At 71.2% G+C, this 56,410-nt stretch carries 56 protein-coding genes and 2 tRNA genes (2 of these 58 running past the window's edge); 40 read left to right on the forward strand and 18 right to left on the reverse strand.

What is annotated here, in order from left to right:
- Positions 1 to 1,160, reverse strand: partial view of an MFS transporter gene (locus KK087_RS00830; RefSeq protein ID WP_307859903.1) — the 5' portion only. The gene continues 697 nt to the left of window position 1, outside the view; the window shows 1,160 of its 1,857 coding nt (coding positions 1-1,160); the start codon lies at positions 1,158 to 1,160; its stop codon lies beyond the left edge, outside the window.
- A 159-nt stretch (positions 1,161 to 1,319) separates the two neighbouring features.
- Between KK087_RS00830 and KK087_RS00835 the strand changes: the two genes are divergently transcribed.
- A complete protein-coding gene (locus KK087_RS00835) occupies positions 1,320 to 1,982 on the forward strand; it encodes a TetR/AcrR family transcriptional regulator (protein WP_214531618.1) in 663 nt (220 codons plus the stop codon).
- 112 nt (positions 1,983 to 2,094) lie between these two features.
- On the opposite strand, the gene KK087_RS00840 is transcribed toward KK087_RS00835, so the two are convergent.
- Entirely contained in the window at positions 2,095 to 3,726 is a 1,632-nt protein-coding gene (locus tag KK087_RS00840; protein WP_214563888.1) for a dolichyl-phosphate-mannose--protein mannosyltransferase, read from the reverse strand.
- 152 nt (positions 3,727 to 3,878) lie between these two features.
- Here KK087_RS00840 and rsmI point away from each other — a divergent pair, with 152 nt between their 5' ends.
- The 5 genes from rsmI to KK087_RS17565 all read left to right on the forward strand — a co-directional run bounded on the left by rsmI (position 3,879) and on the right by KK087_RS17565 (position 8,454).
- Positions 3,879 to 4,700 (forward strand): 16S rRNA (cytidine(1402)-2'-O)-methyltransferase, encoded by an 822-nt coding sequence (gene rsmI, locus KK087_RS00845; protein ID WP_027466054.1) that lies wholly within the window; start codon positions 3,879 to 3,881, stop codon positions 4,698 to 4,700.
- Positions 4,701 to 4,833: 133 nt separating this feature from the next.
- Positions 4,834 to 6,402, forward strand: coding sequence for a methionine--tRNA ligase (gene metG, locus KK087_RS00850; RefSeq protein WP_214531616.1), 1,569 nt, complete (start codon positions 4,834 to 4,836; stop codon positions 6,400 to 6,402).
- A complete protein-coding gene (locus KK087_RS00855) occupies positions 6,399 to 7,331 on the forward strand; it encodes a TatD family hydrolase (protein WP_214563889.1) in 933 nt (310 codons plus the stop codon). The genes metG and KK087_RS00855 overlap by 4 nt, the downstream gene beginning before the upstream one ends.
- A gap of 2 nt (positions 7,332 to 7,333) precedes the next feature.
- Entirely contained in the window at positions 7,334 to 8,185 is an 852-nt protein-coding gene (gene rsmA / locus KK087_RS00860; protein WP_214563890.1) for a 16S rRNA (adenine(1518)-N(6)/adenine(1519)-N(6))-dimethyltransferase RsmA, read from the forward strand.
- 137 nt (positions 8,186 to 8,322) lie between these two features.
- A complete protein-coding gene (locus KK087_RS17565) occupies positions 8,323 to 8,454 on the forward strand; it encodes a hypothetical protein (RefSeq protein ID WP_284732906.1) in 132 nt (43 codons plus the stop codon).
- 158 nt (positions 8,455 to 8,612) lie between these two features.
- On the opposite strand, the gene KK087_RS00865 is transcribed toward KK087_RS17565, so the two are convergent.
- Entirely contained in the window at positions 8,613 to 9,353 is a 741-nt protein-coding gene (locus tag KK087_RS00865; RefSeq protein ID WP_214563891.1) for an SDR family oxidoreductase, read from the reverse strand.
- Positions 9,354 to 9,454: 101 nt separating this feature from the next.
- Here KK087_RS00865 and KK087_RS00870 point away from each other — a divergent pair, with 101 nt between their 5' ends.
- The 5 genes from KK087_RS00870 (at position 9,455) to KK087_RS00890 (ending at position 14,974) form a co-directional block, all read left to right on the forward strand.
- Complete coding sequence (locus KK087_RS00870; protein ID WP_111224169.1) at positions 9,455 to 10,297, forward strand: helix-turn-helix transcriptional regulator; 843 nt, start codon at positions 9,455 to 9,457, stop codon at positions 10,295 to 10,297.
- 282 nt (positions 10,298 to 10,579) lie between these two features.
- A complete protein-coding gene (locus tag KK087_RS00875) occupies positions 10,580 to 11,587 on the forward strand; it encodes an ATP-grasp domain-containing protein (protein WP_214563892.1) in 1,008 nt (335 codons plus the stop codon).
- A gap of 84 nt (positions 11,588 to 11,671) precedes the next feature.
- Positions 11,672 to 12,712: an LLM class flavin-dependent oxidoreductase gene (locus tag KK087_RS00880; protein ID WP_214531608.1), complete on the forward strand. Its 1,041-nt coding sequence runs from the start codon at positions 11,672 to 11,674 to the stop codon at positions 12,710 to 12,712.
- Positions 12,712 to 14,031, forward strand: coding sequence for an O-acetylhomoserine aminocarboxypropyltransferase/cysteine synthase family protein (locus KK087_RS00885; protein WP_214563893.1), 1,320 nt, complete (start codon positions 12,712 to 12,714; stop codon positions 14,029 to 14,031). The genes KK087_RS00880 and KK087_RS00885 overlap by 1 nt, the downstream gene beginning before the upstream one ends.
- 10 nt (positions 14,032 to 14,041) lie before the next feature.
- A complete protein-coding gene (locus KK087_RS00890; protein ID WP_111087242.1) occupies positions 14,042 to 14,974 on the forward strand; it encodes a 4-(cytidine 5'-diphospho)-2-C-methyl-D-erythritol kinase in 933 nt (310 codons plus the stop codon).
- Between the two features lie 87 nt (positions 14,975 to 15,061).
- Here KK087_RS00890 and KK087_RS00895 read toward each other — a convergent pair whose 3' ends face one another.
- Positions 15,062 to 16,714 carry a glycosyltransferase family 39 protein gene (locus KK087_RS00895; protein ID WP_214563894.1) on the reverse strand — a complete coding sequence of 551 codons (1,653 nt, stop codon included), beginning with the start codon at positions 16,712 to 16,714 and terminating at the stop codon, positions 15,062 to 15,064.
- A gap of 95 nt (positions 16,715 to 16,809) precedes the next feature.
- Between KK087_RS00895 and KK087_RS00900 the strand changes: the two genes are divergently transcribed.
- The 5 genes from KK087_RS00900 to KK087_RS00920 all read left to right on the forward strand — a co-directional run bounded on the left by KK087_RS00900 (position 16,810) and on the right by KK087_RS00920 (position 20,994).
- On the forward strand, positions 16,810 to 17,865 hold the full coding sequence (locus KK087_RS00900) for a ThiF family adenylyltransferase (RefSeq protein WP_214563895.1): 1,056 nt from the start codon (positions 16,810 to 16,812) through the stop codon (positions 17,863 to 17,865).
- Positions 17,866 to 17,933: 68 nt separating this feature from the next.
- A complete protein-coding gene (locus KK087_RS00905) occupies positions 17,934 to 18,350 on the forward strand; it encodes a TOBE domain-containing protein (RefSeq protein WP_214563896.1) in 417 nt (138 codons plus the stop codon).
- Entirely contained in the window at positions 18,347 to 19,153 is an 807-nt protein-coding gene (gene modA / locus KK087_RS00910) for a molybdate ABC transporter substrate-binding protein (RefSeq protein WP_214563897.1), read from the forward strand. The genes KK087_RS00905 and modA overlap by 4 nt, the downstream gene beginning before the upstream one ends.
- 3 nt (positions 19,154 to 19,156) lie before the next feature.
- A complete protein-coding gene (locus KK087_RS00915; RefSeq protein WP_214563898.1) occupies positions 19,157 to 19,957 on the forward strand; it encodes an ABC transporter permease in 801 nt (266 codons plus the stop codon).
- Positions 19,954 to 20,994, forward strand: coding sequence for an ABC transporter ATP-binding protein (locus KK087_RS00920; protein ID WP_214563899.1), 1,041 nt, complete (start codon positions 19,954 to 19,956; stop codon positions 20,992 to 20,994). Before KK087_RS00915 ends, KK087_RS00920 begins: the two co-directional genes overlap by 4 nt.
- 403 nt (positions 20,995 to 21,397) lie before the next feature.
- Here KK087_RS00920 and KK087_RS00925 read toward each other — a convergent pair whose 3' ends face one another.
- From KK087_RS00925 to KK087_RS00935, 3 genes are read right to left on the reverse strand one after another with little or no spacing between them, the layout of a single operon-like run.
- A complete protein-coding gene (locus tag KK087_RS00925; protein WP_214563900.1) occupies positions 21,398 to 21,646 on the reverse strand; it encodes a MoaD/ThiS family protein in 249 nt (82 codons plus the stop codon).
- A 3-nt stretch (positions 21,647 to 21,649) separates the two neighbouring features.
- Complete coding sequence (moaA, locus tag KK087_RS00930) at positions 21,650 to 22,702, reverse strand: GTP 3',8-cyclase MoaA (protein ID WP_214563901.1); 1,053 nt, start codon at positions 22,700 to 22,702, stop codon at positions 21,650 to 21,652.
- A gap of 5 nt (positions 22,703 to 22,707) precedes the next feature.
- Positions 22,708 to 24,147 carry a glycosyltransferase 87 family protein gene (locus KK087_RS00935; protein ID WP_214563902.1) on the reverse strand — a complete coding sequence of 480 codons (1,440 nt, stop codon included), beginning with the start codon at positions 24,145 to 24,147 and terminating at the stop codon, positions 22,708 to 22,710.
- A gap of 87 nt (positions 24,148 to 24,234) precedes the next feature.
- Between KK087_RS00935 and KK087_RS00940 the strand changes: the two genes are divergently transcribed.
- From KK087_RS00940 to pheA, 4 genes are read left to right on the forward strand one after another with little or no spacing between them, the layout of a single operon-like run.
- Entirely contained in the window at positions 24,235 to 25,617 is a 1,383-nt protein-coding gene (locus KK087_RS00940; RefSeq protein ID WP_214563903.1) for a molybdopterin-dependent oxidoreductase, read from the forward strand.
- Complete coding sequence (locus KK087_RS00945; protein ID WP_214563904.1) at positions 25,614 to 26,084, forward strand: hypothetical protein; 471 nt, start codon at positions 25,614 to 25,616, stop codon at positions 26,082 to 26,084. Before KK087_RS00940 ends, KK087_RS00945 begins: the two co-directional genes overlap by 4 nt.
- Positions 26,085 to 26,112: 28 nt before the next feature.
- The gene (locus tag KK087_RS00950; RefSeq protein WP_214563905.1) at positions 26,113 to 26,658 is read left to right on the forward strand and encodes a MarR family winged helix-turn-helix transcriptional regulator; all 546 of its coding nucleotides are present in this window, start codon (positions 26,113 to 26,115) and stop codon (positions 26,656 to 26,658) included.
- Between the two features lie 39 nt (positions 26,659 to 26,697).
- On the forward strand, positions 26,698 to 27,654 hold the full coding sequence (pheA, locus tag KK087_RS00955; protein WP_071406510.1) for a prephenate dehydratase: 957 nt from the start codon (positions 26,698 to 26,700) through the stop codon (positions 27,652 to 27,654).
- Between the two features lie 31 nt (positions 27,655 to 27,685).
- On the opposite strand, the gene KK087_RS00960 is transcribed toward pheA, so the two are convergent.
- Entirely contained in the window at positions 27,686 to 28,756 is a 1,071-nt protein-coding gene (locus tag KK087_RS00960) for a diacylglycerol/lipid kinase family protein (protein ID WP_214563906.1), read from the reverse strand.
- A 55-nt stretch (positions 28,757 to 28,811) separates the two neighbouring features.
- On the opposite strand from KK087_RS00960, the gene serS reads away from it, so the two are divergent.
- From serS to KK087_RS00985, 5 genes are all read left to right on the forward strand, one after another.
- On the forward strand, positions 28,812 to 30,077 hold the full coding sequence (gene serS / locus KK087_RS00965) for a serine--tRNA ligase (protein WP_214563907.1): 1,266 nt from the start codon (positions 28,812 to 28,814) through the stop codon (positions 30,075 to 30,077).
- Complete coding sequence (locus KK087_RS00970; RefSeq protein ID WP_214545344.1) at positions 30,074 to 30,937, forward strand: HAD family hydrolase; 864 nt, start codon at positions 30,074 to 30,076, stop codon at positions 30,935 to 30,937. The genes serS and KK087_RS00970 overlap by 4 nt, the downstream gene beginning before the upstream one ends.
- A gap of 83 nt (positions 30,938 to 31,020) precedes the next feature.
- Positions 31,021 to 31,105, forward strand: a tRNA-Ser gene (locus KK087_RS00975).
- Between the two features lie 14 nt (positions 31,106 to 31,119).
- Positions 31,120 to 31,638: a GNAT family N-acetyltransferase gene (locus KK087_RS00980; protein WP_250900691.1), complete on the forward strand. Its 519-nt coding sequence runs from the start codon at positions 31,120 to 31,122 to the stop codon at positions 31,636 to 31,638.
- Positions 31,635 to 32,198: a GrpB family protein gene (locus KK087_RS00985; protein ID WP_214563909.1), complete on the forward strand. Its 564-nt coding sequence runs from the start codon at positions 31,635 to 31,637 to the stop codon at positions 32,196 to 32,198. Before KK087_RS00980 ends, KK087_RS00985 begins: the two co-directional genes overlap by 4 nt.
- 12 nt (positions 32,199 to 32,210) lie before the next feature.
- On the opposite strand, the gene KK087_RS00990 is transcribed toward KK087_RS00985, so the two are convergent.
- Both KK087_RS00990 and KK087_RS00995 read right to left on the reverse strand, forming a co-directional pair.
- Positions 32,211 to 32,606, reverse strand: coding sequence for a hypothetical protein (locus tag KK087_RS00990; RefSeq protein ID WP_214531233.1), 396 nt, complete (start codon positions 32,604 to 32,606; stop codon positions 32,211 to 32,213).
- A 114-nt stretch (positions 32,607 to 32,720) separates the two neighbouring features.
- Positions 32,721 to 33,416, reverse strand: a complete 696-nt coding sequence (locus KK087_RS00995) for an SDR family oxidoreductase (protein ID WP_214531231.1) — start codon at positions 33,414 to 33,416, stop codon at positions 32,721 to 32,723.
- A gap of 84 nt (positions 33,417 to 33,500) precedes the next feature.
- On the opposite strand from KK087_RS00995, the gene KK087_RS01000 reads away from it, so the two are divergent.
- Complete coding sequence (locus tag KK087_RS01000) at positions 33,501 to 33,956, forward strand: winged helix-turn-helix transcriptional regulator (protein ID WP_214563910.1); 456 nt, start codon at positions 33,501 to 33,503, stop codon at positions 33,954 to 33,956.
- Positions 33,957 to 34,026: 70 nt separating this feature from the next.
- Here KK087_RS01000 and KK087_RS01005 read toward each other — a convergent pair whose 3' ends face one another.
- Together KK087_RS01005 and KK087_RS01010 are read right to left on the reverse strand one after the other, a co-directional pair.
- Positions 34,027 to 35,049: a LacI family DNA-binding transcriptional regulator gene (locus KK087_RS01005; protein WP_439647659.1), complete on the reverse strand. Its 1,023-nt coding sequence runs from the start codon at positions 35,047 to 35,049 to the stop codon at positions 34,027 to 34,029.
- 66 nt (positions 35,050 to 35,115) lie between these two features.
- On the reverse strand, positions 35,116 to 36,396 hold the full coding sequence (locus KK087_RS01010; protein WP_439647677.1) for a Gfo/Idh/MocA family protein: 1,281 nt from the start codon (positions 36,394 to 36,396) through the stop codon (positions 35,116 to 35,118).
- Positions 36,397 to 36,597: 201 nt separating this feature from the next.
- Here KK087_RS01010 and KK087_RS01015 point away from each other — a divergent pair, with 201 nt between their 5' ends.
- The 5 genes from KK087_RS01015 to KK087_RS01035 all read left to right on the forward strand — a co-directional run bounded on the left by KK087_RS01015 (position 36,598) and on the right by KK087_RS01035 (position 41,185).
- Positions 36,598 to 37,566: a carbohydrate ABC transporter permease gene (locus KK087_RS01015; RefSeq protein WP_250893376.1), complete on the forward strand. Its 969-nt coding sequence runs from the start codon at positions 36,598 to 36,600 to the stop codon at positions 37,564 to 37,566.
- Between the two features lie 11 nt (positions 37,567 to 37,577).
- Positions 37,578 to 38,519 (forward strand): carbohydrate ABC transporter permease, encoded by a 942-nt coding sequence (locus KK087_RS01020; protein ID WP_214545340.1) that lies wholly within the window; start codon positions 37,578 to 37,580, stop codon positions 38,517 to 38,519.
- A gap of 26 nt (positions 38,520 to 38,545) precedes the next feature.
- Positions 38,546 to 39,919, forward strand: a complete 1,374-nt coding sequence (locus KK087_RS01025) for an ABC transporter substrate-binding protein (protein ID WP_214563911.1) — start codon at positions 38,546 to 38,548, stop codon at positions 39,917 to 39,919.
- Between the two features lie 117 nt (positions 39,920 to 40,036).
- Positions 40,037 to 40,507 carry a BLUF domain-containing protein gene (locus tag KK087_RS01030; protein WP_214563912.1) on the forward strand — a complete coding sequence of 157 codons (471 nt, stop codon included), beginning with the start codon at positions 40,037 to 40,039 and terminating at the stop codon, positions 40,505 to 40,507.
- 69 nt (positions 40,508 to 40,576) lie between these two features.
- Positions 40,577 to 41,185: a ScbR family autoregulator-binding transcription factor gene (locus tag KK087_RS01035; RefSeq protein WP_214563913.1), complete on the forward strand. Its 609-nt coding sequence runs from the start codon at positions 40,577 to 40,579 to the stop codon at positions 41,183 to 41,185.
- A 45-nt stretch (positions 41,186 to 41,230) separates the two neighbouring features.
- Here the strand turns inward: KK087_RS01035 and KK087_RS01040 are convergent, their stop codons facing one another.
- Both KK087_RS01040 and KK087_RS01045 read right to left on the reverse strand, forming a co-directional pair.
- The gene (locus KK087_RS01040; RefSeq protein ID WP_110865510.1) at positions 41,231 to 41,659 is read right to left on the reverse strand and encodes a BLUF domain-containing protein; all 429 of its coding nucleotides are present in this window, start codon (positions 41,657 to 41,659) and stop codon (positions 41,231 to 41,233) included.
- Between the two features lie 76 nt (positions 41,660 to 41,735).
- Positions 41,736 to 42,890: an AI-2E family transporter gene (locus tag KK087_RS01045; protein WP_214563914.1), complete on the reverse strand. Its 1,155-nt coding sequence runs from the start codon at positions 42,888 to 42,890 to the stop codon at positions 41,736 to 41,738.
- A gap of 91 nt (positions 42,891 to 42,981) precedes the next feature.
- On the opposite strand from KK087_RS01045, the gene KK087_RS01050 reads away from it, so the two are divergent.
- The 3 genes from KK087_RS01050 to KK087_RS01060 are packed head-to-tail and all read left to right on the forward strand — an operon-like array spanning position 42,982 to position 45,065.
- Positions 42,982 to 43,749, forward strand: a complete 768-nt coding sequence (locus KK087_RS01050; RefSeq protein WP_214563915.1) for an Rv2135c family putative phosphatase — start codon at positions 42,982 to 42,984, stop codon at positions 43,747 to 43,749.
- A gap of 33 nt (positions 43,750 to 43,782) precedes the next feature.
- A complete protein-coding gene (locus KK087_RS01055) occupies positions 43,783 to 44,310 on the forward strand; it encodes an Rv2134c family protein (protein ID WP_214563916.1) in 528 nt (175 codons plus the stop codon).
- The gene (locus KK087_RS01060; RefSeq protein ID WP_214563917.1) at positions 44,307 to 45,065 is read left to right on the forward strand and encodes an Rv2133c family protein; all 759 of its coding nucleotides are present in this window, start codon (positions 44,307 to 44,309) and stop codon (positions 45,063 to 45,065) included. The genes KK087_RS01055 and KK087_RS01060 overlap by 4 nt, the downstream gene beginning before the upstream one ends.
- 71 nt (positions 45,066 to 45,136) lie before the next feature.
- Here KK087_RS01060 and KK087_RS01065 read toward each other — a convergent pair whose 3' ends face one another.
- Positions 45,137 to 47,173 (reverse strand): vWA domain-containing protein, encoded by a 2,037-nt coding sequence (locus KK087_RS01065; protein ID WP_214563918.1) that lies wholly within the window; start codon positions 47,171 to 47,173, stop codon positions 45,137 to 45,139.
- Entirely contained in the window at positions 47,166 to 48,551 is a 1,386-nt protein-coding gene (locus KK087_RS01070) for a MoxR family ATPase (protein WP_214563919.1), read from the reverse strand. Before KK087_RS01070 ends, KK087_RS01065 begins: the two co-directional genes overlap by 8 nt.
- A 205-nt stretch (positions 48,552 to 48,756) precedes the next feature.
- Between KK087_RS01070 and KK087_RS01075 the strand changes: the two genes are divergently transcribed.
- The 4 genes from KK087_RS01075 to KK087_RS01090 all read left to right on the forward strand — a co-directional run bounded on the left by KK087_RS01075 (position 48,757) and on the right by KK087_RS01090 (position 53,156).
- On the forward strand, positions 48,757 to 50,211 hold the full coding sequence (locus KK087_RS01075) for an MFS transporter (protein WP_307859906.1): 1,455 nt from the start codon (positions 48,757 to 48,759) through the stop codon (positions 50,209 to 50,211).
- A 169-nt stretch (positions 50,212 to 50,380) separates the two neighbouring features.
- The gene (locus tag KK087_RS01080; RefSeq protein WP_214545333.1) at positions 50,381 to 51,061 is read left to right on the forward strand and encodes a GntR family transcriptional regulator; all 681 of its coding nucleotides are present in this window, start codon (positions 50,381 to 50,383) and stop codon (positions 51,059 to 51,061) included.
- Between the two features lie 171 nt (positions 51,062 to 51,232).
- Entirely contained in the window at positions 51,233 to 52,546 is a 1,314-nt protein-coding gene (locus KK087_RS01085; protein WP_214563920.1) for an LCP family protein, read from the forward strand.
- Positions 52,547 to 53,066: 520 nt separating this feature from the next.
- A tRNA-Ser gene (locus KK087_RS01090) sits at positions 53,067 to 53,156 on the forward strand.
- A 66-nt stretch (positions 53,157 to 53,222) separates the two neighbouring features.
- Here the strand turns inward: KK087_RS01090 and KK087_RS01095 are convergent.
- A complete protein-coding gene (locus KK087_RS01095; RefSeq protein WP_214563921.1) occupies positions 53,223 to 54,413 on the reverse strand; it encodes an MFS transporter in 1,191 nt (396 codons plus the stop codon).
- A 127-nt stretch (positions 54,414 to 54,540) separates the two neighbouring features.
- Here KK087_RS01095 and KK087_RS01100 point away from each other — a divergent pair, with 127 nt between their 5' ends.
- Positions 54,541 to 54,990, forward strand: a complete 450-nt coding sequence (locus KK087_RS01100) for a MarR family winged helix-turn-helix transcriptional regulator (protein WP_214563922.1) — start codon at positions 54,541 to 54,543, stop codon at positions 54,988 to 54,990.
- Between the two features lie 78 nt (positions 54,991 to 55,068).
- Here KK087_RS01100 and KK087_RS01105 read toward each other — a convergent pair whose 3' ends face one another.
- Entirely contained in the window at positions 55,069 to 56,073 is a 1,005-nt protein-coding gene (locus KK087_RS01105) for a LacI family DNA-binding transcriptional regulator (protein ID WP_214563923.1), read from the reverse strand.
- A gap of 115 nt (positions 56,074 to 56,188) precedes the next feature.
- On the opposite strand from KK087_RS01105, the gene KK087_RS01110 reads away from it, so the two are divergent.
- Positions 56,189 to 56,410, forward strand: partial view of a Gfo/Idh/MocA family protein gene (locus tag KK087_RS01110; RefSeq protein ID WP_214563924.1) — the beginning only. The gene runs 996 nt beyond the window's last position; only the first 222 of its 1,218 coding nucleotides appear in the window; it begins with the start codon at positions 56,189 to 56,191; the stop codon falls past the right edge of the window.

Raw genomic sequence — 56,410 nt, forward strand, 5'->3', positions numbered from 1 at the left:
ATCACGATCAGTGCCGGCATGACGGTGCCCGCGTACGAGCTGTCGAGATCGGTGCGCAGGAGCAGCAGCAGCCCCGTCGCGGCGACCAGGCCACCGGCGAAGATGAGCACCTTCGGCCCGACGCGCGGCAGCAGGCGACCGCCGATCTGCGTCGCCGAGATCATGATCGACACCGGCATCGGCAGGAACGCGAGCCCGGTCTGCAGCGAGCTGAACCCGAGGGTCTGCTCGAGGTAGTAGGTCAGGAACAGGAAGATCCCGAACATGCCGATCGCGACCAGGCCGATCGCGATGAACGAACCGCCGCGGTCACGGTCGAGCACGACGCGCAACGGCAGCAGCGGGTGTGCGACGCGGGTCTCGATGAACACGAAGGCGGCGATCAGGACGACACCTCCGGCGAGCATCGCGATGGTGACCGGGGAGTCCCAGCCGTTGGTCTCGGCGTTCGAGAACCCGTAGACGACGCCGACCAGGCCGAGCGTGATGGTGATGACCCCGAGGACGTCGATGCGCGGACGCTCGACCTTCGGCGGCTTCTCCATGAAGACGAGGGCGCCGATCACGCCGAGCACGGCGAAGACGACGTTGACGTAGAGGCACCAGCGCCACGACGCGTACTCGGTCAGCACGCCGCCGAGGAGTAGGCCGATGGCGGCACCCGAGCCGGCGATGGACCCGAAGATGCCGAAGGCGCGACCGCGCTCCTTCGGGTCGCGGAACGTCGTGGTCAGCATGCCGAGGGCGGACGGCGCGAGGAGCGCACCGAAGACGCCCTGCAGCGCGCGGGCCGCGACGAGGAGGCCGAACGAGTCAGCGAGGCCGCCGAGCACCGATGCGACGGCGAAGCCGACGAGTCCGATGATGAAGGTGTTCTTGCGCCCGAACAGGTCGCCGAGGCGCCCACCGAGCAGCAGCAGTGAACCGAACGCCAGCGAGTACGCGGTGACGATCCACTGCCGCTGGTCGGTGCCGAAGTCCAGGTCGGCCTGGGCCGAGGGCAGGGCGATGTTCACGATGGTCGCGTCGAGCACGACCATCAGCTGGGCGAGGGCGATGACCGCCAGGGCGATCCAGCGGCGGTTGCTCTTGGCGGGGGTGGCGCCCGGAGTCGTGGGTGCTGCCCCGGTGGGGGTCGGCACGGTGTGTTCTGCCGTCACGGCAGCCTCCTCGGAGATGGTTGGAGGGGAGAAGGAGCGCGCGCCGTCGGGCACTCCGGAGAGCGGAACCGGATGCAGGGCATCCGTTTGTCGTCAGTGTAGACCGAAACGGAAGGAGGGCATCCACTTGTTCCCAGAAAGTGCAACTACGGTCGGAACGTGAGCACCACCGAGTCCGCATCCGACCTCGAGCGACCGCTGCGCGCCGACGCCGCACGCAACCGCGAGTTGATCCTGCAGACGGCACGCAAGTGCTTCGCGGAGCGCGGGCTCTCGGTCACGCTGAACGACATCGCACACGAAGCCGGCGTGGGCGTCGGCACCGTCTACCGCCGGTTCGCCGACAAGGACTCCCTGATCGAGGCGCTGCTCGCCACCAAGTTCGAGGCGATGAACGACGCCGCGTCACGAGCAGCCGACGTGTCCGATCCGCGCGAGGCGCTCCGGGTCTACCTGATGGGCGTCTTCGAGTTCCGCGCCCGTGACCGCGCGCTCGCCGACGCCATCGTCCGTGCCGGGAAGGCACGTCCGTCGATCGTGCAGGAACGCGATCGACTCGAACGCCAGGTCGCCGCCATCATCGGCCGCGCCGAGACCGCCGGCGTCGTCCGCGCCGGGTTCGACTCCCGCGACCTGCCGATGCTCACCGCGATGGTCGGTGCGGTCGCCGACGCCACCCGCGAGCACGACCCCAATGCCTGGCGCCGCTACGCGGAACTCCTGGTCCAGGGCGTCCTGCCGGGCACCGACGACACCGCGCCGATGCTCGGCGCCCCGCTCGACCGTGAGTCGATCGAGCGCGCGCTGCACGCGCAGTCCTGACCACTGACTCACGGGAGGCCCGTGGCGGCGCCGCCACGGGCCTCCCGTCCGGCGGTGGTCGTCACCAGAGCGCCCAGCGCGACGGCCGTGACCGGCCGACCTGCCAGACCGGCTACAGCCAGCTGGGGACCCAGTAGTGCGACCGGACGAAGTCCCACGGCACCTGCATCGCCGTCCACATCGGGTACCAGTAGACCGACGCGAGCACGACGACGCCCAGGTACACGGCGACCCAGAGGATCGCCCGCGACCTGCGCGAGCGTTCGTCGCTCCGTGACCCGAGCACCAACCCGATCGCCGCCGCCAGCGCCATCACCATGAAGGGCTCGAAGGCGATCGTGTAGAACTGGAACACCGTCCGGTCGACGTACATCAGCCAGGGCAGGTAGCCCGCGGCGACGCCGAGCAGGACGAAGCCGTACTCCCACCGCCGTCGCAGGATCCAGAGCACGAGCAGGGCCACCGTCGCGATGACCGAGGCGTACCAGATGAACGGGTTCGCGATGCCGGTGATCGCCTCGCCGCACCGGTTCGCCCAGCAGCCGTCCTGACCGGCGTCCGTGCCGACGTAGAACATCGACGTGGGCCGCTGCATCACGAGCCAGAGCAGCGGGTTCGCCTGGTACGAGTGCGGTGTCTGCAGCCCGATGTTGAAGTTGTAGATCTCCGACTGGTAGTGCCACCAGTTCTGCAGGCTGTCCGGCACCCAGGCCAGCACGCCCGTCCACCGATCGCCGCCCGAGGCCAGCCAGTTGCGGTCCCAGCCGTCCTTCGACACGAACCAGCCGGTCCACGACGCGACGTAGGTCACCGCGGCGATCGGCACGGTCAGCAGGAACGACACCGGTGCCTGCTGCAGCAGCGCGCTCGACGACCAGAACTCGACCCCGTCGCGGCGTCGCATCATCATGTCGCTCAGCACGGAGTACACGGCGAAGAACGCCAGGAAGTACAGCCCCGACCACTTCGTCGCGGTCGCGAGCCCCAGGGCCAGCCCCATCGCGAACAGCCACGGCCGCCACCAGAGGACCGGGCCCCACAGGGTCGGCCGCCCTTCGGCTGCCCGCGACGCGACCCACTCGTCGAGCCGCCGCTGACTGTGCCGCCGGTCGAGCAGCAGCGCCCCGAACCCCAGGACCACGAAGAAGGTCAGGATGCCGTCGAGCAGTGTCACCCGCGACATCACGATGGCCTGCCCGTCGATCGCGAGCAGGAAGCCGGCGAGCGTGCCGATCATGGTCGAGCGGAACAGCGAGCGGGCGATCACGGCGGTGAGGAACACCGTCGCGATGCCGAGCACCGCCACGGTGAAGCGCCAGCCGAACGCGTTGTCCGCGCCGAACAGCAGCATGCCGAGGCCGATCAGGTACTTGCCGAGCGGCGGGTGCGCGATGAACTCCGCGGCGCTCGTGAAGATGTCCGTCTCGCCGCGCACGAACCGGTCGTCGGTCGTCGGGGCGGTGTCGCCGCTCGGGTTCGCGGGCCAGGTGCCCTCGTACCCGAGGTGCACGATCGACCAGCCGTCCTTGACGTAGTACGTCTCGTCGAACACCAGCGAGTGCGGGGTGCCGAGGTTCACCAGTCGCAGCACTGCGGCGAGCAGCGTCACCGCGAGGGGCCCCGTCCACCGCCACACGGCGACCCGCCGGGACGTCGACAACACGCGCCCCCACCAGTCGTCGAGGCGCGAGCCGACCGGCCCGCCGGGCACGGCCGTGCTGTCGTCGGTCAGCTCGCTGGTCATCGCTGAGCATCCTACGGATCGACCGCAGGTCCCCGCTGCGTCGGGGCTGCTCGCGTCGCGCGGCCGCGTCGGGCGACGCCGCTGTCGCCGCGCCGGGCCTCGCCGGGCCTCGCCGGGCCACGCCGGCGTCGTCGTGCGGGGACAATGGGTGCGTGATCGTCCTCGCTGCAACGCCCATCGGCAACCTCGGGGACGCCTCGCGCCGTCTCGTCGAGACCCTCTCCAACGCCACGGTCGTCGCGGCGGAGGACACCAGGACCGCCATCCACCTCATGCGCGCCCTCGGCATCGAGAACCGTCCGCGGCTCATCGCCCTGCACGAGCACAACGAGCGGGCGAAGGCGTCCGAGGTCGTCGAGCTCGCCCGCGACGAGGACGTCGTCGTCCTCACCGACGCCGGGATGCCCGCGATCAGCGACCCGGGCTTCCCGCTCGTCGAGGCCGCCGCGGCAGCCGGGGTCACCGTCACCGCCCTGCCCGGGCCGTCGGCCGTGCTCATGGCGCTCGCCGTGTCCGGGCTGCCCACCGACCGCTTCACGTTCGAGGGGTTCCCGACCCGCAAGGCAGGGGAGCGCCGCCGGGCGTTCCAGGCGCTGGCGGGGGAGCAGCGCACGATGGTGTTCTTCGAGTCGCCGCACCGGCTGGCCGAGACCCTGGCGGACATGGCCGTCGGGTTCGGGGGCGACCGTCGGGCGGCGGTCTGCCGCGAACTCACCAAACTGTACGAAGAGGTCCGTCGCGGGCCACTCGACGAACTCGTCACGTGGGCGTCCGAGGGCGTGCGGGGCGAGATCTGCATCGTCGTCGCCGGAGCCGCCGAGGCCACCGAGGAAGCGACGCTCGACGACGGCGTCCGGCTGGTGCTCGAGCGGGTGGCCGCGGGCATGCGCATGAAGGAGGCCGCCGCGGCGGTCGCGGACGCGACCGGGCTGTCGAAGCGGGACCTGTACGAGGGGGCGCTCGCGGCACGCTGAGCGGGCTCGTCACGTTCGCGCCCGTCGGTCGGGAGGCGCGGGGCGGGCCCGCCACGGGCCTCCAGGACCCGGTTCTCCACAGTCCACCGCCGCGCGCGTCATCGGGGTTCCGCGCGCCCGTAGGATGGTCGGCATGTCCGACGGGTCCTCGTTCAGCATCACCACGCCGATCTTCTACGTGAACGACGTGCCCCACATCGGGCACGCCTACACCGAGGTCGCCGCGGACTTCCTCGCGCGCTGGCACCGACAGCGCGGCGACGACACCTGGCTGCTCACCGGCACCGACGAGCACGGCCAGAAGATCCTGCGCACCGCCTCGGCGAACGACGTCTCGCCCCAGGAATGGGCCGACCGGCTGGTCAAGGACGCGTGGAAGCCGCTCCTCGACACGGTCGACGTCGCCAACGACGACTTCATCCGCACCACCGACGAGCGGCACGAGCGTGGTGTGACCGCGTTCCTCCAGAAGCTCTACGACGACGGCTTCATCTACGCCGGCGAGTTCGAGGGCTTCTACTGCGTGGGCTGCGAGGAGTACAAGCAGCCGAGCGACCTGGTCGCCGGCACCGGTGCGTACGAGGGGCAGCAGGTCTGCGCGATCCACTCGATCCCGGTCGAGGTGCTGTCCGAGCGCAACTACTTCTTCCGCATGTCCGACTTCGAGCAGCGCCTGCTCGACCTGTACGAGTCGAACCCGCTGTTCATCCAGCCGGAGAGCGTCCGCAACGAGATCATCTCGTTCGTCAAGCAGGGGCTCCGCGACCTGTCGATCTCGCGTTCCAGCTTCGACTGGGGCATCAAGATCCCGTGGGACAGCGACCACGTGCTCTACGTGTGGTTCGACGCCCTGCTCAACTACGTCACGGCGCTCGGCTACGGCACCGAGGACGACGAGGCCTTCCGGCGCCTGTGGCCGAGCGTGCACATCGTCGGCAAGGACATCGCCCGCTTCCACGCCGTCATCTGGCCGGCGATGCTCATGGCCGCTGGGCTGCCCGTGCCGGAGCGCGTGTTCGGCCACGGCTGGCTGCTCGTCGGCGGCGAGAAGATGTCCAAGTCGAAGCTGACCGGCATCGCGCCGTCGGAGATCACCGACACGTTCGGGTCCGACGCGTTCCGCTACTACTTCCTGCGCGCCATCACCTTCGGGCAGGACGGCAACTTCAGCTGGGAAGACATCTCGGCGCGCTACCAGGCCGAGCTCGCGAACGGCTACGGCAACCTCGCGTCGCGCCTGGTCGCCATGCTGCAGAAGTACTGCGACGGCGAGGTCCCGGCGCGCGGGTCGCTGACCGAGTCCGACCAGGCGATCGACGCCCTGGCCGTCTCCGTCACCGAGCGTGCCGACGCCGCCATCGCCGCCTTCGCCCCGCACGAGGCCATCGCGAGCGTGTGGGAGCTCGTCGACGCGCTGAACGGGTACATCACCGAGCAGGCGCCGTGGGCACTGGCGAAGGACGACGCCAACCGCGAGCGGCTCGGCACCGTCCTGACCACCGCGCTCCGCGGCCTCGGCACCGTCACCGTGCTGCTGTCCCCGGTGATGCCGAAGGCGACCGAGAAGCTCTGGGCCGCGATCGGTGCCGGCGGGTCCGTCGCCGAGCAGCGTGTCGACCGCGCGTACGAGTGGCAGGGTGCGTCGCACGTGGTGCCCCTCGAGAGCGGGCTCTTCCCGCGGATCGAGCAGGTTTCCGCGTGACCGACGCCGAGTCGCACGTCCGGTCCCGCGGCGACGGGGGGTCCGGTGGCTCGAAGCGCGACCTGACGTACCCGCCACTGCCCCAGGCGCTCGTCGTGCCGGTGTACGACAACCACACCCACATGGAGATCGCCGACGGTGTCGGCGACGGGGGTGACGGCCCGCTCGAGTACCGCGAGCACCTCGACCGTGCCTCGAGCGTCGGCGTCCGCGGCGTCGTGCAGGTCGGCACCGACCTCGCAACATCGGAGTGGTCCGCGTCGATCGCCGCTCGGGAGCCCCGAGTCCTCGCGGCCGTCGCGCTGCACCCGAACGAAGCGCCCGTGCTGCAGGAACAGGGGCTGCTCGACGAGCACCTCGCCGGCATCGAACGGCTCGCCGCGCTGCCGCGGGTCCGGGCGATCGGTGAGACCGGCCTCGACTTCTTCCGCACCGGCGAGGACGGCCGCGACGCCCAGGTCCGTTCGTTCGAGGAGCACATCCGCATCGCGAAGGAGCACGACCTCGCGCTGACGATCCACGACCGCGACGCGCACGACGCCGTGGTCGAGGTCCTCGACCGCGTGGGGGCTCCTGAGCGCACCGTCTTCCACTGCTTCTCCGGTGGCCCGGACCTCGCCCGGCTCTGCGCCGAGCGCGGCTGGTACATGTCGTTCGCCGGCACCGTGACGTTCAAGAACGCCGCACTGCTGCGTGAAGCCCTGGTCGTCGCCCCGCGGCACCTGATCATGATCGAGACCGACGCACCGTTCCTGACGCCCACACCGTTCCGTGGTCGCCCGAACGCGCCGTACCTCATCCCGCTCACCCTGCGGTCGATGGCGGAGACGCTCGGCACGGACGCCTCGATGCTCGCCGCGCAGATCGCCTCGAACACCGAGCTGGTCTACGGCGCGTGGGACGCCGAGCCCGTGACGGTGGACGAGTAGTCGTGGGCGCGCTGCTCGGCCCGGCGGAGATCCGGGAGCTCGCGGCCGAACTCGACGTCACCCCGACGAAGAAGCTCGGCCAGAACTTCGTGCACGACGCCAACACCGTGCGGCGGATCGTGTCGGTCGCCGGTGTGACCCCGTCGGCACAGGTGCTCGAGATCGGGCCGGGGCTCGGGTCACTGACGCTCGGGCTCACCGAGACCGGCGCACCCGTCACCGCGGTCGAGATCGACAAGCGCCTGGCTGCCAAGCTCCCGTCGACGGTGTCGTCGATGCAGCCGGACGCCCGGCTGACGGTCGTGCAGCAGGACGCCATGACCGTCGCCGCCACGGACCTCGACGTCGAGCCGACGCACCTCGTCGCGAACCTGCCCTACAACATCTCCGTGCCCGTGCTGCTGCACCTGCTCGCGACCTTCCCGTCGATCGAGCGGTCGCTCGTGATGGTGCAGGCAGAGGTCGGGTACCGGCTCGCCGCCGGCCCCGGCAGCAAGGTCTACGGGTCGCCGAGCGTCAAGGCCGCCTGGTACGGGTCGTGGAGCACCGCCGGGTTGGTCAGCCGTCAGGTCTTCTGGCCGGTGCCGAACGTCGACAGTGTCCTGGTGGCGTTCGACCGGCACGAGCCCCCGGGTGACGAGCGTCTGCGGTCTCGGGTGTTCACCCTGGTCGACGCGGCGTTCCAGCAGCGACGCAAGATGCTGCGGCAGAGCCTTTCCGGGGTGCTCGGCGGCAGTGCGCACGCGTCTGAGGTCCTGACGGCGGCGGGGATCGACCCGACCGCCCGGGGTGAGGCGATCGGTGTGGACGACTTCGTGCGGCTCGGGCGGACGGTCCTCGCGGCTGCGGGGTAGTTCGCTCCTCGCCCGGCACCAGCGAAATGCGGAATGTTTCGTGGTGTCCGTTCAGTGCACTCGGGTGCACGCCGACATCTGAGCGCCGCGGCGGCAAGCGTCCCTCGGCGCGGTGGACCTTCCCCGACCGCGAGTCCGTGCTGCTCACCACCGAGGATGGTCCCCGGCCGGGCACCGTCCGCATCTGGGTCCAGCGGGAGCGGCTCACCGGCCCCGAGCGGATGCCCGACGCGAAGGCCGAACTGCAGCGGCTCCTCGCCACCCTCTGAAGCCGCGACAGGGGGCTCGCCCCTCGCATCGTGCGAGGCGCACCACGCGTGGTGCGAGGTTCCGTGGTCCGTGCGAGCCGAGGTGCCTCGCACGGAACACGGAACCTCGCACGGAACACGGAACCTCGCACGGTGCGAACGCCGGCCCCCCACCCGGATCAGTGCTCGCGGGACGCCATCATCTCGAGGATCTGCTGGTGGTTGCCGTTCCGCTCGGCGAAGCGGAGCGGGTGCACGTTCTGCACCAGGATCTCCGGGGCGGCGCCGGACTCGATGAGCGCCATGACCTCGTCGGCGAAGGCGTCGAGCGGCATCCCGCCGAAGTCGGCACCGCCCATCAGGTCGGTCATGACGGCCGGTGGGGCGAGCTCGAGCACCTCGACGGACGAACCGACGAGCTGCTGCCGCAGGGCCTGGGTGTACGAGTGCACCCCGGCCTTCGTGGCGTTGTAGGTCGGCGTGGCGGTCAGCGGCACGAACGCGAGACCGGACGTGACGGTCATGAGCGTCGCGGCGGGCTGGGCGAGCAGGTGCGGCAGGAAGGCGTCGATGAGTCGGATCGTGCCGACCAGGTTCGTCTTGATGGTCTCGATCGCGTCGTCCATGTGGTCGGAGGAGCGCAGGTCCTCGTTGCGCATGATCCCCGACATGGTGATCAGGGCATCGAGCGACGGGTACGCCTCGAGCACCGAGGTCGCAGCGGCCTTGATCGACGAGGCGTCGGCGACGTCGATCTGCACGGTGCCGAAACCGTGCTCGGTGGCGAGGGAGTCGAGGAGTGCCTGTCGACGGCCGCCGATGACGACGGTGCTGCCGGCGGCCTGCAGGCGCTGCGCGAGGGCGAGACCGATGCCCGAGGTGGCGCCGGGGATGAAGACGGTGGAGTTCGTGATGTCCATGACGACCACGATGCTCGGTGGTCGCAGTGGCAACCAGAGCGCGGACATCGGGGGATCGCCGATCCCTGGCATCTGGCGACCAACCGGACCATGATCGAGCCATGGACCGCGCCGCACTCGCCGACTTCCTCCGCCGTCGCCGCGAGCTGCTGCGCCCCGAGGACGTCGGCCTCGGGCAGGGACCGCGACGCCGCACCCCCGGGCTCCGCCGCGAGGAGGTCGCTGCACTCGCCGGCATGTCCGTCGACTACTACACGCGACTCGAACAGCAGCGCGGCCCGCAGCCGTCCGAGCAGATGATCGCGGCGATCGCCCGGGCCCTCCGGTGCAGCCTCGACGAGCGTGACCACCTGTTCCACCTGGCCGGGCAGAACGCCCCGACCCGGATGCACCGCGCCGACCACGTGGACCCGGCGATCCTGCGGGTGCTGGACCGGCTCGAGGACACCCCGGCGATCGTCGTCAGCCACCTGGGCGAGACCCTCGTCGAGAACCGGCTCGCGGCGGCGCTCCTCGGCAGCTCCGTCGACCTGCCGGGCAACCGGCGGTACCAGGCGTGGCGGTGGTTCGTGACCGGCGAGGAGCTCGCGAAGTACGCGCCGGAGCAGCACGAACGGTTGGGCCGCGTCGTGGTGGCCTCGATCCGGGCGACGGCTGCGCTCGCGGGACCGGGAGACCGGCGCGCGACCGAACTCATCGCCGAGCTCGAGGCGCGCAGCCCGGAGTTCCGCGAGCTCTGGGCCCTGCACGAGGTGGCCACGCGCTGGTCGGACAACAAGACCATCGTGCAGCCGGAGCTCGGCCGCATCACCGTCGATTGCCAGGTGTTGCACACCGACGACCAGGCGCAGGCACTGCTGCTGTTCACGGCGCCTCCAGGGTCGGAGGACGCGCAGAAGCTCGAGCTCCTCGGCGTCGTCGGCCAGCAGACCTTCGCCGGCTGACGACCTCGCACGGTGCTGGTTCGCTCGGCTCGTGCGTGCTTGGTCGACCCCGCACGGTGCGAGGTCGATCAACCCGTGCGCCGTCGACCGATCGGTGCCGCCCTACAGTCCGCCACCGAGCGGCCAACCTCGCACCGGCCGGACAAGCGCGCACCGTGCGACCCTGCTCCGCACCACCCAAGCGCGCACCGTGCGACCCGCCCCCGCCCCCGCCCCCCGCCGAGAAGCAACGCCGCGTCACACACTTGGCCGCGTGCGGGACACCCTGCCTAGGGTGGGGGCGTGAGCACTCCGCGCGTGTACGTCATCCACGAGAACCCCGAGTGGTTCCCCCCGCTCGCCGCCGCCTTCGAGGCCGAGGGCGTCCCGGTCGAGGAGATCCTCCTGACCGAGGGGCAGATCGACCTCGCGTCCGAGCCGGCCCCGGGCGTCTACTGGAGCCGGATGTCCGCGAGTTCCCACACCCGCGGCCACGAGCACAGCAAGGAGTACACCCGGGCGATCCTCGGCTGGCTCGAACGCGCGGGTCGCCAGGTCGTCGGCGGCAGCCACGTGCTCGAGCTCGAGGTGTCGAAGGTCGCGCAGCACGGTCTCCTGCAGCAGGCCGGGTTCGACGTGCCGCGCACCACAGCCGTGTTCGGCACGACGACGCTCAAGGACGCCGCCCGCACCTTCACCGACGGGCAGGACGTCCCCTTCATCACGAAGCACAACCAGGGCGGCAAGGGCCTGGGCGTGCGGCGGTTCGACTCGCTCGCCGAGTTCGACGCCTACGTCGACAGCCCCGAGTTCGAGGCCCCGGTCGACGGCATCACCCTCTTGCAGGAGTACCTGACGGCCCGCGAGCCCTTCATCACCCGCGTCGAGTTCGTCGGCGGCGAGTTCGTGTACGCCGTCCGGGTCGACACGAGCGCCGGCAGCTTCGAGCTCTGCCCCGCCGACGCGTGCGAGGTGCCCCAGGTCATCGCCGGAGCCGTCTGCGACGTCCCCGGCACCGAGACCGTCGGCGCGCCCCCGGCGTTCGCCGTCCGGACCGAGATCACCGCCGAGTACCCGCTGGTCCAGCAGCTCCGCACGTTCCTCGCCGACCAGCGCATCACGATCGCGGGCGTCGAGTTCATGGAGACCACGGACGGCCGCACCGTCGTCTACGACATCAACACGAACACGAACTACAACCCCGCGGTCGAGGAGACGGCGCCGGCCTCCGGGCCGCGCTCCATCGCGCGCTACCTCGGCGGACTCCTCGCCGAGGAGCACGCGAGCGCGCTCGCGCCGGCTGCGGTCTAGAACGCAAGAACCACCGGACTGGAGGCCCGTGGCGGGCCCGCCCCGCGCCTCCCGTCCGCCTTCCCACACCCCCAAGGAACCAACGTGCGATTCGGATACTGGACCCCGCTCTTCGGCGGCTGGCTGCGCAACGTCGACAACGAGAACATGCCGGTCACCTTCGACTACGTGAAGCGCCTGGCGCAGCGCGCCGAGCGGATCGGCTTCGACCTGACGCTCGTGCCGGAGCTCAACCTCAACGACATCAAGGGCACGGCGGCGCCCTCGCTCGAGGCGTGGTCGCTCGCGGCGGCCATCGCGGCGACGACCGAGCGCCTGGAGATCATGGCGGCGATGCGCCCCGGGTACCACCTGCCCGCGGTCACCGCGAAGCAGGCGGCGACGATCGACGACATCTCGTGCGGCCGGTTCACCTTCAACGTGGTGAGCGCCTGGTGGGCCGAGGAGGCGAAGCAGTACGGCGGCATCTTCTCCGAGCACGACGACCGGTACAAGCGCACGGCGGAGTTCGTCGAGGTCATGAAGGGCCTGTGGCGGGAGACGCCGTACTCGTTCTCGGGCGAGTACTACGACATCCAGAACGCCCACCTCGAGCCGAAGCCCCGGGTGACGCCGCGCATCTACGCCGGTGGCGAGAGCGAGGCCGGCAAGGCCGCGATCACCGGGTACGCCGACGCCTACGTCACGCACGGCGGCACGGTGGACGAACTCCGCGCGAAGATCACCGAGATGAAGCAGCGCCGCGTCGACGCCGGGCTGCCGCCGTTCGAGGCGTTCGGCATGGCCGCCTACGTCATCGTGCGCGAGACCGAGGAGGAGGCGCAGGCCGAGCTCGCCCGGATCACCGACGTGCAGCACGGCCGGGCGTACGAGTCCTACCAGGACTTCATCTCGAAGTCGCAGCTCGAGCACGTGCCGTCGCTCGAGGACTACTCGGTGTCGAACCGCGGCCTGCGCCCCGGCTTCGTGGGCACCCCCTCGCAGGTGGCCGACCGCATCAAGGAGTTCGAGGACGCCGGCGTCGACACGCTCCTGCTGCAGTTCTCGCCGCAGCTCGAGGAGATGGACCGGTTCGGCGAGCAGGTCATCCCGCTCGTCCGGTCGACCGTCGGGGCGCAGTCCTGATGGGTGGCGCGGAGACCAGCGCCGAGGACGGCTGGGCGTTCGAGACCCGCCAGATCCGCGCCGGCTTCAAGGCCGATCCGGGCTGGGGCGCGAACGTGCCCCCGATCGCGCAGAGCGCCGCCTACGTCTACCCGTCCGGCGAGGACGCCGCCGCGCGCTTCATGCTCGACGCCCCCGGTCACACCTACACGCGGGTGAACAACCCGTCGGCGGCGGCGCTCGAACGCCGGATCGCCGACCTCGAGGGCGGGATCGGCGCGCTGGCGCTCGCGTCCGGGCAGGCCGCGACGTCGCTGGCGGTGCTCGGTGTCGCACGCGCCGGCGACCACGTCGTGTCGAGTGCCTCGCTGTACGGCGCGACCTACACGCTGTTCGCGTCGACCCTGCGCGACCTCGGGATCACCTTCACGTTCGTGCAGGACCCGACCGACCTGTCCGAGTGGGCGGCGGCGGTGCGTCCGGAGACGAAGGCGTTCTTCGGCGAGTCCATCCCGAACCCCCGCGGGGACGTCCTGGACTTCGCCGGCGTGGCCGGGGTCGCGCACGAGGCCGGTGTGCCGCTCATCGTCGACAACACCATCGCGACGCCGTACCTGGTCCGCCCGATCGAGCACGGCGCCGACATCGTCGTGCACTCGGCGACGAAGTACCTGGCCGGGCACGGCAGCGCCATCGCGGGGCTCATCGTGGACAGCGGGAACTTCGACTGGGCGGCACACGCCGACCGCTACCCGCAGCTGGCCACGACCGAGCAGTCCGGGTTCGCGAACACGGACTTCGCCGAGAAGTTCGGCCGACGGGCGTTCATCCAGCGCACCCGTTCGAAGCTCTCCGCCGACCTCGGGCCCGCGATCGCGCCGTTCAACGCGTTCCTGGTGCTGCAGGGCATCCAGACGCTGTCGCTCCGCATGGACCGGCACGTGTCGAACGCCGCCACCGTGGCGACCTGGCTGGACGCGCACGACCAGGTCGAGCACGTGCACTACGCCGGCCTGCCCGACTCGCCGTGGCACCACCTGCAGCAGCGGTACGTCCCGAAGGGCCCGTCGGCGGTGCTGTCGTTCGACCTCGCCGGTGGCGTCGCCGCGGGCCGAGGGTTCGTGGCGGCGCTCGAGTTGTTCGACCACGTCTCGAACCTCGGTGACGTCCGATCGCTCGTCGTGCACCCGGCATCGACCACGCACGTGCAGATGACCTCCGCCGAGCGGGCCGCCGCCGGGGTGGGCGACGGGCTCATCCGCCTGTCGATCGGCCTCGAGCACATCGACGACATCACCGCCGACCTGGCACGGGGCTTCACGGCAGCCGCAGCGGGATAGGTTGGGGGGCATGACCACGTTGGCCGCCCCGACCCGCGTGCGGACGCGCGCCCCCGGCAAGATCAACGTGTTCCTGTCCGTCGGGGCGCTGCAGGACGACGGGTACCACGACGTCGCCACGGCGTACCAGGCGGTGTCCCTGTACGAGGACGTCACCGCCGAGGCCGCCGACGACTTCTCGGTCGCCTTCACCGGCCCGATCGACACGAGCACCGTCCCGGTCGACGAGTCGAACCTGGCGATCCGCGCGGCCCGACTCGTGGCCGACGCAGCCGGGCACCGCGGCGGGGTCCGGCTGACCATCGACAAGCAGGTGCCGGTCGCCGGCGGCATGGGCGGTGGCTCCGCGGACGCCGCGGCGACCCTGCTCGCCGTCGACACGCTCTGGGGCACCGCGCTCGGTCGCGAAGAGCTGCTCCGGCTCGCCGCGCAGCTCGGGGCCGACGTGCCGTTCGCCTTCGCCGGCGGCACCGCCGTCGGTACCGGCCGCGGCGACGAGCTGAGCCCGGCGCTGGCCAAGGGGGAGTTCCACTGGGTCCTCGCACTCAGCGACGACGGTCTGAGCACCCCCGCCGTCTACCGTGCCCTCGACGAGCACCGGGAGCGGTACCGCGCCGACATCTCACCGGCACCCTCGCACCCCGTGGTCGAGGCGAACGTGCTGCAGGCCCTGCGCGCCGGCGACCCCGACCTGCTCGCGGACTGCGTGCACAACGACCTGCAGGCCCCCGCCATGCGGTTGCAGCCCCGGCTCGCGGCGACCCTGGAGCTCGGCGAGAAGTCCGGCGCCCTGGCCGGCCTGGTGTCCGGCAGCGGCCCGACGGTGGCGTTCCTGGTCGGTGACCGCGACGCCGCGCTCGAGCTGCAGGTCGAGCTCAGTGCCGCTGGACTCGTCGCGCTCCGTGCCACCGGCCCGGTGCACGGCGCACGCGTGGTGCACTGACCCGACGTCCGGCCCGCCCGGCGAGCGGCTCGACCCCGAGCGGCGGTCCGTCCAGCGTTGGCTCGTCGAGCGTCGGCTCGTCCGGCGTCAGCGGCTGTACTTCCAGAGGATGACCGTGCCGGTGTGCCAGTAGCGCACGACGTGGAAGCCCTCGGCCACGAGCGTCTCGGTGACCTGCGGGCGGATGTTCCGTGACTTGCCGCCGACGAACCACACGGTGTCGATGCCGGAGATCCGTTCGGGCACGGTCTTCGCGACGTCGCCGTTGACGTCCCAGAGCTGTCCGCGCTCGGCCCCGGTCTCGGCGACCGCGAGGTCCCGCATGCCGCTGAACGCATCGGGGTAGGTGTCCGCGATGACCTGCGCGGTGGTGGTCGGGTGCTCCCAGACGCTCCCGAAGACCACTCCCTCGCCGTTGTCCGTGCGCCAGTCCCGCTCGCGCTCGATGATCGCCGCCGCGTTCGCCCAGTGCGAGTCCTGCTTGGCGTGCGGCAGCCGGACGATCGTGCTCGTCGGGACCGACACGAGCAGCATCCCGACGACCGCCAGTGCGAGCCACCTCCGCGGACGGATCGCCGTGATCGCGAGGCCGATGAGCAGCGCGACGAACGGCAGGCTGAGGCTGGCGTACTTCGGGGAGTACAGGTGTTCCCCGGCCGCGGTAGCACCGACGAGCAGCGCGGTGGGCAGGACGGTCAGGGGGACGGCGACGCGCACCGCCTGCATGCGCAGCACGTCACGGGCGGCGGGGGAGGGGCGTCGGGCAGCGCGGACGGCGAGCACGACCCCGACGGCCATCAGCACCCACCCGAGCGCCGCGTACGGCCAGAGGGCACCGAACCACGCCGTCGCGACGACCTGACGCACGGTGGCCCACCCGATGCCGGTGATCCAGCCGACCTGCTTGGCCTGCCCGGCGGCGAGGACGATGAACGGCGACACCACGAGCGCGGCCCCGACGGCGGCGACGCCCCAGCGGACGAACGTCGCACGGTCCACCATCGGCGCGGCCACCGGGCCACTGCGGTGCGCGAGCACGGCGTCGCGACGTGCCGCACGGTCGGCGACCGTCGTCCAGAGGAGCACCGCCCCGTGCGCGACGACGGCCAGGGCCAGGTAGACGTTGAACAGCACGGCGACCACGGCGAGCAGTCCGTAGACGACCCACCACCGGGTGGCGTGGTGCCCGGTCCGGGTGCGCCGGACCGCGGTGATCCCGACGAGGGTCAGCGCGACGGCGAAGGTCGTGACGGTGGCGTACGGGCGCCCCTCGGTCCCGGCCCAGGCGACGCGGGGCAGCAGCAGGAACACGAGCCCGGAGACGACGCCGAGCCGGACGCCACCGAGTCGTCGGCCGAGAGCGACGACGAGCCCGGCGGAGACCCCGATGGCCAGGGCACTCGGGAACCGCAGCGTGAACGGCGAGTACCCGACCAGCGTGAACCAGACGTGCATGACCGCGTAGTACAGGCCGTGGACCGCGTCGACGTTCTGCAGTTCGGCCCAGAGCGCCGGCCAGCTCCGCTGTGCGCTCGCGACGGTCGCGGCCTCGTCGTACCAGACCGACGGCACCCACACGAAGGCGGCCGCGACGACGACGCCGAGTGCGCCGACGGTGATCTCGGGGGTCCGCGCGAGGGTGCGGGCGACGGTCGCGGCGAGGGCCAGGGAGCGCGCACGCACCGACGCGTCCGACGTCGTGCGTCGGACCGGGACGGTACCGGTGCGCGGGGAACTCACGTCCGCGACCGTACCGATCTGCTCTGGGCATCCGCCGCGTCCGGGCGCTGAACTCTCACATGCAGGAGTTCGGTGCGACGGGCCAGAATGACGGGATGGAACCCCTCGTCGCCCCCGTCGCCGCGCTGTCCCCGGGGCGGACGCAGCTCGGGTCGCGCACCGCAGCGCTCGCCGAGGTCGGCACGACCGGGCTGCGGCGGCTGGCCACATCGCGCATCCTCGTCGTCGGGGCCGGTGGTCTCGGGGCACCGGTGGTCGCGTACCTCGCCGGGATCGGTCGACTCACGGTCGTCGACCCCGACGTGGTCGATGCCTCGAACCTGGCCAGGCAGACGCTGTTCACGGCCGCGGACGTCGGATCGCCGAAGGCCCGGGTCGCGGTCGCCCGGGCGGTCGCCGTCGACCCGGAACTCGACGCGGTCGCCGTGGTCGGCTCGTTCACGCCGGACCTCGTCGCCGGACACGACGTCGTGGTCGACGCCGCCGACTCGGTCGTGGTCACCCGGGCCGTCTCGGACGCCTGCGCCGCTGCGGGCGTGCCGTTCGTGTGGGGCACCGTGCTCGGCCACGACGGGCAGGTCAGCGTCTTCCGCGACGCCGGGCCGGACGGCGTCGACTTCCACGACCTGCACCCCGACGCCCTGCCCGACGAGGGCTCGTGCGCCCTCGACGGCGTCGTCCCCGCCCTGTGCGGCGCGATCGGTGCGGTGATGGCGGGACAGGTCTTCGCGTTGGTCACCGGCAGCGGCGACCCGCTGCTCGGACGTGTGCTCACCGTGGACGCCCGGCGCTGGCGCTGGACGGAGAGCCCCGTCCGTCGAGGGCCCGCCTCGCGTCGGCCGGCGCCCGTCGCCGCCTCGGCGACACCGCGGATCGCGCCGGCCGCCCTGTCAGCCCGCCTGGCGGACCCGTCGGACCGGCCGGTCGTCGTCGACGTGCGGACCGACGAGGAACGCGCGGCCGGCGTCATCGCCGGCGCCGTCACCGACGACACCGCGGCGGACGAGGTGGTCGTGTACTGCGCCCGTGGACCGCGTGCGGACGCGTGGGCGGCGCGGCAACCGGCCTGGAGGCACGTGACGGTCCTCGACGGCGGGTTCGAGGCCTGGCGTCGTGAGGGGCTGCCCGTGGCGATCGAGCACCGGTCCTGACCCAGCCCACGCACCTTCACCGCCTCGATCGCCGTTCGCGCCGCATCCGCGGCTAGGATCGGTCGATCATGACGCAACTGCGGGTTCGAGAGGCTGCGGCCTTCCTCGGCATCAGCGACGACACCGTCCGACGACTCGTCGACGGTGGCACCTTCTCGCGCGCCGTGGACGACGCGGGGCGGGCCGTGGTCGACGGCCGCGAGGTCGCCGCGTACGCCCGGGAACGCAGCTCCGAGTTGACCGACCCGGCGTCGGCGGTGAAGAGCTCGGCCCGCAACCGGTTCGTCGGCATCGTCACCGACCTGGTCGTCGACACCGTGATGGCCCAGGTCGAACTGCAGTGCGGACCGCACCGGGTGGTGTCCCTGATGAGCGCCGAGGCCGTCCGCGACCTGGGGCTCGAGGTCGGGTCCGTCGCGGTCGCGTCCGTGAAGGCCACGATGGTCGCGGTCGAGGCCCCCGCACGCCACGAGGACGACCGGTGAGCCGCCACCGGCGTCCGGTCGCAGCGCTGGCCCTCGTCGCCACCGTCGCGCTCGGACTCGCCGCCTGCACCGCTGCGGCCACGGGTCCGGGGTCGTCGTCGCCGTCGGGGTCCGGCACCGAGGGACCGACCGGGTCGATCACGGTCTTCGCCGCCGCGTCCCTGCAGCAGACCTTCACGACCCTGGGGAAGCAGTACGAGACCGCGCACCCCGGCGCCTCGATCCGGTTCTCGTTCGCCGGGTCGAGCGACCTCGTCACCCAGATCCAGAACGGCGCTCCCGCCGACGTGTTCGCCGCGGCGGACCAGGCGAACATGGCGAAGCTGACGTCCGACGACCTGGTGAGCGGGTCGCCGCGGGCCTTCGCCACGAACACGCTCGAGATCGCGGTCGCGCCGGGCAACCCGGAGGGCATCAGCGGCCTCGACGACCTGACGGCCCCGGGCGTCCAGCTCGTCACGTGCGCCGCCCCGGTGCCGTGCGGTGCCGCCGCCGCGACGGTCGAGCGGGCCGCCGGCATCGACCTGCGGCCGGTCAGCGAGGAGCAGTCCGTCACCGACGTGCTCGGCAAGGTCCAATCCGGGCAGGCCGACGCCGGACTGGTCTACGTGACCGACGTGCGTGGTGCCGACGGCGCGGTCGACGGTGTGCCCTTCGACGAGTCCGCCGAGGCCGTCAACACCTACCCGATCGGGGTCCTGCGGGAGTCCGCGGACCCGGAGCTCGCGCACGCGTTCACCGACTACGTCCGCTCCGCCACCGGGCAGCGCGTGCTGTCGGCCGCCGGCTTCGGGAAGCCCTGACCCGTGGCACCGCGGACGGACGGACGGCCGCCGGTCGCGTGGTGGCTCCCGCTGCCCGCGGTGCTCGGCGGGCTGTTCGTCGTCGTGCCGGTGCTCGCGATGCTCGGCCGGGTGGACTGGTCGTCCTTCGTCGGGCTCGTCACCTCGACCGCGTCGCTGACCGCGCTCGGGCTGAGCCTCGGCACGGCGCTCGCGGCCACCGGGGTCGCGTTCGTCCTCGGGTACCCGCTCGCCGTGCTGTTCGCGCGGTCGCGGTCACGGTGGGTCGGCGTCGCCCGGGCCGTCGTGCTGCTGCCGCTCGTGCTGCCGCCCGTGGTCGGCGGTCTCGCACTGCTCGCGGCCTTCGGTCGGCTCGGCGTGGTCGGGGCCTTCCTCGACGACCACGGCCTGCACATCGCGTTCACCACGACGGCGGTGGTCATCGCCCAGACCTTCGTCGCGATGCCGTTCCTGGTGTCCTCGGTCGAGGGGGCACTCCGCGTCGAGGGCGATCGCTACGAGCGGGTCGCCGCGACCCTGGGCGCCGGACCGACCCGGACGTTCCTGACCGTCACGACGCCGCGGGTGCTGCCGGGCATCGTGTCCGGGCTGGTGCTCTGCTTCGCCCGGGCGCTCGGCGAGTTCGGTGCCACCCTGACGTTCGCCGGCAGCCTGCAGGGGGTCACCCGGACCCTGCCGCTCGAGGTCTACCTGCAGCGCGAGGTCGACCCGGACACCGCGGTGGCCCTGGCGGTCGTGCTCGTCGTGGTGGCCGTCGTCGTCATCGGTGCCTCGTCGCTCCGGACGCGCGGAGCCCTGGCATGACGGCCGAGGGTGCGGCGGGCGTCCGGGCGCACGTCGTCGTCGGGCCGCGGGACGTCGACGTCGCGATCGAGGTCCGTGCGGGGGAGTGCCTTGCGGTCATCGGGCCGAACGGCGCGGGCAAGTCGACGCTGCTCGAGGCCCTCGCCGGACTGCTGCCGATCGACGCCGGCCGGATCGAACTCGACGGGGTCCAGGTCTCGGGCCCGCGGCACACCGTCCCCGCGCACCGTCGTCGGGTCGGGCTCGTGGCGCAGCGCCCCGACCTGTTCCCGTTCCTCGACGTCCTCGGGAACGTCGCCTTCGGACCCCGTGCCGCCGGCGCCGGTCGTGCCGCCGCACGGGAGCGGGCACTCCGAGCGCTTGGCACCGTCGGGGTCGCCGACCTCGCCACCCGAGACCCGCGCACGCTCTCCGGCGGGCAGGCGCAGCGCGTCGCGATCGCCCGCGCCCTCGCCACCGACCCGGCGGTCCTGCTGCTCGACGAACCGACCTCGGCGCTCGACGTCGGCGCGCAGGACGAGGTCCGCGCGGCGCTCCGGACCGCCGTCGCCGGCCGGCCTGCCGTGCTCGTCACGCATGACCCGGTCGAGGTCGTCGCCCTGGCCGACCGCGTCGTCGTGCTGGAGGGCGGCCGAGTGGTCGAGCAGGGCGTCCCCGCGGCCGTGCTCGGTCGTCCGACGAGTGCGTTCGCGGCGACGTTCTCCGGGCTCGCGCTGGTGCGCGGGACCGCCACCCGGGGTGGGATCGCGATCGACGGCGGGGGCGAGCTGGCGGCGGGGACGCACGCCGTGCCTCCCGGCAGTCTTGCGCTGGCTGCCTTCCACCCGACGGCCGCGGTGCTGACACGGGACGGTGCCGGAGCCGCGCGCACCGTGTCGTCGCTCGAGCCGCGCGACGGACTGGTGCGCGTGCGGGCCAGCGACCTGGTGGCGGACCTGACGCTCGCCCGGCTGACCGCGCTCGGGATCACCCCCGGCGACGCCGTCCGCATCGACCTCCCCGCTGCCGAGGTGGCGGTGTACGCACCCCGCGGTTGAGACGACGTTCCGGGCGTACCGGGTCGAATCGGGCGTACCTGGTCGGAAGTTCGGACCCGGTACGCCCGAAAGCACCAGGTATCGCGGGTGTTCTGGGAAGGAACGGGCGCGGGGTGCGCAGGCGCGGGGTCGAGTCGGGCGTACCTGGTCGTTCGGGGCGTACCGGGTCGAATCGGGCGTACCTGGTCGGAAGTTCCGACACGGTACGCCCGGAAGCACCAGGTATCGCGGGTGTTCTGGGAAGGAATGGGCGCGGGGTGCGCAGGCGCGGGGTCGATTCGGGCGTACCTGGTCGTTCGGGGCGTACCTGGTCGATTCGGGCGTACCTGGTCGGAAGTTCGCACCAGATATGCCCGGAAGCACCAGGTATCGCGGGTGTTCTGGGAAGGAACGGGCGCGCCGCTCAGCCGCCGGCGAAGGGCGGCATGACGTCGACGACCTCGACACCGTCGAGCGACGTCGCCCGGTCGCGCGTGGTCACGCCGTCGACCAGGTACGAGCAGCGCTCCTGCAACGCACTCCAGCGTTCGGGGTCCGCCACCTCGACCGCGTCGATCGCGCCGAGGGCCGCCTCGATGGTCCGACCCGTCGTGGTCAGTGAGTCGACGCCCACCGCAGCCCGGGCAGCGGCGAAGAACCGGATCGTGGTCACGCCTCAGCCGCCGATCGCACTCATGCCGCGCGTGGGTTGCACGAGCTCGTCGCTGTCGTCACCGTGGTCGCGGGGCTTCGCCCACATCGCGCGGCGCCAGAGCTCGGCGACCTGGTCGTCGTCCGCCCCGGAGCGCATCGGGCCGAGCACGTCGGTCTCCTCGTCGGAGAACAGGCAGCTGCGCACGTGCCCGTCCGCGGTCAACCGGGTGCGGGTGCAGTCGGCGCAGAACGACTCGGTGATGCTCGCGATGATCCCGACGGTGCCGAGCGGCTCACGGGTGACGGCGTCGTGCACGCGGTACCGCTCGGCCGGGGCACCGTCGCGCGGGGCGTCGTCCGGGGTGAGCACGAACGACGTCGCCAGCAGCGCGCGGGTCTCGGCGGCGGTGATCATCTCGGTGCGGTCCCAGGCGTGGTCGGGGTCCAGGGGCATCTGCTCGATGAACCGCAGCTCGTAGCCACGCTCCAGGCACCAGCGGAGCAGTTCGGGGGCGGCCTCGTCGTTGATCCCGCGCAGCAGCACCGCGTTCACCTTGATGTCGAGCCCGGCGTCGTGCGCGGCCGACAGCCCGGCGATCACCTTGTCGAGGAACGGGCGGCGGGTCACGGTGGTGAAGACGTCGGGGTCGACGGTGTCGAGCGACACGTTCACGCGCCGCAGCCCGGCGTCGTACAGGCCCTGGGCACGGTGGGCGAGGCCGATCGCGTTCGTGGTGAGCGAGAGCTCCGGGGCGTCGGGCAGCGCGGAGCACCGGGCGATCACGTCGACCAGGTCGTGCCGGAGCATCGGCTCCCCGCCGGTGAACCGGACCTTGCGGACGCCGAACCGCGACGAGCCGATCCGGACCAGCCGCTCGATCTCGGTCGCCGTCATCAGGGCCTCGTCGGGGGCGAACGGCAGCCCGGCCGCGGGCATGCAGTAGGTGCATCGCAGGTTGCAGCGCTCGGTCAGCGACACCCGTAGGTCGACGGCGCGACGCCCGAAGCGGTCGACGAGCCCGGCGGGAGCCGGGTCCACGGAGCCGGCCGTGCCGAGCAGGATCGCGGGTGCCATGGTCGTCAGCGTACGTGTTCCACGCGCCGGAACGACAGCCGCTCCCACCACCGCCGCCACTCCGACCGCTCCGTGCGCAGCAGCGTGACGACCACGATGACCGCCACGGCCGCGAGCAGCCACCACCGGTAGGCGTCCGCCGACGGCCACACCCCGCGCAGCGCGATGGCGAGGCCGATCGACAGCCACTCCCACCGGCCGGACAGCACCACGAACGGGATGAGCAGCAGCGCGTACCAGGGGTAGCGCGGGGTCACGGCGAGGAACGTCACGCCGATCATCAGGACCTCGCCCGACCAGGGCCGCGACGGGTCGGACAACCGCCACGCCACGAACGCGGCGAGCAGCACCAGGAGCCCGACGACGACCGTCGCCGCGTCACCCGGGACCACGAGCGACACCAGTGCGAACCGGGAGCCGTCCTCGTAGCCCTCCTCGCTCAGGTAGCCGGGCAGGTACCCGAGCACGTCGAGCCCGGTGGTCAGCACGTAGGGCACGTAGAGCAGGCCGAACACCGCGATGCCGATCGGGATCGCCCACCAGGCCCGACCTCGGCCGAGCAACGGCGGGTACACGATCGCCGGGATGAGCTTCGTCGCGGTCGCGGCCCCGAGTGCGATCCCGCCCCAGATCGGCCGGCCGAACGCGACGAGCACGACACCGGCCGTGGCGAGGGCGGCACCGACGACGTCGACGTGCGAGTTGGTGACCGCCTCGGACGCCACGAGCGGCGACCAGGCCCACAGCGCCGCCCACCAGGTCGGACGGCCGATCCGGCGGAGCACCAGGACGAGCCCGACGGTCACGCCGAGGGACACGAGCAGCCCGGCGACCTGGAACGGCAGGTACTGCGCGCTCGCCGGCACGAAGAACCGCACCGCGGCGAACCACAGCTGCGCCATCGGCGGGTAGATCGTCGTCACGTCGGGTCGGTTGATCGCGGTGCAGTGCCCGTCGGCGCCGTCGCCGAGCCCGCGGAACCGGGGCTTCAGCGGGTCGCACGTGCCGTCCACCTTGTCGGGGAACAACCAGTCGGGTCGGAGACCGGACAGTGCCGCGGACTGGGGGGTGTGCGCGTACGGTGAGACACCGGCATGCTGGACGATGCCGTCCCACGCGTACCGAGCGGAGTCGGTGCTCGTGTTCGGCGGGCCGACCAGCGCCGCGATGCCGATCACCACCGCTCCGCCGATGACCATGGTGGTCATCCACCGGACGGGCACGAAACGCACCGCGAGCACGGCGATCACGAAGACGGTCCAAGCGATCAGCGTCCACGCAACGAATGCAGAACGATGGCCCGATCGGAGGAACCCCAGATGCGTGACGCCGACGGCGATGACGCCCGACAGGGCGAGGACTCCCACGACGGCCAGCACCGTGCCGATCCGGACGGCGGTGCCGTCGGCCAGGGACGGTCGGAGGGCACGCAGTCGGTCGCTCATGGTCCGTCGAGGCTATCCGGCGTCCAGCGCCTGCTGCACGACGGACGAGCAGCTCTGGCGTCCCCCAACCGCAACGCGCGCTCGGCGGTGGTGCTCGGGCGTCTGCTCGGCATCGCGTTCCTGATCTGCTTCGGCACCGGGATCTACAGCCACCTGCTGCAGGAACCGCTCGGCTGGATGCGGTTCCCGACCCGGCCGACGCAGCTGTACCAGTTCACGCAGGGCCTGCACATCACGACGGGGATCGCGATCATCCCGCTGCTGCTCGCGAAGCTCAACACCGTCATGCCGGCCCTGGTGCAGGTGCCGCCGGTGCGCGGCGTGCTGCACCTGCTCGAGCGGCTGTCGATCGCGGTGCTCGTGTCGGCGTCGATCATCCAGGTCGTCACCGGCCTGCTCAACACGTACCAGTGGTACCCGTGGCCGTTCCCGTTCCGCCAGGTGCACAACGCCCTGGCCTACGTGATCATCGGGTCGCTCGTCATCCACATCGCCGCGAAGCTGCCGGTCATCGCCCGGTACTGGCGGAAGCGCGACTCCTACGACGCGCACGGCCGGTTCATCGCGGACCCCGCGTCCGGCAGTGAACTGCTCCCACCAGGCCGGGAGGCCCGTGGTGCGTCCACCCCGAGCGCTGCGGTCTCCGAGACCGCCGGGCCCACCGCCCCCGGCCTGCTCGGCCGCGTGTTCCGCTGGATCGACGGCGTCGACGACGCCCCCGGCGGCGCCGAGTCCCGGCCCGCCGGACAGGGCGCGGCCCCCGAGACCCGGGAGGTGTCCGAGGAGCCGAGTCCCGCCCAGCCGACGGCCGACGTGGCGGAGCCGGACCGGGCCTCCAGACAGACTCCGGAAGCCGCACGGGGTCGACGTGAGCGGATCGCCCGACGCGGGTTCTTCGCAGGCGTGGCGGCCGCGACGGTCGGTGTCGTCGCGCTGACCGCCGGCCAGTCCTCGAAGCTCGCCGAACCGTTCAACGTCTTCGGTGCCCGCGGCCGTGGGATCGGCTCGAACGGCCTCCCCGTGAACCGCACCGCGCGTGCGGCAGGCGTGCTCGCCAGCGCGACCGCCGCGGACTGGACCCTGACGGTCGTCGGGCGCGACGTCAGCCGGACCTTCGTCCGCGCGGAGCTCGTCGCACTCGGCACCGCGCAGGTCGACCTGCCGATCTCGTGCGTCGAGGGCTGGAGCCAGATGGGAACCTGGAAGGGCGTCCGGATGCGCGACCTGCTCGACGCCGTGCAGGCACCAAAGGGGTCGCACGTCCGGGTGACCAGCCTGGAGCGGCACGGCGGCTACCGGATCATGGACATGGGACCCGAGTACGCCGAGGACCCGACGACGCTCGTCGCCCTCGAGCTGAACGGTGCGACGCTCGACCTGGACCACGGGTTCCCGGCGCGGATCATCGCTCCCGGGCGGCCGGGCGTGCTGCAGACCAAGTGGATCGAGAAGATCGAGGTGCTCCGGTGAAGGCCGCGCGGATCGTGCTCGTGGTGATCGGCGTGCTGGTCATCGCGTTCGGGGCGTACGTGCTCGTGACGTCCGTCAAGCCGAACCGCATCGGCGGGCTCGGGGTGTGGCTGCTCGCGGCGGTGGTGCTGCACGACGCGATCCTGTCACCGTTCGTGGTCGGTGCCGGGCTGCTGCTGCGACGGGCCGGAGGCGCGTTGCGGGTCTGGGTGCTCGTCGTCGTGCAGGTGGCGATCGTCCTCGGCAGCGTGCTCGCCCTGGTGGTGCTGCCGGAGATCGTGGCGAAGGACGACGGACCGAAGAACCCCACCGTGCTCCCGTTCGACTACGGCACGCGGCTGCTGCTCGTCGAGGGGGCGCTGCTCGTCGTCGTGGTGGTGGTGCTCGTGGTCGGGGTGGTGCTCGCGCGTCGCCCGGCCGCTTCGTCCGGTTCGTCTGGTTCGTCCGCGGTGCGCACCACTGGTTAAAGGGACAACCTTTCGGTATGATCAGGTCATGACCGACGAGATCCCGTGGCTCACCCGCGAGCAGCTGCGCGCGTGGATGAAGCTCGTCGCCGTCATGGAACTCCTGCCGGCGGCGCTCGACCAGCAGCTCCAGCGCGACGCCGACCTGACGCACTTCGACTACATGGTCATCGCGATGCTCTCCGAGACCGACACCCGGACCCTGCGGATGTCGGCGCTCGCCTCGGCCACGAACGCCTCGTTGCCGCGGCTGTCGCACGTGGTGTCCCGACTCGAGAAGCGCGGGCTCGTGACCCGGTGCCCGTCGACCTCGGACCGCCGGGCAACCGACGTCCGCCTGACCGACGCAGGCTACGCGACCATCGTCGAGGCGGCCCCGGACCACGTCCGCACCGCTCGGCGGGTGGTCATCGACGCGCTCTCCGACGAGCAGGTCGCGCAGCTGGACGGCATCGCGGCGTCGCTCCTGACGCGGCTCGACCCCGAGGGGCGGTTCGCGGCGCTGACCTACCCGCGCGAGGACGACGACACCGCGATCTGCGAGCAGCGCCTGACGGGTGCGGCGACGGACTGAAGCGGGCTGGTGGCTGTGCCCCTGCAATAGGCTCGCCGCATGACCGACCCCGCCGCGCCGTCCGACACGTACTCCTACCTCGGACCCGCCGGCACCTTCACCGAGGCGGCCCTGAAGCTCGTCGAAGCCGCCGCCGGCAAGCCCTGGCGGAGCGTCAACAACGTCGGTGAGGCCCTGGACGACGTCATGTCCGGCCGCTCCATCGGCGCCGTCATCGCGATCGAGAACAGTGTCGACGGCGGGGTCAGCGCCACCCAGGACGCCCTGGCCCGGATCCCCGGCGTGCGGATCGTGGGGGAGTACCTGGTCCCCGTCGACTTCGTGCTCGTCGCCCGACCTGGCACCACCCTCGCCGACGTCCGCACCGTGAACGCGCACCCGGTCGCCTACGCGCAGACCCACAACTGGCTCGAGGCGAACCTGCCCGGCCACGGCCACATCCCGGCGTCGTCGAACGTCGCCGCGGCGCTCGCCCTGCTCGAGGCGAACCCCACCGCCGACGCAGCCGTCGCGCCGCCCGGCATCACCGACCACCACGACGTCGTCGTGCTCGCGTCGTCCATCGGCGACAACGCGTCGGCGGTCACCCGGTTCGTGCTCGTGTCGAAGACCCTCGCGCTCCCCGAGCCGACCGGCGCCGACAAGACGAGCGTCATCGTCGAGCTCCCCGCCGACCACCCGGGCGCCCTGGTGGACATGCTCGAACAGTTCGCGACCCGGGGCATCAACATGGGGCTGCTGTCGTCACGGCCCATCGGCGACGAGCTCGGTCGCTACCGGTTCGTCATCGACCTCGACGGGCACGTCCGTGACGAGCGGGTGGCGGACGCGCTGCTCGGCCTGCGCCGGTTCAGCCCGCGCGTGACGTTCCTCGGTTCGTACCCGCGGGCCGACGGCGCCCGCCCCGAGGTTCCGGCGCGCTACTCGGACGCCGCGTTCGTCGAGGCCCGGGACTGGCTGCGCGCGATCGTGTCGGGGGAGCCCGGCGCGCGGTAGCGGCGCGGCGGGCCCACCCACCCGACTCGGCTCAGGGCACCTGGCGGGAGCCGTGGCGGTCGTCCGCCGGGTCCGGCACGCGCACGGCGAGGCCCATCGGATCGATGCGCGACCGGAAGGCGATGACCTCGCCCACCGGGTCGCCGTCGATCTCGAACTCGTCGGGCCGCTCGAGCCGGGCCGTGAACTCCTGCCCGCGCAGGTAACGCAGGGGGCGTTCCTCGCGCGACTTCGAGACGATCTTCTTGCCCACCGCGGTCTTGCCCAGGGACGAGCGACGGAACGCCCGCAGGATCCCGTTCTCCCAGAACACCCGCGCGCCGATCCGGACCCAGCCGAAGAAGCCGCGGGGACGCATCACGGCGATGTCGAACACCCCGTCGTCGATCTCGGCGTCCGGGAGCAGGATCGCGCCGGCCTGCAGCATGCCGCAGTTGCCGACGATCAGGGAGTGCGCGCGGAGCGAGTGGGTGCCGTCGTCGTCGAGCTGGTAGCGGAACTCGAACGCGTTGGCGTCGCGCACCGAACGGAACAGCGAGTCGACGTAGGCGAGCCAGCCGACCTTCTTCTTCAGCTCGGGCCGGGTGTTCACGAGCATCCGGGCGTCGAGTCCGAGACCCGCCATCACCAGGAATCCGAAGCGTTCGCGTTCGCCGCCGGGGCGTTCGACCTTGAGCATGCCGAAGTCGATCTTCCGGTCGTCGCCGTGGAAGATGGTCCGGACGCTCGCGGCCAGGTCGTCGAGGGGCAGCTTCATGTTGCGCGCGAGGAGGTTGCCGGTGCCGCTCGGCAGCAGCGCGAGGGTCGAACCGGCCTCATGCACGACCTCGGCGACCGCGCGGACCGTGCCGTCGCCACCGGCCGCGGCGACGACGTCGGCACCGGCCTCGATCGCTGCGCGTGCCATGCCGCCGCCCGGGTCCTCTTCCGAGGTCTCGAACCACAGGGTCTCGGCCCAGCCGGCCTGCTCCTGGTGTTCCTGGACCGTGCGCTTGAGGGTCGGCAGGTGGACCTTGACCGGGTTGTAGACCACCGCGGCCGTCCGCTGCTCGGTGGGGAGGGCGTCCTGGTCCGCGGGCGCGGTCTCCGAAGGGGTCGACATACGTCCACGGTACCGATCGAGGCTGCGTGCGGTTGCCCCGTCTAGGATGGGGCGAGTGATCGATCCACAGCTGCTTCGCGACAACCCGGACGTCATCAAGGCTTCACAGCAGGCACGCGGTGCCTCCGTGTCCGTCGTCGACGAAGCCGTCGCCGCCGATTCCGCCCGCCGCAGCGCGCTCACCTCGTTCGAGTCGCTCCGCGCCGAGCAGAACGCCTTCGGCAAGACCGTCGCCAAGGCCCCGAAGGACGAGAAGGCCGCGCTCGTGCAGCAGGCCCAGGCCCTCGCCGCAAAGGTGAAGGAGGCGCAGGCCGCCGTCACCGCGGCCGAGGACACCTTCAACACCGTCGTCCGCGGCATCCCGAACGTCGTGCTCCCCGGGGTGCCCGAGGGCGGCGAGGACGACTTCGTCACGCTCCGCACCGTCGGCACCAAGCCCGAGTTCGACTTCGAGCCGAAGGACCACGCCGACCTCGGCGAGCACCTCGGCATCATCGACATCCCGCGTGGCGTGAAGGTCTCCGGATCACGCTTCTACTTCCTGCGTGGCATGGGTGCCCGGCTCGAGATCGCGCTGATGTCGCTCGGGCTCGACCGTGCGATCGCCGCCGGCTTCGAGCCGCTCATCACCCCGACGCTCGTCCGCCCCGAGACGATGGCCGGCACCGGGTTCCTCGGTGAGCACGCGGCCGAGGTCTACCGGCTCGAGGCCGACGACCTGTACCTGACGGGCACGAGCGAGGTCGCCCTCGCCGGGTTCCACGCCGACGAGATCCTGCCGCTCGAGGAAGGCCAGGCCCACCGCTACGCCGGCTGGTCGACCTGCTACCGGCGTGAGGCCGGTTCGGCGGGCAAGGACAACCGCGGCATCCTCCGCGTGCACCAGTTCAACAAGCTCGAGATGTTCGCCTACGTCAACCCGGACCAGGCCGAGGCCGAGCACGAGCGCCTCGTCGCCCACCAGGAGCAGATGCTCCAGGACCTCGGACTCCACTACCGCGTGATCGACGTCGCCGCCGGCGACCTCGGCACGAGCGCGGCGAAGAAGTACGACATCGAGGCCTGGGTCCCGACGCAGGGCACGTTCCGCGAGCTCACCTCGACATCGAACTGCACGACCTACCAGGCCCGCCGCCTCGACATCCGGTACCGCACCGAGAGCGGCAAGACCGCCCCGGTCGCCACCCTCAACGGCACGCTCGCCACCACCCGCTGGATCGTCGCGATCCTCGAGACGCACCAGCAGGCCGACGGATCCGTCGTCGTGCCCGAGGTGCTGCGCCCCTACCTCGGCGGCGTCGAGGTGATCGAGCCCCGATGAGCACCCAGGGACGGTTCGTGGACGGCACCTCGCAGAGTGCGGGCACTGACGCGCCCGCCCGCACCAAGCGCTGGCTCGTCGCGCTCGACATCGACGGCACCACCATGCGCGAGGACGGTGTCATCACCGAGGCGGTGGTCGCCGCCGTGCGCGACGCCGAGGCCGCCGGGCACGAGGTCATGCTCTCCACCGGTCGCAGCGAGGGCATGACCGTGCCCCTGCTCGAGACCCTCGGCATCCGTCCGAAGTACCTGGTGTGCGCGAACGGAGCGCTCATCCTGGCCCGCCGCGCCGACGGCTCCTACGTGCGCGAACACGTCGAGCGGTTCGACCCGTCCGAGGTGCTGCAGACCATCCACGGAGCGCTCGAGAACGCCGCCTTCGGGGTCGAGGACGAGACCGGCCACTTCCTGCTGTCCGGCAACTTCCCCGACGACACGATGACCGTCGCGGGCGAGCACGTGCCGTTCGAGCGGCTGCTCGGCGTCGAGGCCACCCGTGTCGTCGTCATCTCGCCCGGTCACGACACCGAGGACTTCCTGCAGATCGTCGAGCAGATGGGCCTGCACAAGGTCTCGTACTCCGTCGGCTGGACGTCGTGGCTCGACATCGCTCCCGAGGGCGTGACGAAGGCCACCGCGATGGAGCGTGTGCGCGAGTGGCTCGACATCCCGCGATCCCGCGTCTTCGCCGCGGGTGATGGCCGCAACGACATCGACATGCTCCGCTGGGCCTCGACCTCCGGTCGCGGCGTCGTCATGGGCCAGGCGCCCGACGACGTCGTCGACGCCGGCAACGAGCTCACCGGCGGCATCACCGACGACGGCCTGGCAGCGGCGCTCGACTCCCTGCCCCGTTAGTCCGCGCTCGCGCGCACCCCTGCCTGGAGGCCCGGGTAGACTTCCCGGGACGCGATCACGTCTCGCCACGTGGTCGCGTCACTGGAGGGTTGTCCGAGCGGCCGATGGAGCCTGTCTTGAAAACAGGTGGGCAGAGATGTCTCGTGGGTTCGAATCCCACACCCTCCGCGATGGACACACGGTTGCGCCCACTCCGCCTCGACGACGCGGCCGTCCTGGCTGCGGTCATCAGCGCGAACGCCGAGTTCCTGCGACCGTGGGAGCCGGCCCGAGCGCCGTCGTACTACACGGAGTCCGGCCAGCGGGACGTCATCACGCAGGCTCTCGCCGCGCAGCGTGCCGGCAACGCGGTGCCGTTCGTCATCGAGTCGACCGACGGGGAACTCCTCGGCCGCATCACGCTGAGCGGCGTCACGCGCGGCGCCCTGCAGTCGTGCGCGATGGGCTACTGGATCCGCGCCGACCGCACGCGCCAGGGGCACGCGTCCCGTGCGGTGCGAGCCGCTGCGGCCCACGCCTTCGACGGGCTCCGCCTGCACCGCGTGCAGGCCGAGACCCTGCCCGAGAACGTCGGCTCGCAGCGCGCACTCGAGTCGGCCGGCTTCACCCGGTACGGCTTCGCGCCGGAGTACATCAAGATCGACGGGGTCTGGCGCGACCATGTCATGTTCCAGCTCCTCGCGCCGACGTCGGCCCCGTGATCGAGGTTGTCGAGTACCGACCGACCTGGCCCGAGCGGTTCCGGCAACTGCACGGTGCGTACGCCGCTGCGCTCGAGGCCGCCGACGTGCCGTTCCGGAGCATCGAGCACGTGGGCAGCACGTCCGTGCCGGGCCTGGCGGCGAAGCCCGTGCTCGACGTCGACGTCGTGGTGGACGCGTCCGACGTCCCCGCTGCAGTGGCGGCACTGGCGACGATCGGCTTCGAGCCGCGCGGTGAACTGGGGGTCCCGGGGCGACAGACGTTCCAGGCTCCGGAGCGCTTCGCCCCGACGAACACCTACGTCGTCGCAGCCGGGTCGCTCGCTCTGCGGAACCACCTCGCCGTCCGCGACGTGCTGCGTGCCGACCCGGTGCTGCGTGACGAGTACGCCGCCGTGAAACGCCGTGCGGCCACCGAGGCCGAGGACATGGACGACTACATCGAGCGCAAGAGCGACGTGCTGGGCCGGATCCTGCATGCCGGCGGCCTGTCCGACGACGAGCGCGCCGCCATCACCGCCACGAATCGTCGGATCACCGACCGCGGCGCGGGCGGCTGACCGGCGACGCGCTCACGGCTGGAACGGTTGTGGCGTGACGACGACCTGGCCGCCGGTGAGCAGCAGCGACAGTCCGAGTCCGATGAGCGAATCCCCGAGGAGCACGATGACGCCCAGCGCGGCCGCAGAACCCATGGAGCGTCTGGCCCGAGCGGCGAGGGTGACCAGCACGGCCAGGCCGACGACGTGGGCGATGAGCAGCGGGATCCCGCCGAGCGAGAGGACGGCTGCGTTCGGCCAGGATCGGTCGTGCGCGGTCCCGCGGGCGTCTTCGTCGGATGCGAGGTAGAGCCACATCCACGAGCCCCACGCCGGGAGGACGCCGAGCGCCGCGGTGGCCCAGAACGCGCAGATCCGCCTCGCCGATGTCCACCCCGTGCGCCGCTCTGACGTTGCGCCCGCTGTCATCGGCTCAGGGTACAGGCAGAGGAGCGAGTAGCAGGACGAGGCGACTGACGGTTCTGGTTCACGAACCCGGGTGTTCGTGAACCAGAACCGTCACCGTCCCGACGAGGACAGGTCTCAGGCGCTGGCGAGCATCGGGTAGAGCGCGGTGAGCGGGGCGCTCAGACCGGCACGGACGTCGCGGCTGACCTGGTCGGCGAGGACCTCGTGCTCGCCGGCTTCGACAGCGTCCCAGATCGACCGGACGATGTCGGCGGGGTCGGACTTCTCGACGTCGAGGTCGGCGATCATGCCCGTGTCGGTGTAGCCGAGGTGGGCGCCGACGACCTGGGTGCCCTGGGGTGCGAGCTCGAGGCGCAGGGAGTTCGTGATCGACCAGAACGCGGCCTTCGACGCCGAGTACGCGCCGGCGAGGGCGACCCAGCTCAGGGCGGAGTGCACGTCGATCAGCGCACCGTTGGCGATCGAGGGGGCGAAGGCCTTGGCGACGCGGAGTGCACCGAAGACGTTGGTGGCGAAGATGCGCTCGACCTCCTCGACGGAGACGTCGACGAGCGGGTCGGAGCCGGCGATCCCGGCGTTGTTCACGACGATGGTCACGTCGGCTGCGGTGCGGGCCGCGGCGTCGACGCTCTCCTGGCTCGTGACGTCGAGGGTGAGCGGGACGATGCGCTCGTCGTCCCAGGTACGCGGGTTGCGGGCGGTCGCGTAGACCTTCGTGGCGCCACGCTCCAGGGCCTGGCGGACGAACTCGGCGCCGAGGCCGCCGTTCGCTCCGGTGACGAGGACGACGGCGTTGGTGAGGTCGGTCATGAGTGCTCCAGACGAGAGAAGTTGAGTACGGAATCCGAACCTAGCACGTTGTGTCCGGAAATCGAACCCAGCTAGGATGAACACATGCTCGGCATCCTCGGCGGCGACGAGCGCTGCCCCATCGCACGCTCCCTCGACGTCCTCGGCGAGAAGTGGACGCTCATGATCGTCCGCGATGCCGTCGGCGGCTCGACCCGCTTCAGTCAGTTCCAGCAGAGCCTCGGCGTCCCGCGCGAGGTCCTGACCGCACGGCTGGCCTCACTCGTCGACGGGGGAGTGCTCGAGCGCACGACCTACAAGCCCGAGGGGGCACGTGCCCGCGAGGAGTACGTCCTGACCGACGCCGGCCGCGACCTGTCGCTCGTGCTGCTCGCCCTCGGCGGCTGGGCCGACCGGCACCGCCCGTCCGAGCGGCCGTCGGACCTGCGGTTCGTCGACGCCGAGAGCGGCGAGGCGGTCGAGGCCGCCGCAGTGACGATGGATGCGCAGCAGCGCATCCCGACCGCGCGCCTCCGCGCCGTCATGGCGCCGGCGTCCTGAACGCGACCGGCTGACGGACAGGAGGCCCATCGCGGCCCCGCCCCGTGCCTCCAGGCCGTCGGTGGGTGCGTCAGCGACGCACGTCGCACCCGCAACTCGCGCCCAGGACCAACTCGGCGGGGACCAGGTCACGGTGCCACTGGTTGTCGGCGTCGAGACCGAGCACGCGGTCGACCGCGGCGACGGCCATCGTCTCGATCGGCTGCCGGACCGTGGTGAGCTGCGGGTTCGTGTAGTCCGCCTCGGCTGCGCCGTCGAACGACACGATCGCGACGTCCTCCGGGACGCGCAGCCCGAGTTCCCACAGTGCGCGCATCACGCCGATCGCCTGCATGTCGGAGCTGACGAAGACGGCCCGTGGTCCGGTGTCGTCGGCGAACATGCGGAGGCCGGCCTCGTACCCGCCGCGTCGGGTGAAGGCGGTGCGGACGATGGGGCCGTCGGGCAGGCCGGCCTCGCGGAGGGCGCGCATCCAGCCCTGTTCACGGAGCTCCATCGACCCGGTGTGGCCCATCACGAGGCCGATGGACCCGTAGCCGTGCTCGACCAGGTGCCGGGTGCCGTCGAGGGCCCCGCGCAGGGCGTCGACCCCGATGCTGGCGTACTCGGGGACCTCGAAGAACGTGTTGAGCAGGACCATCGGCAGACCGGGGTCGGTCACGGTCGACAGGTCCGGGTGGGTCATGATGCTCGTGACGATGACGCCGTCGACCTGGCGGGCGGAGAGGCTGCGGAGCCGCTCGCGCTCCTGGGCCGCGTCACCGTCGCTGTTGGCGAGCAGGACGTCGTACCCACGCGCGGCGGCGGCGTGCGTGACGGCGACGGCGAGCTCGGACCAGAACGGGTTGTCGAGCTCCGGCACGATCAGGCCGAGCATCTTCGACGACCCGGTGCGCAGGGCCTGGGCACTCGCGTTCGGGCGGTAGCCGAGGACCCGGATGGCCTCGCGCACCCGGGCGGCGGTGGCGGGGGCGACGGGGCGGGGTCCATCGTGCACGACGTAGCTGACGACGGAGGTGCTGACACCGGCGTAGCGGGCGACGTCCGCACGGGTGACCGCCCTCGGGTTCGTCGGGACGGTCACGGGTGCCACCTTCGTCGGGTCCGGGAGCGTCGTTCGGGTGCCGGCCCGCGAGGACCGGCACCCGAACGACACGTGTTACTCGGACGCGATCGTAGTCGACGCCGTGCTGCCTGCTGACGCCGGTGCGTTCGTCGTCGCAGCGCTCGTCGCCGCAGCGCTCGTCGTCTCGGGGGCGTCACCGAAGTCCGGCACCTCGAGACGGGCGCCGCCCTGCAGCGCGGACTGGTGGGCGATGATGCCGGGCAGGGTGAAGCGTGCGGCGGTCCAGGCGTTCACCGGCGGCAGGGTCCGGTCGACGACGGCGCGGACGAAGTCGTCGGCGAGGAACTGGTGGCTGCCCTCGTGTCCGGTCGGCACGCCGTCGTACTCGGCGGGCAGGCGGTCGGTGTCGTGGACCTCGGCGTAGCCGGAGACGAAGGCCTCACGCAGGGACGGGTCGACGTCGGCCAGACGCGGGTCGTCGAGCGACATCGTCGCCTGCGTGTTGATCTTGTCGCTGATGTCGTGCGAGTCCTCCTTGTCCTGCCAGACGCTGACCTTCGCCAGCTGCTCGAAGCTCGCCTCGGTGCCGAAGTAGCGGAAGCGGGACTCGCGGATGTGCGACGGGTAGCCGACGCGGCGCATCTCGTTGATCCGCATCACCCCGCCGTTGTCGAGCTCGAACAGGGCCGTGGCGTTCGAGAAGTCGTTGTCGAACTGGCTGACGTCCTTGTCGAAGACGCCGTCGCCGCGGTCGTCCTTGATGCCGATGCAGCTGACGCTGACCGCATGCCCGGGGATCGCGCCGAGGACCCCGCCGACCGAGTGGGTCGGGTAGAGCATGGGCGGGTAGCTGGCGGTGCGCTTCCAGTCGTCACCGCCGCTGTACTGGTACGCGGCGTAGAAGCCGAGGTCCATGTCGTGCACGTAGTCGCCCTCGGAGTAGAACACCCGGCCGAAGGCGCCCTCGGCCACCTGCTTGCGGGCGAACACCGTCGCGGGGTTGTAGTAGCTCGTCTCGCCCATCATGTAGGTGAGGCCGGTCTCACGGACCGCCTCGATGATGTCGCGGATCTCGTCGACGGAGATCGCCATCGGCACGGCGGAGTACACGTGCTTGCCCGCGCGCAGGGCCTTGACCACGAGCGGGCCGTGGGTCCAGCGCTGCGTGAAGATCGCGACGGCGTCGACGTCCGAGGCGAGCACGGCGTCGAAGTCGTCGAACGTGCCGTCGAGGTGCTGTGCCTCGACGAGTTCGGACGCGCGCTCGTCGACGAGGTCCGTGACGTAGACCCGGTCGACGTCGGGGTGGAGCTTGAACAGCTTGGCGAACTGGGGGGCGAACTGGCCCGCGCCGACCATTCCGACAGAGATCATCAGTGACCTTTCCGAGGTGTGGGATGCGTCGCCGAGCGGGTCGCTCCGATGCGATCGAGGGCCATCCTGACACACGCTGTCTACACGTGACAACCCCTGTCCACAGCCCGGAAAAAGACTCTTGCCTGCGGTGGTCCCCACGTGTAGATTCCCGGCTCACGGACTGCTGCACGTCAGTCCACCGCAGACGAAGGAGTCGCGATGGTCACCGAGAGCCCTGTGTCGTCACCCTTGACGGCCACCAGCACGAGGCGGAGGAGTCGGTCCGCCGACCCCGCCCGCACCACGTCCCCGCCGCGCCGCCCCAGGAACGACCTGTGGCTCGCGCTCGTCTTCATCGCGCCGGCTGCCGTCGGCTTCGCGGTGTTCCTCGCCTGGCCGACCGTGCGGGGCATCTACCTGAGCTTCACGTCGTACAACCTGCTCACCGAGCCCGAGTTCACCGGCCTGCAGAACTACGCCCGACTGGTGCAGGACTCGATCTTCTGGCACTCGATGGTGGTGACGGTCGAGTACGTGCTCATCAACATCGTCATCCAGACCGTCGTCGCGCTGTTCATCGCCGTGATGATGCACCGGCTGACGAAGTCGACGTTCGTGCGCGGCATCGTGCTCGCGCCCTACCTGGTGTCGAACGTCGTCGCCGCCCTCGTCTGGCTCTGGATCCTCGACACCCAGCTCGGCATCGGCAACGAGATGCTCGCCGCACTCGGCCTCGACCGCATCCCGTTCCTGCAGAGCGACGTCTGGGGCATCCCCTCGATCGCGCTCATCAACGTCTGGCGGCACGTAGGCTACACGGCACTGCTCATCTTCGCCGGCCTGCAGTCGCTGCCCGAGACCGTGTACGAGGCCGGACGCATCGACGGTGCGAGCGAGTGGAAGATGTTCTGGCGCATCACGGTGCCGCTGCTCCGCCCGATCCTGTCCCTGGTGCTGATCATCACCGTGATCGGGTCGTTCCAGGTGTTCGACACCGTCGCCGTCACCACACAGGGCGGCCCCGCGAACGCCACGAACGTCGTGCAGAACTACATCTACAACCTGGCGTTCGGCCGGTTCCAGTTCGGCTACGCGTCCGCGGTCTCGGTCGCGCTCCTCATCGTCCTCAGCATCATCACGATCATCCAGTACCGCCTCACCCGCTCGGGTGAGTCCGACCTGGACTGAACGGAAGCGCCATGACCACGACACTCACCCGCTCCGTCACCACGTCCCGCCCGCCGCGGATGGGCGCCGCCCACCGTCGTCGCCCGTCGCTCGGCCGGGTGCTCGCCTGGGTCGCGATGATCCTCGTCATCGTCGTCACCCTGTTCCCGTTCTACTGGATCCTGCGGACGGCGCTGTCGTCGAACACCGCGATCAACTCCGACCCCACCTCGCTGCTGCCCGTCGGGTTCAGCCTGGGCGGGTTCGAGCGGGTCTTCGGTCTGCAGTCCACCGAAGAGGCGCTGGCACAGGGCGGCTCCGGCGCCGCGCTGAACTTCTGGCGGTACCTGCTCAACTCCATCCTGGTGTCGACGCTCGTCACGGTCGGCCAGGTGTTCTTCTCAGCAGCGGCCGCCTACGCCTTCGCGCGGCTGCGCTGGCCCGGGCGCGACAAGGTGTTCGGGGTGTTCCTGGCGGGGCTGATGGTCCCCGCGATCTTCACGCTGCTGCCGAACTTCACGCTCATCAAGCAGCTCGGGCTCGTCGACAACCTGCTCGGCATCGCCCTGCCGACGATGTTCATGACCCCGTTCGCGGTGTTCTTCCTGCGGCAGTTCTTCCTCGGCATCTCGAAGGAGGTCGAAGAGGCGGCGCTCATCGACGGCGCCGGGAAGGTCCGCGTGTTCTTCCGGCTCGTCATCCCGATGGCGGCGGCCCCGATCGCCACCCTCGCCGTGCTGACGTACATCACGAGCTGGAACGACTACTTCTGGCCGCTCATGGTGTCGTACACCGACAGCTCGCGGGTGCTGACCGTCGCGCTCGGCGTCTTCAAGTCGCAGACCCCGCAGTCCGGCACCGACTGGGCCGGGCTGATGGCCGCGACCCTGGTGGCGGCGCTCCCGATGATCCTGCTGTTCGGCGTCTTCGCCAAGCGGATCGTCAACTCCATCGGCTTCTCCGGGATCAAGTGACCCGGCTTCCGGACAGGACGAACACCATGACGAACCAACTGACCCGCCGCACGCTGTTCGCCGGCGGCGCCTCTGCACTAGCCCTCGGCGCGCTCGCCGCCTGCTCGTCGCCCGGTCGGCGCACCACGAACCGGTCGGGTGCGCGGACCGTGAGCTACTGGCTCTGGGACGCCAACCAGCAGCCCGCCTACCAGGCCGTCGCCGACGCGTTCCACCGCGCGAACCCGGACATCACCGTGAAGATCACCCAGCTCGGGTGGAACGACTACTGGACCAAGCTCACCGCGGGCTTCATCGCCGGCACCGCGCCCGACGTCTTCACCGACCACCTGACGAAGTTCCCGCAGTACGCCGACCTCGACGTGCTCTACGGACTCGACGAGCTCGACGCCACGAAGGGGATCCGTGACGACGACTACCAGTCCGGGCTCGCCGAACTGTGGAAGGGCCAGGACGGCCACCGCTACGGCTCCCCGAAGGACTGGGACACCGTCGCGATGTTCTACGACAAGAAGGCGATGGCGAAGGCGGGGGTCTCCGCCGAGGAGCTCGGGTCGCTCGAGTGGAACCCGGACGACGGCGGCACGTTCGAGCGGATGCTCGCGCGGCTGACCGTGGACTCCAAGGGCCGACGTGGGGACGAGGACGGCTTCGACAAGGACGACGTCGCCGTCTACGGCATCTCGTCGAACGGGTCGGGCGGCGACGGCTTCGGACAGACCCAGTGGTCGCCGTTCACCGGCTCGGTCGACTGGTTCTACACGAACGAGAACCCGTGGGGCGACCGGTTCCGCTACGACGAGCGGGTCGTGCAGGACACCCTCGCCTGGTACTACCGGTTGGCCGAGAAGGGCTACATGGCGAAGTACGGGGTGTTCTCCACCACGACCGGGCCCGAGGTCCAGCTCGGCGCCGGCAAGTGCGCGCTGTCGTTCAACGGCTCGTGGATGATCGGTTCGTACCTCGGCATGGAGGACCTCGACGTCGCGGTCGCCCCGACCCCGATCGGCCCGTCGGGTCACCGTGCGTCGATGTTCAACGGGCTCGGCGACTCGATCACGAAGCAGGCGAAGGACCCCGAGGCCGCGGCGAAGTGGGTGGCGTTCCTCGGCAGCGACGAAGCGCAGCGGATCGTCGGTGAGAGCGGCATCGTCTTCCCCGCTCGTCCCGCGGGCACAGAGTCAGCCGTCGCGTCGTTCCGGAAACGCGGCCTGGACGTCTCGGCGTTCACCCGGCAGGTCGAGGAGGACACCACGTTCCTGTTCCCGGTCACGAAGAACCCCGCCGACGTGCAGGCCCTGCTGCAGCCCGCATTCGACGACGTCTACGCGAACGGCAAGCCGATCTCGACGCTGACCGGGGTCAACGAGCAGGTCAACAACCTCCTCGCGCTCACCTGATCGAAACCCGGAACCCGGAACCCGACAGCCCGCCCGTCGTCCGCATGCCGCACCGTCCGGTGCGGTGTGCGGACGACGCGTTGACCCCTCCGGCGACCGCGACCCAGACTGAAGTCGATGACAGCACTCACATCACTCGTCTACATGTCCGTCGCCGTCGACGACCTGACCGACGCCCAGCTGGTCGCCATGCTGCGCGAGGCGCGCCTCCGCAACCACGCGCTCGGCGTCTCCGGGCTCCTGCTCGCCAAGGGCGGCCGTTTCATGCAGGTGCTCGAGGGTCCGGTCTGGAGCGTCGAGGACCGCTTCGCCGCCATCGAGCGCGATCCGCGGCACACCGGCGTGAAGTCGCTGTCGCGCGAGTCCATCGCCACGCGCCGGTTCGACGGCTGGGCGATGGCGTTCGGCAGCCCGACCGGGGACGAGCTCCGTGACGAGCCCGGCTTCAGCACCTTCCTCAGCGACCGCACCGGTCTCCCGACCGGGGTGGCGGGCACGCCCGCCGACTGGCTGCTCCGCTGGTTCCGTGGGCGCGACCTGCAGGACCTGCCCGAGGAGCGCATCACGCTCGGTCGGCACGCGGCCTGAGACGCACCACCTTGGAACGGAGGCGCGGTGCCAGCAGGTGCCGCGCCTCCAGGCTGTGAGACTGGTCCCGTGGAACGACGTGAGCAGATCCTGGTGGCCGCGGCGGAGGAGTTCGACCGCGTCGGCTTCGCCGGCGCGACGATCGCGGGCGTCGCCCGCACGGCGGGCGTCTCGCAGGGCACCCTGCACTTCCACTTCCCGACGAAGCTCGCCCTGGCGCTCGGCGTCATCGGTGAGCAGAACGCCCGCACCTTCGACGTCGTCAGCCACACCGACAGTTCGCCCGTCGCCGCGCTGATCGGGGCGTCGCACGGCATCGCCGATCTGCTCCGGACCGACCCGATCGTGCGGGCCGGGATCCGGCTGTCGCTGGAGCGCGGGGAGTTCCAGACCGCGACGCTGAGCTTCTACGAGCAGTGGATCGGTGGGATCATCGACGTGTTCCGGTTGGCGGTCGCGAGCGGGGAACTCCGGACGGACCTGACCGCGGAGCAGCTCGGGTCGACCGTGGTGCCGTACTTCACCGGTGTGCAGCTCGTCTCCGACGTCCGGACCCGGCGCACCGACCTGATGCCGGCCGTGGCGACGATGTGGCGTGTGGTGATCGCGGCGACGGCGGACCCGAAGCACCGCGACCGGCTGCTCGCCGTCGTCGAGGACGCGTTCGGGACCGACTGAACCGCTGGGTGCGGCGCGGCATGCGGGTGCGGCGCTGCCGGCGGGTCAGAGGTCGTGCAGTTCGCGGTCGCGGAACCACTTCAGCAGCCACGCGGCACTCGTGCGGTCGAACGACCGCGGGAAGTCCATCGTGCCTGACAGGAAGGGACTGAAGCCCTCCTCGGACCGGATGTCCGAGTCGTCGAGCGCACGGTAGGCCATCGACCAGCCGTCGAACCGCCGGCGTTCGATGTCCTCGCGCACCAGCGACTTGACCTCACCGTGCCGTCGGTCCTTCGCGATCACGTCGTACCGGTCCTGCACGCTCCACGCCGGCCCCTCGAGCAGCTGCATGAACCGGCCGCCCTTGGCGAGCAGGAGCCCGGAGACCCCGAGCGCTTCGTTGCGCAGCCGGGACTCCGCGAGCAGCACCGCCATGGCCTGGTCGTCGAAGGGGACGACGGCACGGCTCATGTAGACGATGGAGACGAGCACTCCTCCATCCTGCTGGGTGGAAGGCCGTTGCGCGAAGTGGATGTCCGCAACGCGCCCTCCGGAGCAGCTCCGCGGGTCAGCCCTGCGGCAGCTCGTGCGCGGTGACGTCCTCGTTGCGCTTCTTCCGCCACGGTCGTGCCGGGGTGTTCGGGCCGTCCCAGACCAGGATCGCGCCCCAGGCGGCGGCGATCAGCGGCACCGAGATGATGGCGCCGGTGATGCCGGCGAGGACGGTGCCGGCGGTCAGCCCGATCAGGATGACGAGGCCGTGCAGCTTGAGGGTGCGACCCATCAGGACCGGCTGCAGGAAGTTGCCCTCGAGCTGGTTCACGACGATCACGATGCCGATCACGATGAGTGCCTGCAGTGGGCCGAGGGCCACGAGCGCGACGAGGGCGGCGAGGATGCCGGCCGCGGTCGCACCGACGATCGGGATGAACGCCGTGATGAAGACGATGACGGCCAACGGCAGGGCGAGGGGCACGCCGACGATCGCGATGCTGACGCCGATGCCGATCGCGTCGACCGCGGCGACCGTCGCGGTGCCGCGGACGTAGCCGCCGAGGGTCGAGACGACACGGTCTCCGACGCGACGGGCGCGGGCGTAGCGCTCGCCGGTGAACGGACGGAGCAGGAACTCCCAGATGCTCGGGCCGTCCTTCAGGAAGAAGAAGAGCACGACGATCATCAGGACCAGGCCGGTCAGGAAGTTGGCGGTGGCCGAGGCACCGGCGAGGGCACCGGAGCCGAACTGTGCGCTCGTGACGAAGTCGGACGCGCCCGCGACGGCGTCGTCGATCTGCTTGTCCGAGATCGAGAACGGCAGGTTCTTCGCGAACTCCTGCAGCTGCTGGAACCCGTCGACCGCCGACTTCTGCAGCTGTGCCCACTGGTTCTCCACCGCGACGACGATGAGCCAGCCGATCAGGCCGAGGACCGCGAGCACGCCGATGAGCACCGTGAGGGTGGCCAGGACCGACGGCACCCGGTGCTTCCGCAGCCAGGACACCACCGGGTGCATGGCCGACGCGATGATCAGGGCGAGGAGCACGGGGATCGTGACGACGCTCAGGATGTTGCTCGCCCAGACGATCCCGGCGACGACCAGCACGACGATGATGAGCTGCAGGCAGCGCGTCGCGAAGTGCCCGGCGGAGTCGGACCACGCGGCCTGGACCCTCGACGGCGTGGGCGGGGTGGTGGGGCGCGGAGCGTCGCGGAAGAACGGCATGTCCGAGACGCTACCGACCGGAGCGCCGACGCGCCGGTTCCGTGGGGCAACGCGTCAGGGGCGGCTGGTCCCGCCGCCTAGGATCGGGCGCATGGCGACCGTCCTCCTCGTCCGTCACGGACGCACCACCGCGAACGCCACCGGCGTCCTCGCCGGACGCACCGCCGGCGTGCGACTCGACGCCGTCGGCCGCACCCAGGCCGATCGCACCGCGGAGCGCATCGCCGCGGTGCCCGTCGTCGCCGTGGTGTCGAGCCCGCTCGAGCGCTGCCGGCAGACCGCCCGCGTGATCCTGGACCGACAGACCGCCCGGCACTCCGGCGCGTCCGATCTGCTGATCGAGCGGGGCATCACCGAGGCCGACTACGGGCAGTGGCAGGGCCGGACCCTCGCCGACCTGGCGAAGGAACCCCTCTGGCGAACGGTGCAGGCGAACCCGAGCGCGGTCGTGTTCCCCGGCGGGGAGTCCATGCAGACGATGCAGTCCCGGGCCGTCGCGGCCGTCCGACGCATCGACGCCGAGGTCGAGGCGGAGCACGGGCCCGGCGCGGTCTGGGTCGCGGTGAGCCACGGCGACATCATCAAGAGCGTGCTCGCCGATGCGTTCGGCATGCACCTCGACCTGTTCCAGCGCATCGGCGTCGGCCCGGCCTCGGTGTCCGTCGTGCGCTACGGCGAGCACCGCCCCGAGGTCGTCGCGACGAACACCGAGTCCGGTGACCTGTCCTGGCTGGGCAGCGCTCCGGCGCCCACCGGGGACGCCGCGGTCGGCGGTGGAGCGGGCCATCCGGAACCCGGTGCAGGCACCGCCGGCGGGTCCCCGGCCCCCGACTCCGCGACCGGCCCTGCCCGACCCTGAACGGGCGGAGCCGGGCGCTCCTACAATGCGGGTATGCCCACCATCGTCCACGGCTTCGACTGGCCGGACCGCCTCGTCGTCGGCACCATCGGCCGTCCGGGTGAGCGCGCCTTCTACATCCAGGCCCGTTCCGGTCGGCGCGTCACCAGCGTCGCGCTCGAGAAGGAGCAGACCGCCGTGCTCGCCGACAAGATCGACGAGCTCCTCGACGAGGTCGCGACCGTCGACGACAACCGCTTCAGCGTGCCGCCGTCGGTGCCGGTCGAACTCCGCGACCCGGAGCCGCTCGACCAGCCCGTCGAGGCCGAGTTCCACGCCGGTGCGCTGAGCCTGGGCTTCGACCCGTCCACGGCGCAGGTCGTCATCGAGGCGTACCCGATCGACGACGAGGTCGAGATCGTGTCCGAGGAGAGCGAGGACGGCATCGAGATCGAGGCCGTCGTCGAGATCCCCGAGCCCGCCGAGCTGTTCCAGGTGAAGATCCCGGTCGGCACCGCCCGGGCCTTCGTCGAACGCACGCGCGAGGTCGTCGCCGCCGGTCGTCCGCCCGGCGACGCATGAGCGACGGCCCGCTGTCCATCCGGGCGCGCATCCGCGAGGCGTCCAACGCCACCTTCCTCGCCGAACTCGACGGTGGGACCGTCGTCTACAAGCCCGTCGAGGGCGAGCGCCCGCTGTGGGACTTCCCGGACGGCACCCTCGCCGGTCGTGAGATCGCGGCGCACCTGGTCTCCGAGGCGTTCGGCTGGAGCGTCGTCCCGCCGACCTGGATGGGCGACGGACCGTTCGGTCCCGGGATGGTGCAGCGCTGGCAGGACGTCGACCCCGAGCAGGACGCCGTCGACCTGGTGACGCCGGAGCTCGCCGAGGCAGCGGGTTCGCCCTGGCTGCCCGTGCTCGAGGCGATCGACGAAGACGACCAGCCCGTCACGCTCGTGCACGAGGACTCCGAGGCCCTGCGCCGGATGGCCGTCTTCGACGTCGTCGTGAACAACGCCGACCGCAAGGGCGGGCACGTGCTCGCGATGCCCGACGGCCACCGCTTCGGCGTCGACCACGGGCTCACCTTCCACGTCGAGCACAAGCTCCGGACGGTCCTGTGGGGCTGGATCGGGGAGCCACTCGGGCCGGACGAGCTCGAGGGGCTCGACCGGGTGTCCGAAGCCCTGCGCGGTGGCCTGGGCGACGAGCTCGCCGAGCACCTGACGGACGAGGAGATCGACACGCTCCGGGCGCGCTGCGCGGCCCTGCGCGCCGTCGGGATCTTCCCGCCGCCGCCCGGTGACGGCCCCGCCGTCCCCTGGCCGCTGTTCTAGACGCACCCCGTCCACAGCCTGGAGGATCGTGGCGGACCCGCCACGGGCCTCCAGGCCGTCCGTCGCCGGTTTCAGAGCCCCCAGTCGTCGCGGAAGAGTGCGCCGCCGGCCCCGCGACGCGAGCCCAGGTACGAGCCGACCACGGCGACTCCGAGGTCGTCGTTGTCCGGCGCGACGACACTGCCGTCCACCCGCTTCGCCATCGCGTCGATGAACCGGGCGAGCCCCGGGTCCTCGCCGAGCCGGAAGAACGTCGTCTGGGCGCCGAGGCGTCCGGCGTTCTCGAGCTCCCGCACCGTCAGTGCGATCGTGACCGGGTCGGGCGGGTAGTCGAACCAGACTTGCCCGTTCGGCTCGAGGTGCGAGGTCGGTTCCCCGTCGGTGACGATGAGGAGCACCGGCTGCGCCGTCGGGTGCTTCCGGAAGTGCCGGTTCGCGAGCAGCAGGGCGTGGTGCAGGTTCGTGCCCTTGTCCCACATGGCGTCGAGGCCCACGAGCTGTTCGACGTCCATCACCTCGGCCTCGCGACCGAACGCGATGAGCTGCAGGTCGTCGCCGCGGAACCGGGTCGACACCAGGGTGTGCAGCGCCAGGGCCGTGCGCTTCATCGGGACCCAGCGGTCCTCCATCGCCATCGAGAACGAGGTGTCGACGAGCAGCGCGACGCAGGCCTGGGTGCGGGCCTCGGTCTCCTGCACCTCGACGTCCTCGATGCTCAGGTGCACGCCGGCTCCCTGCCGACCGCTGGCCGCCGTCCGGACCACGGCGTTCGTGATCGTGCGCGGGATGTCCCACGGCTCGGTGTCGCCGAACGCCCACTGCCGTGACGCCCCCGAGGGTTCACCGGCGGCACCGGAGCGACGGAGGTCCCGCGCGCCCTGGCGGCCGGACATCCGCTGGGCGACGTCCTTGAGCAGGCTCTTGCCGAGCTGCCGCATCGCCTTCGGGGTGAGCCGGAGCTGCCCGTCGGCACCGCGGCGCATCGCCCCGGAGTTCCGGAGCGCCTGTTCGAGGCGCTGCAGGGTCTTCGCGTCGACCGCCGCCTCGTCGCCGAGCTGCCGGGACAGCGCGTCGAGGTCCAGGTCGTCGAGCTCGGAGCCCGGCCCGGACTGGGCGAGCTGGTCGGCGAGGGCGTCGAGGTCCGCGATGTCCTGGAACACCCCGGTGCCGTCGCCCAGCCCGAGGCCCTGTTCGCCCTCCATGCGCTCGGATCCGCCCCAGTCCTCGCCGGGACGCAGCGCGCGCAGGGTGCCGTCGAGCTGGGACAGCTGCCCCATCAGGTCGGGGGAGCCGAAGGCCTGCTGGGCGAGGGCGTCGAGTTCGTCCCGCTGCTCCTGGGTCATCGAGTTGCGCATGCGCTGCGCCGCGGCCGCTCGGGCTGCCAGGTCGTCGAGCAGCTCGTCGACGTTCGCAGGGTTCGACGGGAAGGCTGTCGTACCGAAGAGCACAGTGCCGTGCTGGTCCATGAAGTCGTCGAACTGCTGCTGGGTGTCCTCGCCGCGGGCGTGCGCGTCGAGCAGGGCGTTGAGGTCCTGCATCATCGCGCTGACGGCGGCCCGGTCCTGGTCGGTGGCACCCTCGAGCGCCTGTTTCATGCCGGCGAAGCGCTGGTCGAGCACCTCGCGGCCGAGCAGGTCCTTGATCTCGTCGTACTTCTGGCGCGCGGTCGGGCTCGTCCAGTCGTAGTCGCCGAGTTCCTGCACCGCGGCGGCGGGGGAGGGTGACAGGCTGTCGAGCTGCAGTTCGGCCAGGGCCCGGTCGCCGTCGTCGAGGTCGATGTTGCGGGCGAGCTCCCCGCGCTCGGCGAGCAGCGCCTGGTCCAGGAGCTCGCGCACCTGCTGCAGGGTGCCGTCGAGGTTGTTCTTGCTCGTCAGCTCGCGGCGGCGCTCGGCCACCCGTCGGGCCAGGTCGTCGAGACCACGCTGCGTCCGGCCTCCGCGCCGCAGGAACTCCCGCATCGCGCGCTCGGGCGACGTGCCGCCCATCACGTCCTGCCCGATGGCGTCGAGCGCCTCGGCCAGGTCGACCGGGGCGGCGAGCGGGTCGGGTCCGTCGGTGTACCGGCCGTACCGGGTGTCGCGCGTCAGGCGCCGGTTCTGCCTAGCCATAGACGGCTTCGCCCCCGCCGGATTCCTTGCTGATGCGCCGGGCCAGGAACAGTCCCTCGAGGGCGAGTTCGATCGCGCCGGCCCGTTCGCCGTCGTTCGTGGCACCCATCCGGTCGCACACCTGGTCGTACAGGTCGGACTCGCCGATCGACGGCAGGCCCTCGAGGAATGTCCGGGCGCTGACCTGCTCGCCCGTGGTCACCATCGTGCCGCCGTCGAGCGCGTCCACGAGCACCGCGAAGTCGAGGCCCGTGAACCGGGAGCGCACGGTCTCGGCGGTCGCGGTGCGGAGCAGGTGCGCGAGGACCTCGTCGGCACGGTCCTCTTCGCCGTTCTCGAACTCGATCTTGCCGCCGAGGACGTCCACCGCGGTCTCGAGGTCGATCGGCCGGGCGACCGCCTCGTCCTCGCCCTGGCGTGCGGCGCGGTGCACGGCGGCGGCGGACACGGTCTCGGCGCCGGCGATCGCGAACCGGGCGCTCACGCCACTGCGCTGGTCGACGGCGCTCGAATCACGCAGTGCCCGGGTGAACCGGGCGAGGATCTCGATCAGGGCATCGGGGACCTCCGCTGTCAGCTGGGCCTCCTGCCGGATGACGGCGATCTCGTCGTCGAGTTCGATCGGGTAGTGCGTGCGGATCTCGGCGCCGAAGCGGTCCTTCAGCGGCGTGATGATCCGGCCGCGGTTCGTGTAGTCCTCGGGGTTCGCACTCGCCACGACGAGCACGTCGAGCGGCAGCCGCAGCACGTAGCCGCGGATCTGGACGTCGCGCTCCTCCATCACGTTGAGCATCGCGACCTGGATGCGTTCGGCCAGGTCGGGCAGCTCGTTGATCGCGACGATGCCACGGTGTCCACGGGGGACGAGCCCGAAGTGGATGGTCTCCGGGTCGCCCAGGCTGCGGCCCTCGGCGACCTTCATCGGGTCGACGTCGCCGATCAGGTCGGCCACGCTCGTGTCCGGCGTCGCGAGCTTCTCGACGTAGCGGTCGTCGCGGTGCCGCCAGCTGATCGGCAGGGCGTCGCCGAGGTCGTCGGCACGCCGGATGCTCGCGGTGGTGATCGGTTCGTACGGGTGCTCGCCGAGCTCGGAGCCCGTGATGACCGGGGTCCACTCGTCGAGCAGCCCCTGCAGGGTGCGGAGCAGGCGGGTCTTGCCCTGGCCGCGCTCGCCGAGCAGGACGACGTCGTGGCCGGCGATCAGGGCGCGTTCGAGCTGGGGGATGACGGTGGTCTCGAAGCCGTGCAGGCCGGGCCACGGATCGGTGCCCTGGCGGAGGGCGGTGAGCAGGTTGTCGCGGATCTCGGCGCGGACCGTCTTCTGGACGTGACCAGAGGTGCGGAGCTCGCCGACCGTGCGGATGTCGGGTCGGGTCACGTTCTGGACGTTACGCCGTTGCGGTCTGGAGGCACGGTGCCAGCTGGCACCGTGCCTCCAGACCGCTTGTGGGTTTCCACAGCACCCGCGATCATGGAGATCCCGGCGACGGAGCCGGATTCGAAGTAGGGGGATCCGGCTCCGTCCCCGGTTCCTCGTTCCGCATCTGAACCACATCGGCGATCTCGGCGTACGGTCCCCTTTCGTGAGCAGCGCGAACGCAACCATCAAGAGCCTGGTGCCCGCCAGGATGGACCGCTTGCCGTGGACCCGGTTCCACTGGAGCGTCGTCGTCGGACTCGGCATCTCGTGGATCCTCGACGGTCTGGAGATCCAGATCGTGTCGAACGCGGGGTTCCAGGCCGACCTGAACCTGTCGACACAGCAGGTGACGTCGCTGGGCACCATCTACCTGGTCGGCCAGGTCGTCGGTGCACTCGTGTTCGGACGGATGTCCGACCGGTTGGGCCGCCGCAAGCTGTTCATCCTGACGTTGGCGATCTACCTGATCGGTTCGGGCATCGCGGGCCTCGCCCAGGACTTCTGGTTCCTGGCGGCCTTCCGGTTCGTCGCGGGACTCGGCATCGGCGGCGAGTACGCCGCGATCAACTCGGCGATCGACGAGCTCATCCCGGCGAAGTACCGCGGGCACGTCGACATCGCCATCAACGGCACGTACTGGGGCGGTGCCGCACTCGGCGCGTTCGCGAACATCTACCTGCTCGACACGTCCTACTTCGCCGAGGACGTCGGCTGGCGCATCGGGTTCTTCCTCGGCCCAGTGCTCGGCATCGCGATCATCTTCCTGCGACGGCACATCCCGGAGAGTCCGCGGTGGTTGATGACGCACGGGCGCGAGGAGGAGGCCGAGGCCACCGTCGCCCGCATCGAGGAGTCGGTGGAGCAGACCACCGGGACGAAGCTGCCGGACGTCGACCCGTCGAAGGCGATGACGGTCACGCCGAGCGATCGCGTCGGCTTCCTGACCATCGCGCGCGTGCTGCTGAAGCAGTACCCGACCCGCACGCTCGTCGGCGCGACGATGATGATCACGCAGGCGTTCCTGTACAACGCGATCTTCTTCACCTACGCCCTGGTGCTCACGAACTTCTTCGGCCTGAAGACGGCGGAGACGGCGGTCTACTTCTTCCCGTTCGCGATCGGCAACCTGCTCGGTCCGATCATCCTCGGCCGCTTCTTCGACACCTGGGGGCGCCGGCAGATGATCTTCCTGACGTACCTGGTGTCCGGGCTCGTGCTCGCCACGTCGGCGTTCCTGTTCCGGGCCGACGCGATCTCGGCGACGGTGCAGGTCGCGTTCTGGTGCCTCTCGTTCTTCTTCGCCTCCGCCGGGGCGTCGAGCGCCTACCTGACCGTCAGCGAGATCTTCCCGCTCGAGCTGCGGTCGCAGGCCATCTCGTACTTCTTTGCCCTGGCACAGATCTTCGGTGCGATCGCGCCGGCCATCTACGGCGCCTTCATCGGGGACGGCTCGTCGCGGGAGCCGCTGTTCTGGGGGTACCTGCTCGGATCCGCGGTGATGATCGGCGGCGGCGTGGTGGCGTTGATATTCGGGGTCGACGCCGCACGGAAGGGGTTGGAGGACGTCACCCAACCGCTCTCGGTGCTCACCGGGGACGCGAAGTCGGACCGGGAGTGAGGCACGCGGCGGCGGCCTGACATTCTGTATTCAGAGTGTTTAGCGCCGCCGTCGCAGCGCTGTCACTGTTCCTCCATGGCACTCCTCCACAGCGCGACACCGGCGACCACGATCCACGGCGGCGACCGTCCCCGCCTCGGGGGCACCGCCCGTGCGTGACCCTGGGGTGATGGAGCACACCCCCATGCGCGCCGGGGCCGGCGACCTCGACCCCCACGGCCTACGCCGCAGTCTGCTGCGCGACGCGGTGTTCCTGCGTCTGCTCGACAACGTCCTGCGGGGGGAGTACCGCCGCGGGCAGCGTCTGCGGCTCGACACCCTGGCGTCGGACATGCGGGTGTCGCGCACGCCCGTGCGCGAAGCCCTCGTGACCCTCGAGTCGCTGCAGCTCGTCACGGTCCAGCGGTACGTCGGGGTCGTGATCTCGCACTGGTCGGTCGACCAGATGATCGAGCGCCTGCGGATCGCCCAGGCCCTGCTCGTCGATCCGCCGTCGACCTCTGTCGGGTACCAGGACCGGTTCGACAAGGCGTGGCTGCGCGAGTGCTGGACCGAAGCCGGTGCCTTCGTCGAACTCGGGGCCTGGTACCTGCGCCGCCGCGGGTCGTCGGTCAGCGGCGACTGGTTGCTGTCGCAGCGCATCGTGCTCGACATGTTCTTCACCGACGACGTCGCCCTGGCGAACGGCATCGATGCCGTGGTCGACCGGCGACGACGGGTCGAGATCGTCGAGCGTGCGGTGGACGCTGCCGACCGTGACGCCCTCGACGAGTGTGCCGCCGCACTGCTCGACCTCTCGACCGCGCTGATCGCCCTGCCGGACCGCTTCCGGGTGGTCGTGCCGGCCTGACGCCGGGTCGGCTGCGGATCCGTTCAGGTCCCCGCCGACCGCTGCGGGTCCGCTGGTCTCGGCGCCCCGCGCCCCGCATGCCGAAGTCCTTCGCACTGGATCGTCAGGCAACGTCGTGGCAGCCTTGACCGGTTGCCGTCCCCGGCGTGTCCACCGACGACAGGAGTGCCCGTGAACGACGTCCGCGATCGATCCCACCGCTTGAACCGAGCGGCCGGGATCGCACGGCACGGACGTCTGCGTCGCTCGAGCCCCTTCGCCACCGCCGCCAAGTTGGTCTCCGGCGTCGTCGCGGTGGCGCTCGTGAGCTCGGTCTCGGTGACGGCCATCGCGGCGAAGCAGGTCACGGACGACCTCGGTGACGGCGTCGAGATCCAGGGGCAGCCGGCGCCGAAGGCGAAGGGTGCCAAGCCGCTCAGTGCCTTCAAGGGCGGCTTCAACATGCTCGTCGTCGGCACCGACAACGACCCCGAGCAGAGCGCGGCGTTCGGGGAGCGTGACGCGACCCTCAACGACGTCAACATCCTGCTGCACGTGTCGGCCGACCACACCAACGCGACCGCGGTGAGCATCCCGCGCGACCTCGTCACACCGATCCCGGCGTGCAAGAAGACCGACGGCACGGGCACGGCGCCGGCGATGGCCGCGCAGCCGATCAACACGTCGTTCGGCGAGGGCGGCCTGAACTGCGTCACCCAGACGGTCTCCGGGCTGACCGGGCTCGACATCCAGTACTCGGCCGCGGTGTCGTTCAAGGGCGTCATCGAGATGTCGAACGCGATCGGCGGCGTGCCGGTCTGCGTCGCCCAGCCGATCACCGACTCGTACACCGGACTGAACCTGCCCGCCGGTACCTCGACCTTGCAGGGTGACGAGGCCCTGGCGTTCCTGCGCACCCGGCACGGGGTCGGCGACGGGTCGGACCTCGGCCGGATCTCGAGCCAGCAGGTCTTCCTGTCGTCGCTGCTCCGCACCGTGAAGTCGAACGACACCCTCGGCTCGCCGACCCGCCTGTACAAGCTGGCCCGGGCTGCGGCGTCGAACATGCAGCTGTCCCAGAGCCTGAACGACATCGGCACGATGGTGCAGATGGGTCTGGCGCTGCGGGACCTGCCGTTGGCGCAGGTGAACTTCGTGCAGTACCCGGGCACCACGGGCGGCACCGGTGTCTACGAGGGCAAGGTCGAGCCGACGACGTACCTGGCCGACCGGCTGTTCGCGAAGATCAAGGCCGACCAGTCGTTCTCCCTCGGGGCGGACAGTACGGGCATCGGGTCGGAGACGAACCCGACGCAGCCGACCGCCGCTCCCTCGTCGCCGGCCGCTGTGCCGGAGCCCGCGGATCCTGCGACCCCTGCGGCGCCGTCCGCTGGCACCCCGTCGTCCGCTGCGCCTCGCACGCCGTCCCCAACGCCGGAGACGATCGACGGGCTCGAGGGTCAGTCCGCCGACCAGCAGACCTGCTCCAAGGCGTTCGGGTACTGAGGCGCGGCTGGGCGGTGGGGCTGGCCCGTCGCCCCCCCCTTCCGCGAAAGCGACAGTCTGCCGCCGAACGTTCGCGGCACTCCGTCGCTGTGGCGGCACGGTCGGGCCGGATCGGCGGCGCAGTGTCGCTTTCGCGGGACTGACCGTCGGCGAGTGCACGTGCGCGCGTGCGCGTGCGCCGGAACGTCAGCCGTGCCCCCGCCGGCGAACACAGAAACGGGGGCGCGGTGGTGGGCCGCGCCCCCGGGGGAAGTCGCTCCCCGCCGGGCGCCACGCGATCGGGCGCGCCGGGCCCGCACGGGGAACGACGTCGGGTGCTGTGTCGCGACGACGGGGACGAGCCCCGGAACGTGATTGCCGCGTCCCGACGATGGTATGCAGCGGGGTACGCCCCGACAACCTCAGCGTGTCCCCACTTCGGGGGACCGAGTGCGACGGGTCGTGCCACGCGCGGGTGTGCGTCGGGTCGAGAGTGGCGCGGTCCTCCTGTATGGTGGTCGCAGCGCTCGCGAGAGTGCTTGGAGACGTCGCATAGTCCGGCCGAGTGCACCACCCTGCTAAGGTGGAGTCCCCTTTGAGGGGACCGAGGGTTCAAATCCCTCCGTCTCCGCACGACGATGAACCCCGGTCCGATCGGACCGGGGTTTCGTCGTTTCTGGCACCCGAAGCGCTCGCGTCAGACCGTCGCGATGCTCCCCGTCGTCGTGGTCCGCACCCCCGCGCGACCCCGACGCACCGCGCCCACCGCCACGAGCGTCAGCGCGACTGCCGCCAGGGTGATCCCCGACCCCGCCCAGATCGGCGACGTGTACCCGAGCCCGGCGGCGATGGTCAGGCCACCGATCCAGGCCCCGAGCGCGTTGCCGAGGTTGAACGCGGCGATGTTCGCCCCGCTCGCCAGGGTCGGCGCGTGGTCGGCGTACTGCATCACCCGCGTCTGCAGGGCCGGGACGGTCGCGAACCCGAACGCCCCCATCAGCACGAGGGCGATCACGGTGAGCACCGGCGAGGTCGCGACGAGGGCGAACGCCGCGAGCACCACGGTCAGGACGACGAGCACCACGAGCAACGTGCGGTCGATCGAGCGGGCCGCGAGCTTGCCGCCGGCGAAGTTGCCGACGAACAGCCCGATCCCGAACACGATGAGCAGCCACGGCACCGCCGACGACGGGAACCCGGACACCGAGGTCAGCGTGTACGCGATGTAGGTGAAGGCGCCGAACATCCCGCCGTAGCCGAGCACGGTCATGCCGAGCGACAGCCAGACCTGCCCGGACCGGAAGGCGCTGAGTTCGCGGGCGAGGGACGGGACCTCGGTGGAGCGGACTGCGGGGACGAGGACGAGCACGCCGATCAGGGCGACGACGCCGATGGCCGCGATCGCCCAGAACGTCGCACGCCAGCCAGCGGCCTGGCCGAGGAAGGTGCCGAACGGGACGCCGAGCACGTTCGACGCGGTGAGTCCGGTGAACATCAGCGCGACGGCCGAGGCGCGCTTGGACCGCTCGACCATGTTCGCCGCGACGACCGAGCCGATGCCGAAGAACGCTCCGTGGCACAGGGCTGCGATGACACGGCCGGTCATCATCACGCCGTAGGTCGGGGCGATCGCGGACAGGGTGTTGCCGACGATGAACAGCACGAGCAGCCCGAGCAGGACGGGCTTGCGGGGGAGTCGAGTGGTCGCGGCGGTGAGCCCGAGGGCCCCGACGATGACCGCCAGGGCGTACCCGGTGACGAGCCAGCCGGCGGTGGTCTCGGTGACGCCGTAGTCGGCCGCCACCTCGGGCAGCAGGCCGGTGATGACGAACTCGGTCAGGCCGATGCCGAATCCGCCGAGTGCGAGGGCGATGAGTCCCGCGGGCATGGATGTCCTTCCGTTGTGCAGCTGTGCCGCGTACGCTGGTTGTTGCAGGCGCGGGATATCGATAGTTGCACACGCGGGGTATCCGCGCAAGCAACTGTCGTCGTCTGCACTGACCGAAGGAGCCCCGATGTCCGTCGACGACACCTCCACCGCCGTCCGTGCGCACGGCTGGCGCACCCTGGCGGCACTGCACGGCCTGATCGAGTCGCGACTCGAGCGGGCGCTGCGCGAGGTTGACCTGTCCGTCGTGGAGTTCACGGTGCTCGACGCCCTGCGCCGTCAGGACGGTTTCCACATGCGCATGCAGCAGCTCGCCCGCGCCGCAGCGCTGAGCCCGAGTGCGACCACCCGCCTGGTGAACCGGCTCGAGGAGCGCGCCCTGCTGACCCGCGTCCTGTGCGCCGACGACCGCCGCGGGCTCTACACAGAACTCACGCACGCCGGGCAGGCCCTGCTCGAGCGTGCCACGCCGATCCACGCCGAGGCGCTCGAGGGTGCCCTCGCCGAGGCGCACGAGGTCCCCGAGCTCGCCGACCTGGCCGAGTCCGTCGAGCGGCTCGAGGGCGCGCGCGTCTGACCTCGGGTCACCTCGCACCCGGCCTGGAGGCGCGGCGCACCTCCGCCCCGCCGGTGCCGGCCCCGGGGTGGTCACCACTCAAGCGCGCGGCGGCCCCGTCGTCGACCGCACGACGAGCGTCGGCGGCACGAGCGTCCGGATCGGATCTGCCGGAGCCCCAGCGGGCGCGCCGATCCGCTCGACCAACCGCGCAGCCGCCAGGCGCCCGACCTCGTCGTTGTGCGGGTCGACCGTCGTCAGGCGCAGCAGGGGTGAGGCGGCGAGCGGGGTCTCGTCGTTGCCGATCACCGAGACGTCCTGCGGCACGCGGAGTCCGGCTTCCTGCACGGCGGCGATCGCGCCCATCGCCATGACGTCGTTCGCGGCGAACACCGCGGTCAGGTCGGGGTGCTCACGGAGGGCGAGTCGCATGCCCTCGTAGCCGGTCGTCTCCGAGGTCGGGCCGGAGCCGTAGACCAGCGGCTCGATGCCGGACGCGACCAGCTGCGCGACGGTGGCCTGACGGCGGACGGCCGCCGGGCCTCCCGAGCCGGTGACGTGGGCGATGCGGCGGTGACCCAGGCCGATCAGGTGATCCGCTGCCAACCGCCCGCCGGCGGCTTCGTCGGAGGCGACCACGTCGAGTCCACCGGGGACGTCCTCGCGCGCGCCGGCGATCACGACCGGGGTGTCCGCGGGGACGACGACGTCGGGGAAGCCCTCGGCGGCGAGGACCACGCCGTCGACCCGCAGGGAGACCAGGTCGTCGAAGGGGGAGGAGTCGAGGTGGGCGTTGGCGCGGGTGTCGGCGAGGGTGAGGCGGAGGCCGTGTAGGGCGAGGGCCTCGCGGATGCCGTCGAGCATCGGCACGTACCAGGGGTTCCGGAAGTCGTCGACGATGACCCCGATGGTGCGGGTCCGGGTGCCGGCGAGGATGGCGGCGGCGCGGTTCGGGCGGTAACCGAGCTCGTCGACGGCGGCGAGCACCGCCGATCGGCGAGCGGGGGAGACCCCCGGGTCGTCGCGCAGCACCATCGACACCAGGGACTTCGACACGCCTGCACGTGCGGCGACGTCGATGATCGTCGGCGGTCGAGGGGTCACGCTGAGCCTTTCCGGCACGGTGCTTGACAGGACATGGGCTCGTGCGGCTACAGTCTACCGACACGTTCTGGAACGTTCCAGAGCGGATCCCAGCGAGCTTCTCGAAGGAGAGAACATGAGCGACAGCATCGGCGTCGCCGTCATCGGAGCGGGCATGGCGGGCAAGGCCCACATGGCTGCGTGGCGGAACGCACCCTCCCTCTTCGCCCCGACGCTGCCGCCCGTCCGGCTCGTGTCGGTCGGCGACGTGTACGAGCCGCTGGCAGCAGAGGCCGCACGGCGCTTCGGCTACGAGCGGCACGACACCGACTGGCGGGCCATCGCGGCAGCGGACGAC

Source organism: Curtobacterium aurantiacum, assembly GCF_018598555.1.
In the GTDB taxonomy this organism is placed as follows: domain Bacteria; phylum Actinomycetota; class Actinomycetes; order Actinomycetales; family Microbacteriaceae; genus Curtobacterium; species Curtobacterium aurantiacum.

Excerpts from the sequence above, each read along its gene's own strand:
- KK087_RS01000 (WP_214563910.1), top strand. The coding sequence starts at position 33,501 with ATGCTCGGCATCCTCGGCGGCGACGAGCGCTGCCCCATCGCACGCTCC.
- KK087_RS01050 (WP_214563915.1), top strand. The coding sequence starts at position 42,982 with ATGGCGACCGTCCTCCTCGTCCGTCACGGACGCACCACCGCGAACGCC.
- KK087_RS01020 (WP_214545340.1), top strand. The coding sequence starts at position 37,578 with ATGACCACGACACTCACCCGCTCCGTCACCACGTCCCGCCCGCCGCGG.
- KK087_RS00950 (WP_214563905.1), top strand. The coding sequence starts at position 26,113 with ATGACCGACGAGATCCCGTGGCTCACCCGCGAGCAGCTGCGCGCGTGG.
- metG (WP_214531616.1), top strand. The coding sequence starts at position 4,834 with ATGTCCGACGGGTCCTCGTTCAGCATCACCACGCCGATCTTCTACGTG.
- moaA (WP_214563901.1), bottom strand. The coding sequence starts at position 22,702 with ATGGCACCCGCGATCCTGCTCGGCACGGCCGGCTCCGTGGACCCGGCT.
- KK087_RS01010 (WP_439647677.1), bottom strand. The coding sequence starts at position 36,396 with ATGATCTCTGTCGGAATGGTCGGCGCGGGCCAGTTCGCCCCCCAGTTC.
- KK087_RS00995 (WP_214531231.1), bottom strand. The coding sequence starts at position 33,416 with ATGACCGACCTCACCAACGCCGTCGTCCTCGTCACCGGAGCGAACGGC.
- KK087_RS00870 (WP_111224169.1), top strand. The coding sequence starts at position 9,455 with ATGGACCGCGCCGCACTCGCCGACTTCCTCCGCCGTCGCCGCGAGCTG.
- KK087_RS00920 (WP_214563899.1), top strand. The coding sequence starts at position 19,954 with ATGACGGCCGAGGGTGCGGCGGGCGTCCGGGCGCACGTCGTCGTCGGG.
- KK087_RS01055 (WP_214563916.1), top strand. The coding sequence starts at position 43,783 with ATGCCCACCATCGTCCACGGCTTCGACTGGCCGGACCGCCTCGTCGTC.
- KK087_RS01060 (WP_214563917.1), top strand. The coding sequence starts at position 44,307 with ATGAGCGACGGCCCGCTGTCCATCCGGGCGCGCATCCGCGAGGCGTCC.
- KK087_RS00865 (WP_214563891.1), bottom strand. The coding sequence starts at position 9,353 with ATGGACATCACGAACTCCACCGTCTTCATCCCCGGCGCCACCTCGGGC.
- KK087_RS00990 (WP_214531233.1), bottom strand. The coding sequence starts at position 32,606 with ATGACAGCGGGCGCAACGTCAGAGCGGCGCACGGGGTGGACATCGGCG.
- KK087_RS00840 (WP_214563888.1), bottom strand. The coding sequence starts at position 3,726 with ATGACCAGCGAGCTGACCGACGACAGCACGGCCGTGCCCGGCGGGCCG.
- KK087_RS00885 (WP_214563893.1), top strand. The coding sequence starts at position 12,712 with ATGGGTGGCGCGGAGACCAGCGCCGAGGACGGCTGGGCGTTCGAGACC.
- KK087_RS01025 (WP_214563911.1), top strand. The coding sequence starts at position 38,546 with ATGACGAACCAACTGACCCGCCGCACGCTGTTCGCCGGCGGCGCCTCT.
- KK087_RS01045 (WP_214563914.1), bottom strand. The coding sequence starts at position 42,890 with ATGCCGTTCTTCCGCGACGCTCCGCGCCCCACCACCCCGCCCACGCCG.
- KK087_RS00905 (WP_214563896.1), top strand. The coding sequence starts at position 17,934 with ATGACGCAACTGCGGGTTCGAGAGGCTGCGGCCTTCCTCGGCATCAGC.
- KK087_RS00890 (WP_111087242.1), top strand. The coding sequence starts at position 14,042 with ATGACCACGTTGGCCGCCCCGACCCGCGTGCGGACGCGCGCCCCCGGC.
- KK087_RS01015 (WP_250893376.1), top strand. The coding sequence starts at position 36,598 with ATGGTCACCGAGAGCCCTGTGTCGTCACCCTTGACGGCCACCAGCACG.
- KK087_RS00960 (WP_214563906.1), bottom strand. The coding sequence starts at position 28,756 with ATGTCGACCCCTTCGGAGACCGCGCCCGCGGACCAGGACGCCCTCCCC.
- KK087_RS01095 (WP_214563921.1), bottom strand. The coding sequence starts at position 54,413 with ATGCCCGCGGGACTCATCGCCCTCGCACTCGGCGGATTCGGCATCGGC.
- KK087_RS01080 (WP_214545333.1), top strand. The coding sequence starts at position 50,381 with ATGGAGCACACCCCCATGCGCGCCGGGGCCGGCGACCTCGACCCCCAC.
- pheA (WP_071406510.1), top strand. The coding sequence starts at position 26,698 with ATGACCGACCCCGCCGCGCCGTCCGACACGTACTCCTACCTCGGACCC.
- KK087_RS00900 (WP_214563895.1), top strand. The coding sequence starts at position 16,810 with ATGGAACCCCTCGTCGCCCCCGTCGCCGCGCTGTCCCCGGGGCGGACG.
- KK087_RS00970 (WP_214545344.1), top strand. The coding sequence starts at position 30,074 with ATGAGCACCCAGGGACGGTTCGTGGACGGCACCTCGCAGAGTGCGGGC.
- KK087_RS01030 (WP_214563912.1), top strand. The coding sequence starts at position 40,037 with ATGACAGCACTCACATCACTCGTCTACATGTCCGTCGCCGTCGACGAC.
- KK087_RS01065 (WP_214563918.1), bottom strand. The coding sequence starts at position 47,173 with ATGGCTAGGCAGAACCGGCGCCTGACGCGCGACACCCGGTACGGCCGG.
- KK087_RS01100 (WP_214563922.1), top strand. The coding sequence starts at position 54,541 with ATGTCCGTCGACGACACCTCCACCGCCGTCCGTGCGCACGGCTGGCGC.
- KK087_RS00935 (WP_214563902.1), bottom strand. The coding sequence starts at position 24,147 with ATGAGCGACCGACTGCGTGCCCTCCGACCGTCCCTGGCCGACGGCACC.